The organism is Nocardia sp. NPDC004573 (assembly GCF_053602135.1).
In genome coordinates, this window is sequence record NZ_JBSGDA010000034.1 from 1 (window position 1) to 57671 (window position 57671).

The 57671-nt window shown below is 69.5% G+C and carries 49 protein-coding genes (1 of these 49 running past the window's edge); 32 read left to right on the forward strand and 17 right to left on the reverse strand.

Features of this window, described 5'->3' with window-relative positions; all coding sequences use genetic code 11:
• Positions 1-91: 91 nt before the first annotated feature.
• Positions 92-997, reverse strand: a complete 906-nt coding sequence (nudC, locus tag ACWEKR_RS32615) for an NAD(+) diphosphatase (RefSeq protein WP_452357766.1) — start codon at positions 995-997, stop codon at positions 92-94.
• 46 nt (positions 998-1043) lie between these two features.
• Complete coding sequence (locus ACWEKR_RS32620; RefSeq protein ID WP_452357767.1) at positions 1044-2099, reverse strand: potassium channel family protein; 1056 nt, start codon at positions 2097-2099, stop codon at positions 1044-1046.
• A gap of 309 nt (positions 2100-2408) precedes the next feature.
• Here ACWEKR_RS32620 and ACWEKR_RS32625 point away from each other — a divergent pair, with 309 nt between their 5' ends.
• The gene (locus ACWEKR_RS32625; RefSeq protein ID WP_452357768.1) at positions 2409-2822 is read left to right on the forward strand and encodes a DoxX family protein; all 414 of its coding nucleotides are present in this window, start codon (positions 2409-2411) and stop codon (positions 2820-2822) included.
• Here ACWEKR_RS32625 and ACWEKR_RS32630 read toward each other — a convergent pair.
• The gene (locus ACWEKR_RS32630) at positions 2779-7575 is read right to left on the reverse strand and encodes a UvrD-helicase domain-containing protein (protein WP_452357769.1); all 4797 of its coding nucleotides are present in this window, start codon (positions 7573-7575) and stop codon (positions 2779-2781) included. The two genes, ACWEKR_RS32625 and ACWEKR_RS32630, sit on opposite strands and share 44 nt — an antisense overlap.
• A 43-nt stretch (positions 7576-7618) precedes the next feature.
• Complete coding sequence (locus ACWEKR_RS32635) at positions 7619-11035, reverse strand: ATP-dependent helicase (RefSeq protein WP_452357770.1); 3417 nt, start codon at positions 11033-11035, stop codon at positions 7619-7621.
• A 72-nt stretch (positions 11036-11107) separates the two neighbouring features.
• On the opposite strand from ACWEKR_RS32635, the gene ACWEKR_RS32640 reads away from it, so the two are divergent.
• The 13 genes from ACWEKR_RS32640 (at position 11108) to narI (ending at position 26826) form a co-directional block, all read left to right on the forward strand.
• A complete protein-coding gene (locus ACWEKR_RS32640; RefSeq protein ID WP_159849497.1) occupies positions 11108-11884 on the forward strand; it encodes an alpha/beta fold hydrolase in 777 nt (258 codons plus the stop codon).
• 4 nt (positions 11885-11888) lie between these two features.
• Complete coding sequence (locus ACWEKR_RS32645) at positions 11889-12200, forward strand: MGMT family protein (RefSeq protein WP_159849499.1); 312 nt, start codon at positions 11889-11891, stop codon at positions 12198-12200.
• Between the two features lie 54 nt (positions 12201-12254).
• Complete coding sequence (locus ACWEKR_RS32650) at positions 12255-13010, forward strand: VOC family protein (protein ID WP_452357771.1); 756 nt, start codon at positions 12255-12257, stop codon at positions 13008-13010.
• Between the two features lie 82 nt (positions 13011-13092).
• Complete coding sequence (locus ACWEKR_RS32655) at positions 13093-14835, forward strand: NTP transferase domain-containing protein (RefSeq protein WP_452357772.1); 1743 nt, start codon at positions 13093-13095, stop codon at positions 14833-14835.
• Between the two features lie 493 nt (positions 14836-15328).
• On the forward strand, positions 15329-15499 hold the full coding sequence (locus ACWEKR_RS32660; RefSeq protein ID WP_159849505.1) for a hypothetical protein: 171 nt from the start codon (positions 15329-15331) through the stop codon (positions 15497-15499).
• Positions 15500-15669: 170 nt separating this feature from the next.
• Positions 15670-16011 carry a DUF1330 domain-containing protein gene (locus ACWEKR_RS32665; protein ID WP_452357773.1) on the forward strand — a complete coding sequence of 114 codons (342 nt, stop codon included), beginning with the start codon at positions 15670-15672 and terminating at the stop codon, positions 16009-16011.
• Between the two features lie 74 nt (positions 16012-16085).
• Positions 16086-17783: an S-methyl-5-thioribose-1-phosphate isomerase gene (mtnA, locus tag ACWEKR_RS32670; RefSeq protein ID WP_452357774.1), complete on the forward strand. Its 1698-nt coding sequence runs from the start codon at positions 16086-16088 to the stop codon at positions 17781-17783.
• Positions 17780-18355 (forward strand): 1,2-dihydroxy-3-keto-5-methylthiopentene dioxygenase, encoded by a 576-nt coding sequence (locus tag ACWEKR_RS32675; RefSeq protein ID WP_452357775.1) that lies wholly within the window; start codon positions 17780-17782, stop codon positions 18353-18355. The genes mtnA and ACWEKR_RS32675 overlap by 4 nt, the downstream gene beginning before the upstream one ends.
• Positions 18352-19044, forward strand: a complete 693-nt coding sequence (gene mtnC / locus ACWEKR_RS32680; RefSeq protein WP_452357776.1) for an acireductone synthase — start codon at positions 18352-18354, stop codon at positions 19042-19044. The genes ACWEKR_RS32675 and mtnC overlap by 4 nt, the downstream gene beginning before the upstream one ends.
• Positions 19045-19909: 865 nt before the next feature.
• Positions 19910-23620, forward strand: a complete 3711-nt coding sequence (locus ACWEKR_RS32685; protein ID WP_452357777.1) for a nitrate reductase subunit alpha — start codon at positions 19910-19912, stop codon at positions 23618-23620.
• Between the two features lie 10 nt (positions 23621-23630).
• A complete protein-coding gene (gene narH, locus ACWEKR_RS32690; RefSeq protein ID WP_452357817.1) occupies positions 23631-25394 on the forward strand; it encodes a nitrate reductase subunit beta in 1764 nt (587 codons plus the stop codon).
• Positions 25391-26071, forward strand: a complete 681-nt coding sequence (gene narJ / locus ACWEKR_RS32695) for a nitrate reductase molybdenum cofactor assembly chaperone (protein ID WP_452357778.1) — start codon at positions 25391-25393, stop codon at positions 26069-26071. Before narH ends, narJ begins: the two co-directional genes overlap by 4 nt.
• Positions 26068-26826 (forward strand): respiratory nitrate reductase subunit gamma, encoded by a 759-nt coding sequence (narI, locus tag ACWEKR_RS32700; protein ID WP_452357779.1) that lies wholly within the window; start codon positions 26068-26070, stop codon positions 26824-26826. The genes narJ and narI overlap by 4 nt, the downstream gene beginning before the upstream one ends.
• Before the next feature lie 75 nt (positions 26827-26901).
• Here narI and ACWEKR_RS32705 read toward each other — a convergent pair whose 3' ends face one another.
• Positions 26902-27357, reverse strand: a complete 456-nt coding sequence (locus ACWEKR_RS32705) for a VOC family protein (RefSeq protein ID WP_159849523.1) — start codon at positions 27355-27357, stop codon at positions 26902-26904.
• Between the two features lie 318 nt (positions 27358-27675).
• Between ACWEKR_RS32705 and ACWEKR_RS32710 the strand changes: the two genes are divergently transcribed.
• The 11 genes from ACWEKR_RS32710 (at position 27676) to ACWEKR_RS32760 (ending at position 33856) form a co-directional block, all read left to right on the forward strand.
• Positions 27676-28416 (forward strand): hypothetical protein, encoded by a 741-nt coding sequence (locus tag ACWEKR_RS32710; protein ID WP_452357780.1) that lies wholly within the window; start codon positions 27676-27678, stop codon positions 28414-28416.
• Between the two features lie 6 nt (positions 28417-28422).
• Positions 28423-29607 carry an SRPBCC family protein gene (locus tag ACWEKR_RS32715; protein ID WP_452357781.1) on the forward strand — a complete coding sequence of 395 codons (1185 nt, stop codon included), beginning with the start codon at positions 28423-28425 and terminating at the stop codon, positions 29605-29607.
• Positions 29604-30014, forward strand: coding sequence for a gas vesicle protein GvpJ (gvpJ, locus tag ACWEKR_RS32720; protein ID WP_159849529.1), 411 nt, complete (start codon positions 29604-29606; stop codon positions 30012-30014). The genes ACWEKR_RS32715 and gvpJ overlap by 4 nt, the downstream gene beginning before the upstream one ends.
• Positions 30014-30778, forward strand: coding sequence for a GvpL/GvpF family gas vesicle protein (locus tag ACWEKR_RS32725; RefSeq protein WP_452357782.1), 765 nt, complete (start codon positions 30014-30016; stop codon positions 30776-30778). The genes gvpJ and ACWEKR_RS32725 overlap by 1 nt, the downstream gene beginning before the upstream one ends.
• 3 nt (positions 30779-30781) lie before the next feature.
• Positions 30782-31012, forward strand: coding sequence for a gas vesicle protein GvpG (locus ACWEKR_RS32730; protein WP_159849533.1), 231 nt, complete (start codon positions 30782-30784; stop codon positions 31010-31012).
• 28 nt (positions 31013-31040) lie between these two features.
• Entirely contained in the window at positions 31041-31373 is a 333-nt protein-coding gene (gene gvpO, locus ACWEKR_RS32735) for a gas vesicle protein GvpO (RefSeq protein WP_452357783.1), read from the forward strand.
• Complete coding sequence (locus ACWEKR_RS32740; protein ID WP_452357784.1) at positions 31370-31753, forward strand: gas vesicle protein; 384 nt, start codon at positions 31370-31372, stop codon at positions 31751-31753. The genes gvpO and ACWEKR_RS32740 overlap by 4 nt, the downstream gene beginning before the upstream one ends.
• Complete coding sequence (locus ACWEKR_RS32745; RefSeq protein ID WP_452357785.1) at positions 31750-32541, forward strand: GvpL/GvpF family gas vesicle protein; 792 nt, start codon at positions 31750-31752, stop codon at positions 32539-32541. Before ACWEKR_RS32740 ends, ACWEKR_RS32745 begins: the two co-directional genes overlap by 4 nt.
• Complete coding sequence (locus tag ACWEKR_RS32750) at positions 32538-32753, forward strand: gas vesicle protein (RefSeq protein WP_159849541.1); 216 nt, start codon at positions 32538-32540, stop codon at positions 32751-32753. Before ACWEKR_RS32745 ends, ACWEKR_RS32750 begins: the two co-directional genes overlap by 4 nt.
• Complete coding sequence (locus ACWEKR_RS32755) at positions 32746-33045, forward strand: gas vesicle protein K (RefSeq protein ID WP_452357786.1); 300 nt, start codon at positions 32746-32748, stop codon at positions 33043-33045. The genes ACWEKR_RS32750 and ACWEKR_RS32755 overlap by 8 nt, the downstream gene beginning before the upstream one ends.
• A gap of 76 nt (positions 33046-33121) precedes the next feature.
• Positions 33122-33856 carry a TVP38/TMEM64 family protein gene (locus ACWEKR_RS32760; RefSeq protein WP_452357787.1) on the forward strand — a complete coding sequence of 245 codons (735 nt, stop codon included), beginning with the start codon at positions 33122-33124 and terminating at the stop codon, positions 33854-33856.
• Positions 33857-33885: 29 nt separating this feature from the next.
• On the opposite strand, the gene gcvH is transcribed toward ACWEKR_RS32760, so the two are convergent.
• Positions 33886-34278, reverse strand: a complete 393-nt coding sequence (gene gcvH / locus ACWEKR_RS32765) for a glycine cleavage system protein GcvH (protein WP_195091652.1) — start codon at positions 34276-34278, stop codon at positions 33886-33888.
• A gap of 328 nt (positions 34279-34606) precedes the next feature.
• The gene (locus ACWEKR_RS32770) at positions 34607-35053 is read right to left on the reverse strand and encodes a cupin domain-containing protein (RefSeq protein WP_452357788.1); all 447 of its coding nucleotides are present in this window, start codon (positions 35051-35053) and stop codon (positions 34607-34609) included.
• A gap of 154 nt (positions 35054-35207) precedes the next feature.
• Between ACWEKR_RS32770 and ACWEKR_RS32775 the strand changes: the two genes are divergently transcribed.
• Positions 35208-35915 carry a TetR family transcriptional regulator gene (locus ACWEKR_RS32775; RefSeq protein ID WP_452357789.1) on the forward strand — a complete coding sequence of 236 codons (708 nt, stop codon included), beginning with the start codon at positions 35208-35210 and terminating at the stop codon, positions 35913-35915.
• A 163-nt stretch (positions 35916-36078) separates the two neighbouring features.
• A complete protein-coding gene (locus tag ACWEKR_RS32780; protein ID WP_452357790.1) occupies positions 36079-37782 on the forward strand; it encodes a metallophosphoesterase in 1704 nt (567 codons plus the stop codon).
• Between the two features lie 6 nt (positions 37783-37788).
• Here the strand turns inward: ACWEKR_RS32780 and ACWEKR_RS32785 are convergent, their stop codons facing one another.
• Entirely contained in the window at positions 37789-38124 is a 336-nt protein-coding gene (locus tag ACWEKR_RS32785) for a TfoX/Sxy family protein (RefSeq protein WP_452357791.1), read from the reverse strand.
• A 378-nt stretch (positions 38125-38502) separates the two neighbouring features.
• Between ACWEKR_RS32785 and ACWEKR_RS32790 the strand changes: the two genes are divergently transcribed.
• Complete coding sequence (locus ACWEKR_RS32790) at positions 38503-40812, forward strand: hypothetical protein (RefSeq protein WP_452357792.1); 2310 nt, start codon at positions 38503-38505, stop codon at positions 40810-40812.
• Between the two features lie 51 nt (positions 40813-40863).
• Here ACWEKR_RS32790 and ACWEKR_RS32795 read toward each other — a convergent pair whose 3' ends face one another.
• Together ACWEKR_RS32795 and ACWEKR_RS32800 are read right to left on the reverse strand one after the other, a co-directional pair.
• Positions 40864-41838 carry an alpha/beta hydrolase gene (locus ACWEKR_RS32795; RefSeq protein ID WP_452357793.1) on the reverse strand — a complete coding sequence of 325 codons (975 nt, stop codon included), beginning with the start codon at positions 41836-41838 and terminating at the stop codon, positions 40864-40866.
• A gap of 433 nt (positions 41839-42271) precedes the next feature.
• The gene (locus ACWEKR_RS32800) at positions 42272-43183 is read right to left on the reverse strand and encodes an NAD-dependent epimerase/dehydratase family protein (protein ID WP_195091663.1); all 912 of its coding nucleotides are present in this window, start codon (positions 43181-43183) and stop codon (positions 42272-42274) included.
• A gap of 141 nt (positions 43184-43324) precedes the next feature.
• On the opposite strand from ACWEKR_RS32800, the gene ACWEKR_RS32805 reads away from it, so the two are divergent.
• Positions 43325-44332 (forward strand): GlxA family transcriptional regulator, encoded by a 1008-nt coding sequence (locus ACWEKR_RS32805; protein ID WP_452357794.1) that lies wholly within the window; start codon positions 43325-43327, stop codon positions 44330-44332.
• 37 nt (positions 44333-44369) lie between these two features.
• Here the strand turns inward: ACWEKR_RS32805 and ACWEKR_RS32810 are convergent, their stop codons facing one another.
• Complete coding sequence (locus tag ACWEKR_RS32810; protein WP_452357795.1) at positions 44370-47237, reverse strand: hypothetical protein; 2868 nt, start codon at positions 47235-47237, stop codon at positions 44370-44372.
• Between the two features lie 449 nt (positions 47238-47686).
• On the opposite strand from ACWEKR_RS32810, the gene ACWEKR_RS32815 reads away from it, so the two are divergent.
• Entirely contained in the window at positions 47687-48463 is a 777-nt protein-coding gene (locus ACWEKR_RS32815) for an SDR family oxidoreductase (protein ID WP_452357796.1), read from the forward strand.
• A 154-nt stretch (positions 48464-48617) separates the two neighbouring features.
• Here the strand turns inward: ACWEKR_RS32815 and ACWEKR_RS32820 are convergent, their stop codons facing one another.
• The 6 genes from ACWEKR_RS32820 to ACWEKR_RS32845 all read right to left on the reverse strand — a co-directional run bounded on the left by ACWEKR_RS32820 (position 48618) and on the right by ACWEKR_RS32845 (position 56695).
• Complete coding sequence (locus ACWEKR_RS32820) at positions 48618-49367, reverse strand: sirohydrochlorin chelatase (protein WP_452357797.1); 750 nt, start codon at positions 49365-49367, stop codon at positions 48618-48620.
• Positions 49364-50605 (reverse strand): uroporphyrinogen-III synthase, encoded by a 1242-nt coding sequence (locus tag ACWEKR_RS32825; RefSeq protein ID WP_452357798.1) that lies wholly within the window; start codon positions 50603-50605, stop codon positions 49364-49366. The genes ACWEKR_RS32820 and ACWEKR_RS32825 overlap by 4 nt, the downstream gene beginning before the upstream one ends.
• Before the next feature lie 6 nt (positions 50606-50611).
• Positions 50612-51013, reverse strand: a complete 402-nt coding sequence (gene nirD, locus ACWEKR_RS32830) for a nitrite reductase small subunit NirD (protein WP_452357799.1) — start codon at positions 51011-51013, stop codon at positions 50612-50614.
• Positions 51014-51077: 64 nt separating this feature from the next.
• Positions 51078-53603 (reverse strand): nitrite reductase large subunit NirB, encoded by a 2526-nt coding sequence (gene nirB, locus ACWEKR_RS32835; RefSeq protein WP_452357800.1) that lies wholly within the window; start codon positions 53601-53603, stop codon positions 51078-51080.
• 29 nt (positions 53604-53632) lie between these two features.
• A complete protein-coding gene (locus ACWEKR_RS32840) occupies positions 53633-55129 on the reverse strand; it encodes a nitrate/nitrite transporter (protein WP_452357818.1) in 1497 nt (498 codons plus the stop codon).
• A gap of 309 nt (positions 55130-55438) precedes the next feature.
• The gene (locus tag ACWEKR_RS32845) at positions 55439-56695 is read right to left on the reverse strand and encodes an MFS transporter (protein WP_452357801.1); all 1257 of its coding nucleotides are present in this window, start codon (positions 56693-56695) and stop codon (positions 55439-55441) included.
• Positions 56696-56760: 65 nt separating this feature from the next.
• On the opposite strand from ACWEKR_RS32845, the gene ACWEKR_RS32850 reads away from it, so the two are divergent.
• Positions 56761-57432: a FadR/GntR family transcriptional regulator gene (locus ACWEKR_RS32850; protein WP_195091679.1), complete on the forward strand. Its 672-nt coding sequence runs from the start codon at positions 56761-56763 to the stop codon at positions 57430-57432.
• 191 nt (positions 57433-57623) lie between these two features.
• A protein-coding gene (locus tag ACWEKR_RS32855) for an MFS transporter (RefSeq protein ID WP_452357802.1) crosses the window boundary here: on the forward strand, positions 57624-57671 show its 5' end (the start). It continues 1434 nt past the right edge of the window; only the first 48 of its 1482 coding nucleotides appear in the window; the start codon lies at positions 57624-57626; the stop codon falls past the right edge of the window.

The following is a 57671-nucleotide window of genomic DNA, read 5'->3' on the forward strand; positions in this document are numbered from 1 at the left end:
ACCAGCACCACCTCCACCGGCAGCATCACCGGCAACAGGTCCACGATCAACCCGACACCCGGTTACCGAGGCAACCTACTTGGACGAGGCACTAGTCGAGCGCGGCCCAGGATTCGATGATGGTGCGAGCGATCGAGATCGAACCGGGCAGCAGCAACTGGGCGCCCTCATCCCGCTTCGACCAGTCGCCCACCGCCAGCGCTTCGCGCACCTGCGCGCGCGTGAACCAGGCGGCCTCGGCGATCTCCCCGTCGGAGAAGATGAGCGGCTGTTCCGGATCGGCGACCGCCGCGAAGCCCAGCATGAGCGAGCGCGGGAACGGCCACGGCTGGCTGCCCAAGTAGCTGATCTCGCGCACGTCGAGACCGACTTCCTCGCGCATCTCCCGCTCCACGCAGCGCTCCAGCGACTCGCCCGCCTCGACGAATCCCGCCAGCAGCGAGAACAGCGATTCGGGCCAGGCGTGCTGGCGGGCGAGCAGCGCCCGGTCGCCGCCGTCGTGGATCAAGCAGATCACCGCCGGATCTATGCGCGGGAACTCCTCGTAGCCGCTCTCGGTGACGCGCGACCACCCGCCCTTCGACGAGGTGGTCACCGTGCCGTCCGCACCGTGGAAACCGGCCTTGTCGTGCCAGTTCAGCAGCGCGATCGCGGTGGACAACAACCCGGCGGTGCGGTCGTCGACGGCGCCGCCCGCCAGCACGCGCAAGTCGGTGAGCGTGCCCTCGAGCTCCGGATCGCGCACCGCCCAGAGATGGATGCCGTCCTCGACCCCGAGGAATACCGCGGCCGGGCTCGGCTCCGCCGACAACTCCAGGGCCGGTTCCAGGAGCAGCACACCGTCCTCCAAGCGCACCTGCCCGCGGCGGTTGACCCGCAAGAGTTTCGCGGCGGCCCAGCCCTCCTTCAGAGCCTGCGCGTCACCCCGGATCAGCTCGGCGCGATCGATCACGGAACGGGACAGCAACGGAACACCATTGAGCTGAAAAGCCGGCACGCTTCGAGACTATCGCGCCCGAGCTACCGCCCGGCTCCCGGTAGGGTCACTTACCAGCGCGACGGATGTACAGCAGTTTGTCGCCGGACTCGACCGCGTCGACTTCCGGCTCGCCCACCCGGTACAGCACCCCGTTGCGCACCACGCCGAGGACGATGTCGCTGAGATGCCGTGGCGAACCGCCGATCTCGGACGGCTCCACCTCGCGCTCCGCGACGGCGAAACCCTCCTCCGGGGTGAGCAGGTCTTCCATCATCTCCACGACCGTGGGCGTGGTGGTCGCGATGCCGAGCAACCGGCCCGCCGTCTCCGATGACACCACCACCGAGTTCGCGCCGGACTGCCGCACCAGGTGCGTGTTCTCCGCCTCCCGGATCGACACCACGATTTTGGCGGCCTTGTTCAGCTCCCGGGCGGTCAGGGTGACCAGCACGGCGGTGTCGTCCCGATTGGTGGCGACCACCACCGACTCCGCGTGCTGCGCGCCGGCCAGCCGGAGCACGTCGGACTGGGTAGCCGACCCGTGCACGGTGACCAGGCCGGCGTTCGCGGCCGCCTCCAACGCGACCACGTCGGTGTCGACCACCACGATGTCGTCGGGCTGCACCCCGTCGCCGAGCATGGCATCGATCGCGGTCCGCCCCTTCGTGCCGTATCCGACGACCACGGTGTGATTGCGCACGGTGTGCCTCCATCGCTGAATCTTGAAAGCCTGCCGGGAACGTTCGGTCAGCACGCCCAGTGTGGTTCCGACCAGGACGATCAGGAAAAGGATGCGCAGCGGGGTGATGATGACGATGTTCGCCAGCCGCGCCTCGGGCGTCACAGGATGGATGTCGCCGTATCCGGTGGTCGACAGCGACACCGTCGCGTAATAGAACGCGTCGAGGAACGACAGTTCGTTACCCGAGTTGTCGTGATAGCCCGCGCGCCCGAGATACACCACCAGCGCGGCCAGGAACAGCAGCGCCGTGGCGAACAGCACCCGCCTGGTCAGCGAGATCCACGGGCTGCTCTGCACTTCCGGGATGCGCAGCACACCGACCAAGGCGAAATCGGGACGGCTGGCCAGCCCCAGGCCGCGCGCTCGCTCACCGAACACCGGACGCACCCGTCATCTCGTCGCTCGTGTCGGTCATCCCCGGTATTCCTTGTCGCTCCGGCACAGCAGGGCAGCCTACTGTGTTTGTTCTTCCAGCGCCTGCGGCGCTGGGTGTTCGCGGCCCGGCTCGGGCCGCGAACGGCGGATGCTCGGTCTCGCTTCGCTCGAAAGACGTGGGTGCGGTGCGCTGAGCGTGTTGGTGTTCGAGCTCGGGACTCGGTGTGCGGCGGCATTGGATATCGAGTCGAGCGGTCCAGGCTGCGGGTGGCCCCGGTTCGACGCGCAGGGGCGTAGATGTAAGGGTGCCTCATGGCTGAAAATTCGCTGACATCCGTATCCGACGGCGGGCGGCGGCCTGCGCTGGCCCTCGCCGCGCTGCTGTTCGGGGCCGGAGTGTTGCACTTCGTCCGGCCGAAGCCGTTCGATTCGATCGTGCCGCGCTTCCTGCCCGGCAAGGCTCGCGACTACACCTACGCTTCCGGCGTGGCCGAGATCGGCGTCGCCGTCGCCCTCGCGATCCCGCGTACCCGCAGCTTCGGCGGACGGATCGCGGCGCTGCTGTTCATCGCCGTGTTCCCGGCCAACGTGCAGTTCACCGCGGACATGCTGGCCAGCGAGAAGGCGCCGCGGTTGCTCAAAGCCGGCTCGGCCCTGCGGCTGCCGCTGCAGATCCCGCTGATCACTCAGGCGCTGGCGGTGAGCCGGCGGGCGCGGCGTTCCTGATCAGCTCGGCCAGTTCCTCCGGACCGGCCAGGTTCACCGGCGCGATGGTCCGCCCGGTGCGCACGTAGTGGAACGCGGCGCCGATCCGGTGCAGCATCTCGTGCTCCGGCCGTCCCTCCCGCGCGGCCATCAACCGCGCCCAGGCCAGGCGGTAGACGGCCAGCTGCATGGCGACCGCCGGTTCCTCGGCGGCGCCGGGTTCGGCGCCGGTCTTCCAGTCGACGACGATCCAGCGCCCGCCCGGTTCGGCGAACACCGCGTCCATCCGGCCGCGGATCACGGTGCCCGCGATCGAGGTCTCGAACGGGATCTCGACCTCGATCGGGCTGCGATCGGCCCAGCGAGAATTCAGGAACGCCTGCTGCATCGCGGTCAGCTCGGCGTCCAGCCCCGCGTCGGCCGCGCCGCTGTCGGCCGCCCCCGGCAATTCGTCCAGACCCAGCAGTCGCGTGGAGCCGAACCACCGCTGCACCCAGGCGTGGAAGGCGGTACCGCGACGGGCCAGCGGGTTCGGCGGGTAAGGCAATGGGCGACGCAGGCGAGCGGCGAGTCGCGCCGGGTCGGCGCGCAACTCGACCAGAGCGGTCGCCGCGATCTGTCCGGGTAGCTCGACCTCCTCGGCGGCCGTCGCGGCCGCCTGGTGCTCGGCCAGCAGGGCGTCGACATCGGCGGCCCAGCCTTCGGGATCGTCGGGATCCGGGGCGGACTGGATGTGCTCCGGTCGATACGGGTCCTCGGGTGGAGGCGGCGCGAAGCCGGTCGCGGCGAATGCCCGTTCGTCGGACAAGTACTCCTCGACCGGGTCGGGTCCCGGGCCGGAGTAGGGCTCGATGTCCGCGTAGGGGTCGGCGTATTCGGTTGCCGTGAAATCCGCGAAATCGTCGGGCGGATACTCGTCGTCGGGCGGGTAGTAGAACGGTTCATCCGCTGAACCACCCGTCTGGTCGCCAGGCGGAAGGTGGTTCGCTCGGCTCGCGGGATCCGGCTCGTCGGCGCGCGGATAGTAGGCCGGTTCAGCGGCGTCACCCGACTCGACGCCCGACGGATCAGCAGCCGACTCACCAGAGCCACCCCACTCGCCGCCCGACGGGCGGTAGTCGGGTTCCACTGCGCGATCCGGCCTCACCTCGGCCGGGTCGTAGGCTCGTTCGCCCGCGGACTTCGGCTCGGCGCGCGACGGGGACGAAGCCGCCGCTTCCATGAAGCCCGGCTCATCGTCGGCAGGTGCAGGAGGGTTCCGAGTCCGGCGGTTCGGGCCGATCCTGGGCTCCTGATCGCCGCGTCCGGCATCGGCGCGGAGGTCGGCGAGGGCGGCGCGGACCAGCGCGGCGCCCTGTTCGATCGGGTCGCGGCGGGTGCTGAGCGGGTCGCGGGGCCACTCGGCGGTCGCGGGATTGTCGGTGAACGGGTTGACGGCGTCGGCGGCGGGCGGGTCGTCCCAGCGGTCGATCGTGAGGACGCCGTGCGCCGGGCTGCCGGTGTCGTCGTTCGCGTGCTTCAGTTCCAGCAGGAAGTCCGAGGGGCCCTTCGGGGTATTGCCGGTCTCCGCCCAGTAGTGCGCCGAAACCAGCAGCACACGTTCGGTTCTGGTGAGCGCGACGTAGAACAGGCGGCGTTCTTCCTCGATTCGGCGGCGCTCCAGCGCTTCCTTGTGCGCCTTGATCGCGCGATCGAGGTCCGCCCGGTCGTACAGATCGGTGAGATCGAGCACCGGCACGCCCTCGGCCGCGTCGTCCTGCCGACGGTCTCCCCGCAGCGAGGTCGGCAGCTCGGCGAGCGCGCCCAGCCACGTGCCGGAACCGACCTTGGACGGGAACACGCCCTCCACCACGTGTGGGACCGCAACGATTTCCCATTCCAAGCCTTTGGCCGCGTGCACGGTCAACACCTGCACCCGGTCCTTGGCGACCTCGACCTCGCCGGGCTCCAGGCCGTTCTCGACCTCCTCCGCGGCGGCGAGGAACGCGAGCAACCCGCCGAGCGAGGCGCCGGTGTCCGCGGCGTATCCGGCCACCACCTCGGCGAACGCGTCCAGATGCTCGCGCCCGGCTCCGGTGCCCGCCATGGCGCGCCGGGTCTGGGTCTCCACCCCCACGCCGATGGTGCGCTCGACGTCGGCGACCAACTCCGCCAGCGGCTGCCCGCTGCGTTCGCGCAAAGCGGCCAGCTCCCGGCCCAGCGCCTCGATACGGGCGAAGCCTGCGGGCGAATAGTTCTCCGCCGGACCGGGATCCGCGATCGCGTCGGCCAACCCGGCCTGTTCGGCGGGTTCGGGCGCCACTTCGCGCAACGCCTCGTCCAGCGCGGCGCCGTCGGTGATCTCGGCCGGGCCCTCCGACCCGGGACGCCGGATGGACAGGTCCCTGGCGCGGCGGGCGAGCGCGGCGATGTCGGCGACTCCGATACGCCAGCGTGCGCCGGTCAGCACGCGCATGCCCGCGCTGCCCGACCCCGGTTCGGCGATCAACCGCAGGGTGGCGACGATGTCGGCGACCTCCGGTGTGGCGAGCAACCCGCCGAGCCCGACGATCTCCACCGGCAGTCCTTGCGCGCGTAGTGCTTCCGCGAGCGGCGCGGCATCGGCATTACGACGCACCAGTACCGCCGAGGTGGGCGGCTGCTGTTGCGCCGCCCGCCGGGCTGCCCACTCCGCGGCGATCCGCTCGGCCACCCACTCCCGTTCGGCGGCCACGGTCTCGGTCGACGCCAGCGCGACCACTCCCGGCCCGGCGTCGGGTTTGGCCCGCAACGCGTCGACCGTCACGCCGCCGCCCTCCAGCGCCTTGCGCCGCAATGGTTCCGCGACGAGATTGGCCAGCGCCAGCGCTTCCGGCGGATTGCGCCAGCTGGTCAGCAACGCCAGCGTCGGAGCGGGCACGCCCGCCGCACTGGGGAAGTCGGTGGCGAACCGGGGCAGATTCGCCGCCGAAGCGCCACGCCAGCCGTAGATCGACTGCATCGGGTCGCCGACGGCGGTCACGGCAAGGCGCTGGGCTTCGCGCGGGCCCGGGGTGTGGTCGCGTCGCCGAGGTGCGGCGTGCGGGTCGTGCGCACCGGCGAACCTCGGTTGCCCTGCTCTTTCCGTATCGACGTCGGAATCGTGCTGCGGAGAGTCACCGGCGCGAGCGTCGGCGGTCTGCGAAAACCCGGTGCCCGGTGGCACATTCGGATCGCGCTTGCCCTCGGCCGACCGCTGGGCACGGCTGTCCTGCGCACGCCGGTCGGTGGCCGGAGCCGCAGCGTCGTCCGAGGACCACAGTTGCCCCGTGGACGGCTCGAGATGCGCCTCCTGCGCACCGGGGCGTGCGGAGACGCTTGCGATCGGCGCATCCGAACCGCTGGGGTCGCCGCGCGACTCGCGCCCGGAGCCGCTCCTACCCGGCACATCCGAACCCCGAACGACATCGCGCGACACGTCCGCCGAACCGCTTCCACCCGGCACATCCGAACCCCGAACGACATCGCGCGACACGCCCCCCGAACCGCTCCTACCCGGCACATCCGAACCCCGAACGACATCGCGCGACACGTCCGCCGCCGTGCCGCCGCCCGACTGATCTCCGCCCGCCGTCGACGACTGTGGATCCGGCTCCTCTGGATCGACCACGCCGACGTGACTGGAGTTTCTTTCCAGCACAGTCGGATCGGTGTACTCGGCTGCGCCGGAGATCCCACCGCTTCGCGCCGGTTCACCCGAGAGCGGCTCGCCGAGGGTGCCGCCGGGCGCGCCGGGGTGTGCCGCCCGCGGGACATCGGCGGAAACATCCGCGTCAGCCGGATCTCGCCCTCCGGCAGCACCCAAATCGCCGTGCGCGGCTTGCGTCGGTGCCGCCGAGTCCGGCGCACCGCCGAACAGGGCGGCGAGCAGAACTCGCTGCGCGTGACCGGTGTCCTGGTACTCGTCGAGCAGGACCAGGCGGAAGCGGGCGCGTTCGGCGGCGGCGACCTCGGGATGCTCGGCGGCCAGGCGGGCGGCGAGGGACATCTGCGCGCCGAAGTCCAGTGCGCCCCGGCGGCGCAATGCCTCGGCGAGCTCCTGAACCAGGGGCAGCAGTGCTACCCGCTCCCGCTGCACCTGCACGATGTTCAGCAGCGTCTGGCTCGGCCCGCCCCGCTGCCGCGGACCGGCGGGCAGTGTGTACACCAGCTTCGCCAGTTCGGTGTGCGCCTCGGCCAGATCTTCGGGTTCGACCAGATGCTCGGCCAGTTGCCCGGACAACGCGAGCACCGCCTCGGTGACCGACACCGGGGTGCGCTCGGTCTCCAGGTCGCCGTCCCAGGTGCGAACCACCTGGTGGGCGAGCTGCCAGAGCTGGGTCTCGGTGAGCAGGGTCGCCGAGGGCTCCACCGGAAGCAGCAGGCCGTGTTCGGTGAGCAACCTGCCCGCGTACGAGTGGTAGGTGCTGATCTCCGGTTCCGCGCCGGTCAGCTGGGCGCGCAAGCGGCCGCTGGGGTCGAGTTCGCGCAGCAGCGGCGCGCCGGCGAGCCGGGCCAGTCTGGTCCGGATGCGGGCGGTGAGCTGCTGGGCGGCTTTGCGCGTAAAGGTCAGTCCGAGCACTTCGTCCGGGAGGACGAGCCCGTTCGCGACCATCCACACCACTCGCGCTGCCATCGTCTCGGTCTTGCCCGCGCCCGCGCCCGCCACCACCAGGGTGGGGCCGGGCGGCGCGGCGATCACGGCGGCCTGTTCCTCGGTGGGCGGTGGCAGGCCCAGGGCCTGCGCCAGCTGCTGCGGCGTCACCCGCCCGGTCACGGCGGCGCCCCGGCGACCGGCCGCGGCGAGACCGACGGCGCGCTCACTCGTCGGTCACCTGCCTTCCGCGGTCCTGCACGGGGCAGCTGCCCGCCACCGGGCAGTGGCGGCATCCGTCGTTGCGCATGGCGAGGTAGCTGGGGCCCTGAGTGGACGCGGCGGCCTGATGGATGGTGTCGCGCCAGTGCTCGAGCGCCTCGGCGTCCAGCGGCGGCTGCATGCGCTGAGTAGCGCCCTCCACCTTGCTCGGCTTCGCGACGTACACCAACCGCGCACCGCCGGGCTCGCCGGTGGCTGCTTCCGCGTCGGCGGAGCCGGATTCCGCCGGTGCGTCGAGCGCGCCCGCGGCGGCCGCCACCTGGTAGGTGGCCAGCTGCGCGTGATCGACGGCGGCCTGCTTGGTGATCGGGGACTTGCCGGTCTTCACGTCGACGATCACGAATCGGCCCTGCGCGTCGCGCTCCAGCCGGTCGATGCGGCCTCGGATCCGTACCGCGGGTTCGTCTTCGGTGCGCCCGGGCAACACACAGTCCACCGGCACCTCGACGCCGGCCTGGGTGAGTTCGCCGCGGGTGTTGCGGACCCAGGCCAGGAAGGTCTCCAGCATCGCCTCGGTGCGGCGCAGCTCCTGGCGGGAATGCCAGCCTGTCCCGGGATCCACCGCCTGCCAGGCGCGATCCAGCGCCGCGTGCACTTGGTCCTCCGGCACCCGGCCCGCCAGCGCCTGCACCAGCGTGTGCACCAGGTTGCCCTTGACGGCGTGCGGATTATCGCCGTCGGTGCCGCCGTGGCGTTCCAGCGCCCAGCGCAGCGGGCAGGTGCGCAGCAGTTCGACCGTGGAGGGCGACAGCGCCACCGCGCCGTCGTCCTCGGTCCACAGCGGACGCCCGGAGCTGAGTTCGGCGGTGCCGTACCAGTCGTCAGGATGGGTGCCGCGCACACCCGCGTCCGCCAGGCGCGCGAGCTGATGCGCGGCGCGCCGCCTGCGTTCCGGGTCGGCCTCGGGATCGCAGACGACGCCGCGCAATTCGGCGACGAGCGAGTGCATCACCAGGGCGCGCCCGGGGTCGACCACCGGAAGCGCACCGGGCTCGCCGTCGTCGTCGTGGCCGAGCAGTTCGGCGAGAAAGCGCGAGGGCACCAGATCGCGTTCGCCCGAGACCGACTCCACGGCGGTGACCAGCAGCGATCGCCGGGCCCGGCTGCACGCGACGAGCAGCAGCCTGCGCTCCTCGGCGAGGATCGGCGCAGCACGGCTCACCCACTCCCCCGCATCCGACACGCCGGCGGTGAGATCGATCAAATCCTCGGTGCGCAGCAGGGTGCCGCGGGCGCGCGGGTTGGGCCAGATGCCCTCCTGGACGGCGGCGACGGCGACCACATCCCATTCCCGCCCGGCGGCGGCGTGCGCACTCAGCAGCGCCACCGCCTCGCCCGGCAGCGTGCGCGGCGCCGCGTCCTGCGGAATCTCCTGCTGAGACAGGTATTCGACGAATCCTTCGATGCTCGCGCGCGGCAGCCGGTCGACGTAGGCGGCGGCCGCGTCGAACAACGCGACCGCGGCGTCCAGATCGCGATCGGCCTGCATGCCGACCGCGCCGCCGCGCTCCGACTGCGCCACCCAGCGCCGCTCCAGCCGGGAACAGGTCCACAGCGCCCACAGCACGTCTTCCAGACCCGCACCGCGCCCGCGCGCCTTGCGTGCCCGATGCAGCGCGTCCAGCACCCGGCGCAGCGGCGCGGCCTCGACCTCGGTGAGCCGGTTCAGAATCCCCGGATCGCCGGTTCCGATCAGCAGGTCACGCAGGACCACGGCGGAGGGGCGGTCGAGGTCCGCGTCGCGGTCCGGATCGTCGTCGATCTCCCCACTTCGCGCCCCGGCGCGTACCGATTCCAGCACCGCGCGCCGGATGCCGCGCCGCAGCCTGCGCAAGGCGATCTGGTCGGCGCCGCCCAGCGGCCCGGACAGCAGGTCGAGGGTGTCCTCGGGTTCGAACGAAGGCTCCGCGCCCTGCTGCGCCGCTTCACCGGCCAGAACCGCGCGCAGCGACAGCAGCATCCAGGCCGCGCCCCGCCTGCGCGCCAGCGGAGTGTCCAGCGCGGGCTGCTGCACCGGCACGCCCGCGGCGAGCAAAGCGCGCCGCAGCGGGGCCAGCGACAGCGGCACCGAACGGACGATCACCGCCATCCGCGACCACGGCACCCCGCCGGTGAGATGCGCGCGACGCAAGTGGTCGGCGATGAGCGCGGCCTCCTTCGCGGGCGTGGCCAGCACGCGCACCCGCACCTCGGTGCCGTCCTCCCGCGGCGCGCCATGTTCGGGCACGGGGATGCGCTGGGCCGCACTGCCCGGCAGACGTGCCGCGATCCGCGCGACCGCCAGCTCCACCCGACCGCCGAACCGATGACTGTCGCGCAGCACGATGCGCCGCTCGGGCGGCACGTCGAGCTCGGCGACGAACCGCGCGTCCGCGCCGCGGAAGGCGAAGACGGCTTGATCGGGATCACCCGCGATCACCGTGGTCCGCGCACTGTGCCCGATCGCCTTGATCAGGATCGCCGCCTGCGGGTCCAGGTGCTGCGCGTCGTCGACGAGCAGGTATCTGATCCGTGCGCGTTCGGCGGCAAGCAGGTTCGGATCGGCGGCCAGCGCGTCCAGCGCCGCGCCGACCAGTTCGGCGGCGTCCAGCGCGGGCGCGGTGGCCTCCGGCGCCTCGACCCCGACCGACCAGCGCAGCAGCATCGTCTGCTCGTAGCGGATGGCGAACCGGCCCGCCGCCACCCACTCCGGCTTGTCGTGTTCCCGGCCGAGCCGCACCAGGTCTTCCGGCCCGATGCCGCGTTCGGTGGCGCGGAGCATGAGATCGCGTAACTGCTCGGCGAACCCGCCGAGCGCGAGCGCGGGCCGCAGTCGCTCCGGCCACAATCCGCGCGCGCCGTCGGCCATGTCGGCGAGATCACCGCGGAGCATCTCGCGCAGCACCGCGTCCTGTTCGGCCCCGGTCAGCAGACGCGGCGGCGGGTTGCCGTGCGCCGTGGCATGTCGGCGCAGCACGGAGAAGGCGTAGGAATGCAGGGTGCGCACCAACGGTTCCCGGGTGGCGCCGGGCACACCGCCCTCGGCGCCGGGCTCGGGTCCGCTCAGCCGCGTGGTGACGGCGTCGCGCACGGCACTCGCCGCCTGCTTCGAATGGGCCAGTACCAGCACGGATTCCGGGTCGGCCCCGGCCGCGATGCGCTCGGCGGCGAGATCGACCAGCAAAGCGGTCTTGCCCGTGCCCGGCCCGCCGAGCACTTGCCAGGGCCGCCACCCGGGACGCGCGGGACCGGCCTCGGCCGCGGCGTCCAGCAGCGCGCGAACGTCGGCGCCCCAGTCTCGCGGCCGGGGCGCCACCACATTCCGGCGAACCAGTCGCACCGCGCCATCCGATCGCACCACGCGGGCTATTGCAACAGACACGACCGACACGCCGGTACACGCCTCCGCCCGACCGGCGCTGCGGCCGATCGCGACGCAGGTCAGAATGGACCGGTGTCTGTCTTGAATGTCCACCGGTTCGGTCCGACGACGGGACCGGTGGTGCTCGCCCTGCACGGTGTGACCGGTCACGGCAAACGCTGGGAAGACCTGGCGACCCGGCACCTGCCCGACGTCCGGGTACTAGCACCCGATCTACGCGGGCACGGACGCTCCACCTCGCTACCGCCGTGGAACTTCGAAACCATCGTCGAGGACCTGGTCGAACTGGTCGGCACGGAGGCCGACGGCCCGGTCGTGGTCGTCGCGCACTCCTTCGGCGGCGCGTGCGCGCTGCACCTGGCGCATCGGCATCCCGAACTGGTGCGCAAGCTGGTATTGCTGGATCCGGCCATCGCGCTGGAACCGGAATGGCTCAACGAGATCGCGCTGTCCACCCTGGTCTCGGCCGACTACGACAGCGTCGAGCACGCGCGCCAGGACAAATTGGACACCGGCTGGGGCGACGTCGAGCCGCGGTTGCTCGAAGCCGAACTCGACGAACATCTGATGCCCACGGCCGACGGGCGCTTCGGCTGGCGGATGAGCCTGCCCGCCGTCAACTCCTACTGGGGCCAGCTGGCCCGGCACTGGGTGCTGCCGCCCGCCGATCTGCCGACGGTGCTGGTGCAGGCGATGAAGGTGCACCCGCCGTTCGTCACGCCGGAGTTCCGCGCGGCGCTCACCGAGCACATGGGCGCCAACCTGACCGTGCTCGAATGGAACTGCGATCACATGGTCGCCCAGGCGTATCCGGCGCAGACCGGTGAGCTGGTGCGCTCGGTGCTCTGAGCCGATGCCGACCACCGACGCCCAGATCGAGCAGGTCCGCGCCCTGGTGGCGGCGGTGCCACCCGGCCGGGTGGTCACCTACGGCGACATCGCCGCGGCCGCCGGGCTGTCCACGCCGCGCACGGTGGGCTGGATCATGCGCACCGACTCGGCCGACCTGCCCTGGCATCGCGTGCTCGGCGCGAGCGGCAGACCCGCCGCGCACCTGGCCCACCGCCAGTTGCGCCTGCTCGCCGCGGAGGGCGTACCGATCAGGGACGGGCGCGTCGACCTGCGCGCCGCGCGCTTCCCGTTGCCCGATCTCCCGGGTGCGTGAGCGCCCCGCACCGAAATTCCTCCCTGCCGCAACGGCGGCCAGTACCGTGGATCCATGCCCACCCGCCTGGCATGTGTCGTGTTCGATGCCGACCGCCCGCGTCCGGTCGCGGATTTCTGGGCCGAACTGCTCGGCTGGAGCGTGACCCTCGACCGTCCCGACGAGGTGAACGTCGCGGCCCCCGACGCCGACGGCGGCGAACTGGCGCTCACCTTCCTGCCCGCGATGCGGGCCAAGGTCGGCAAGAACCGCCTGCACCTCGATCTGGCCACCCGCTCGCTGGACCACCAGCGCACCCAGGTGGACCGGGCGCTGGCCCTGGGCGCGCGAGCGGTGAACATCGGCCAAGGCGCGGTGCCGTGGGACGTGCTCGCCGACCCGGAGGGCAACGAGTTCTGCGTGCTCGAGCCCAGAGAGGAGTACGTGGACACCGGAGCCGTCGCCGCGGTCGTGGTCGACACGCGCGACCCGCAGCGCCTCGCCGAGTTCTGGTCGGCCGCCACCGGCTGGCCCGCCACCCGGCGCGGCGAGCGGCTGGCCGGGCTGCGTTCACCGACCGGTCTCGGCTCCTGGCTCGAGTTCGTGCGCACCCCCGAAGCGGGATCCGGCCGGACCAGACTGCGCCTGGATCTCACCTCGTTCCCGGCCGACGACCGGGCCGCCGAGGTGGCCCGGCTACACGCCGCGGGCGCGACGACGGTCGACCGGGGCGCACCGGCGCCGGACCGGCACACCGATCTGGTCCTCGCCGACCCGGAACGCAACGAGTTCCGGCTGCTGCCACCGGCCCGCTTCTGGTCGAACGCCTGATCGACGCCGTCCGCTGCCGGGCTTCCCGGCGGTGACGAATTAGCATGGCCGCCATGGTGTACCTAGCTCGAGGTCGTGGCGTGTGACCGCCGCCGACGCGATCGTGCTCGCGGGCGGCCGGGCCAGCCGGATGGGCGGTGTGGACAAACCGGCCATCGTCATCGGCGGCCGTTCCATGCTCGAGGTGGCGCTCACCGCCGTGGCCTCGTGCGAGCACACGGCGGTGGTGGGGCCGCACCGGCCCGAGCTTTCGCCGGAGATCATCCAAGTCCGCGAGGTGCCGCCCGGTTCGGGTCCGGTGGCGGCGATCGAGACCGGTCTGCGCGCGCTCGGCTCCGCCGCCCCGCTGGTGGTGGTGCTCGCCGCCGACCTGCCGTTCCTGTCGCCGTGGGCGGTGACCGAGCTGATCCGGCACGCCACCGAATCCGGCGCGGACGCAGTGTTCGCGGCCGACGAGTCGGGGCGGCCGCAGTACCTGATCGGGGTATGGCGGCGCTCCGCGCTGGCCGCGGCGCTGGACGAACTCGGCGCGTTGGTCAACCAGCCGATGAAGGCGCTGATACCCGCCGCCGCCGCGATCATCCCGCTCCCCGGCGTCGGCGATTGCGACACCGAGGAGCAGGTGCGGCAGGCCAGAGCGGCGGTCGACGCACCGCGGCAGCAGCCTCCGCTGGATCTCGCCGAGGCGCGAGATATGCTGCGCGACAGCCTTTCCCGGCTCACCGCCTACGAAGCCGACCTGCGTTCGGTGCTCGGCGCCGCGCTCGCAGGCCCGCTGACGGCGGCCGGTCCGCTGCCTCGTTTCGACGTCTCGGCAATGGACGGATACGCGGTGGCGGGCGACGGACCGTGGCGCCTGCGCCGCGACATCGGCTTCGCCGGCGGGCGGCGACCGGTGGGATTGCTGCCCGGCGAGGCGGTGCGCATCGCGACGGGCGCGCACGTCCCTGACGGTACGACGCGCGTGCTACGCGACGAGTTCGCGCATATCGCCGACGAAACGCTCTACCGCCTGCCGGACACCCCGCTGCGCGACGACATCCGCCGCCGCGGCGAGGACCGGGAGGCCGGTGATCCGGTCGCGCCGGAAGGCACGCCGGTGACCGCGGCGCTGATCTCCGCGGCCGCCAGCGTCGAGGTCGGCGCGGCGGTGGTGCGCGGCCCGGTACGCGCGCGCATCGTCATGACCGGTGACGAGATCCGCAGCGAGGGACCCCTGCAGGCGGGGCAGACGCGCGACTCGATCGGCCCGATCCTCCCGGACCTGTTGTCCTGGTGCGGTATTCGCACCACCGATCGGGTGCACCTGCGCGATACCCCGCACGGCTTCGACGAGGTCCTCACCGTCGCGCCGGATTGCGACCTGCTGACGATCGTCGGCGCGACCGGCGGCGGGGCGGCCGACCAGCTCCGCGCCGCGTTGACCCGCGCCGGAGCCGAGATCGTGGTGCCACGGCTGCGGCTGCGTCCCGGCGGTTCCACCGTCGTCGCGCAGCTCGTCTCGGGCACCACGGTGCTCGGCCTGCCCGGCAACCCCTTCGCCGCAGTGGCGACGCTGCTCGCGCTCGCGCCCGCGATCGTCGAGGGCCGCACCGGCGCCTCTCCCGCCCGCCCGCTGCGCGGCCCGCTACACAACGCCGCGGAGATCACCGCGCCGGTACCGCGCATCGTTCCGGCACGCGCCGCCGACGAAGGCGGCTGGATCGGTGACCCGGCGATCCGCACGGCACATCTCGGGGGCCTGGTCGACCGCGACGGCCTGGTCGTCGTCCCACCCGGCGCCGAGGACGGCGCGATCGTCGAATTCCTGCCGCTGCGCCGCTGAGCGCTCGAGCTGCGGGCCGCGAACGGATTGCGCCCCTTCACTATCAAGGCGACCACGAGCGCGCTGGAAGACAAGACAACGCCGGCCCCTCGGCGATCTCGGCGAAACCCGTTTTGTCGCAGCATGTTCCGCCCCCCGCGGCACGCCACTCGCATCGCATGCCCATGTCCCCGCGACAGCTGAATTCGATTCGACGCAATATGCCGACAGTGCCGAACCAAGCGATATCGAACTAACGGACCCGCCTTTCGCACGTTTGTTCCGAGTCACTCGATATCAGCCCGCCCACAGCCGTAGCAGGAAAATCCGACGCGCGGTAGATGCGAGTCTTATTTGTTATTCGAAACCGCACCCCAAGGCACCCCCACCTGGGCATATGCACGAACCGGCCGCTCATGGCCATATTTTTCAATTCCCCTTCCGGAAGCCATATCTGCTCGCTATCGTGAGTTCGTTAGGCGAATATCAATCCCCCGGAAAGGACCGTGTGGAGATGACTGAAAAGTCGAAGAAAACGCCTAAGAAAATGCCGAAGCAGATGCCGAGGCAGCAGCAGCAACAGCGCCAAGAGCAGGACATGCGCGAGGGCGCGGACATGGAAGGCCGTCGGGGCATGAAGAACGACATGCCCGACCGGCGCGGCGAGCAGGAGCGCCGCCGCTAATTCATCTGCGCCACCCGCGCCGCCGGCCCCACCTCCTCCCGGGACCGGCGGCAGCGGTCGTTTCGGACCGGCGTGCTTACCCCGAAGGTAATTGTCACCCCACGCAAGGCGGACCTACCGTCGATTCGACGCCATTCCCGGTGTCATCGAACGAAGGAATGCCAAACGCCATGTCCGCCTATGGCTTCGCCCACCTCCGCAGTCGCAGGCCCCATCCCGACATCCTGGAATACCTGGAACGCATCCAGGCCACCTTGGACCCGTTCGGCGGTCGCTTCGTCATCCACGGCCCGCCGGTCGAAGTCGTCGAGGGCAGCTGGCCCGGCAGCATGGTGCTGATCGAGTTCCCCGGGATGACCGCAGCCCGGGAGTGGTACCACTCGCCCGCCTATCAGGAGATCCTGCCGTTGCGCGCCGAGCACATCGACGGCGACCTGCTGCTCATCGAGGGCGTCGGCCCCGGCTACGACCCGCGCGAACGCGCCGCCGAGCTGCGCGCCGCGTCCGGCTGACGCGATTTCGGCGCGCCGTCCCCGTCCGATACCGTTGACCAGGCACGACACGGCTCGACGGGATAAGGACGCTGATGGACGACAGCTCTCTGGTCTGGGACGACGGCGCGCTCGTCACCATCGACCAGCGCGGACTGCCGCACGAAGTGCGCAAGCTGCGGCTGAGCACCGTCGACCAGGTCATCGACGCGATCCGGACGCTGGCCATTCGCGGCGCGCCCGCCATCGGCATCGCGGGAGCGTTCGGCGTCGTCCTGGCCACCGCGGCGCACACCGCGGACGGTGTGGTCGACGAAGTGGCGGCGCAAGCCGAGGCGGATCGGATCGCCGCCGCGCGGCCGACCGCGGTCAACCTTGCCTGGGCCGTGCGAAGGGTCCGGGCGAAGGTGGGTCATGGCGCCGACGCGGTCCTGGCCGAGACGCTGGAAATGCTCGCCGAGGACGGCCGGGTCAACCGGGCCGCCGCCACCAACGCCGCCGACCTCGTACTGAGCCTGTGCCCGGACCGGCCGCTGCGGGTGCTCACCCACTGCAACACCGGAAGGCTCGCGACCAGCGCGTTCGGCACCGCCATCGGAACGCTGCGGGTGCTGTCCGAGCGCGGCGCGCTCGAGCACGTGCTGGTGGACGAGACGCGCCCGCTGCTGCAAGGCGCGCGGCTGACCACGTGGGAACTCGCCGAGGCGGGCATCCCGCACCGGCTGACCATCGATTCCGCCGCCGCCTGGGCGATGGCGACGGGACAGGTCGACTGCGTGCTGGTCGGCGCCGACCGGGTCACCGCCAACGGCGACGTCGCCAACAAGATCGGCACCTACGGTCTGGCGCTGGCCGCCCGCCACCACCGCATCCCGTTCGTCGTGGTGGCCCCCGAGTCCACCCGCGACCTCTCGATGGCCACGGGCGGGGAGATCGTCGTCGAAGAACGCGCGGCGGCCGAGGTGACCGGATTCGGCGGTGTCGCAACCGCTCCCGCGGACACCGAGGTCTTCAACCCGGCGTTCGACGTGACGCCGGGTGAACTGGTGACCGCGGTGGTCACGGAGAACGGCGTCGTGCACCGCGGCGATCCGTCAGGCGGGCCCGCGGCCGCGAGCACCGCCCCGGAACTCGGATCCGATCTGTCGCCCGGCGCGGCCATCGCCGACCTCGCCCGCGAGCTGTACCGGCGCGGCTGGATGCCGGGCACCGCGGGCAACATCTCGGTGCGCACCGGCGCCACCGCCGTCGTCACCGGAAGCGGTTTGTCGAAGGGCGAACTCACCGCGGCCGACATGGTCACCGTGCGCGTGGCGGACTCCGCGCCCGTCGCAGGCCACGGGCGCAGGCCTTCCGCGGAGACGACGATCCACACCGCCGTCTACCGGACCCGCCCGGCCGGGGCGGTCGTGCACATCCATCCACCGTTCGCCACGGCACTGGCCACCCGCTCGGCGGTCCCCGGCACGCTCGGCACGTTGCGGATCACCGACTACGAGCTGATCAAGGGGCTCGGCGGCGACGATCCGGCCGTCGCGGAGATCCCGGTCTTCCCGAACTGGCCCGAGGTGCCGCGTATCGGAGCGGACATCGAGCGCTACCTGCTCGACCATCCCGACGCGCTGCCGGTCCTGATCATCGCCGGGCACGGGATCACCTCGTGGGGCGCCGATCTCGCCCAGGCGCGCGATCGCGCCGAATGCCTGGAAGCATTGTGTGAGCTGGTGTCCCGCACCGCCGGCCCGGCCGCTTTCGGCCCGCGCGACGAATTTCTCGAGATTGGACTGACATGACCCTCCTGCAGGTGATGGCCGCGGCCGACGCGGCCGACGTGCGCGTACGCACCGGCGACGACGAGGTGATCGGCACCGAACTGGCCGAGCGCGGCATCACCTTCGGCCGCTGGCCGGTGGTCGAGAACGCCGCGTCGGTGCCGTCGGAGGAATTGCTCGCGCACTACGCGAAGAACGTCGCGGAACTGAACGAATCCGGCCGCTACAAGCACATCGACATCGCCCGCATCCATCCCGACGACAGCGACCCGCAGTGGCCGCAGACCGCCGCGGGCGCGCGCGGGAAGTTCCTCGACGAGCACCGGCACGCCGAGGACGAGGTGCGCTTCTTCGCTGCCGGGCGCGGCTGCTTCTACTTGCACCTGGGCGAGGAGGTCCTCGCGGTGGTGTGTGAGGGCGGAGACCTGCTTTCGGTGCCCGCGGGCACGCTGCACTGGTTCGACATGGGCGAGCGCCCGGATTTCATCGCCATCCGCTTCTTCGAAGAAGAGGACGGCTGGGTCGGCGACTTCACCGGCGACAAGATCAGCGCGGGCTTTCCCACCCTCGACGAGCTGCTGACCGCGCCGTGATCCAGGCCGTCGTCGTCGACATCGAGGGCACCACCAGCCCCACCGCCGCGGTCCGCGAAGATCTGTACGGCTATACGCGGGAGCGGCTTCCGGCGTGGCTGGCCGCGAACAGCTCCGCGGCCGCGGCGCCGGTGCTGACCGCGACCAGGGAACTGGCCGGGCGTCCGGACGCGGACCCGGAGCAGGCCGCCGCGATCCTGCGCGAATGGCTCGACACCGACGTCAAGGCCGAGCCGCTGAAGACCGCGCAGGGTCTGATCTGTGCGGAGGGCTTCCGCAACGGCGCGCTGCACGGCGAGTTCTTCCCGGACGTGCCTCCGGCGCTCGCCGCGTGGCACGAGGCCGGGCTCGCGCTGTACGTCTACTCGTCGGGATCGGTGCGCAATCAGCGGGACTGGTTCGCCTTCGCGCGCGGCGGCAGCATGTCCGAGCTGATCAGCGGGTACTTCGATCTGTCGACGGCAGGCGGCAAACGGGAATCGTCCTCCTACGACAAGATCGCCGGAGCCGTCGGGGCGCCCGCCGAGCGCATCCTCTTCCTGTCCGACCACCCCGACGAACTCGACGCCGCCGTCGCCGCCGGATGGCGGGTCGTCGGCTTGGCGCGTCCCGGCGAGCCCAATCCGCCTCGGCCGCCACACCGCTGGGTCGGCACGTTCGCCGACATCGATCCCACCGCCCAGGCCTGAACGCGGGATACTTCGGGGGTCCGGCCCCCCACCGCCCGCACGATCACGTGCGGAACGGGTCATGATCAGCTCGCACACCGTGATTCGGCGTCGAATGCCGGAACCGAGCGTCCGCCGTCGCCGGGCAGAGTGGCAGTGGTGACGAAACCGCAGGCCCGGAACCGGCGAACCGCGGCGGCGCAGCCGACCACGAGGCAGTTCGTCTCGGTTGGTTCGGAACATGGCTTGCCTCATCGCAATCCAGCGACGTGCCGCGGACACGAGCCTGCGTCACGCTCCACCACCACCGTGTGACCGGGAGCCGGCGGCCGGTCGACCGCGCGGCCGATTCGCGTTCAGCCCCGCTCGCCGGCGGATGACAGCGTCATCCAGCCGGTGGTAGCCAAACCGGCCACGACCACCACCGTCCCGCCGCGGCACAGGCGGCGCCGGATCGGGCGCAGCCCGGCGCCCACCGGAATTTCTCGTCGCCGGGCGAAATTCCAGCGAATTGTGATTGCGCTTACAATACATTGCGGGGAAACCGCGAGCGAAACTCATCGGGACGGATAAAACACACTCCGGAGACGACCGATCCGATGTGTTAACAAATGTAAAGCACTGGAGAACCAGCCGTTTCCAAAGCATCACCGACGCACCCGTGAGCCGACCCCTCGGATACAAATCAGGCCAGCTCAGAGCGTTTTTCCCCTGGTCGGACCGCCGCATGCCACGCGGAAACCGCGCGCCACCGTGACCACCACGTTGCGCCGATCTCACAACTCACCACACCACCGAATGGGCTGTGAGAAAGGGGTTTGGCCAGCCGTGCACGCCTCTTTACAGTCGGAACATCAACCCGATCGCACAGCTCGAAGGGGACGTCGTGGTTAATTCGCGTACCCAGGGTCACGTACCCTCCGCCCCGGCCACCGACGCCGGGGACGCGCTCCTGCGGCTGGGGAAATATTTCCACCGGGGCGAAGTGTCGTCCGATCACCGGACGCTGCACAAGGTCGGCGGGCGCAGCGCCGACGAGTTCTACCGCGACCGCTGGTCCCACGACAAGGTGGTGCGCTCCACGCACGGTGTGAACTGCACCGGGTCGTGCTCGTGGAAGATCTACGTGAAAGACGGTGTGATCACCTGGGAGTCGCAGCAGACCGACTACCCGTCGGTGGGCGCCGACAAGCCGGAGTACGAGCCGCGCGGCTGTCCCCGTGGCGCGTCGTTCTCCTGGTACACCTACTCGCCGGCCCGGGTGCGCTATCCCTATGTACGCGGCACGTTGCTCGAGCTGTACCGGGAAGCCAAGTCCCGGCTGAAGGACCCGGTGCTGGCCTGGGCCGATGTCGTCGAGGACCCGGAGAAGGCGCGCAGCTACAAGGCCGCCCGCGGCAAGGGCGGATTCGTGCGCGCCGAGTGGTGGGAGGCGGCCGAGATCGCCGCCGCGGCACACGTCTACACGATCAAGCAGTACGGCCCGGACCGGGTGGCGGGGTTCTCGCCGATCCCGGCCATGTCCATGGTCAGCCACGCCGTGGGCGCGCGGTTCATCTCGTTGCTCGGCGGCTCCATGCTGTCGTTCTACGACTGGTACGCCGACCTGCCGGTGGCCTCACCGCAGGTGTTCGGCGACCAGACCGACGTGCCGGAGTCCGCGGACTGGTTCGACGCGGGGTACCTCATCATGTGGGGCTCGAACGTGCCGGTCACCCGGACACCGGACGCGCACTACATGACCGAGGCCCGCTACCGGGGGCAGAAGGTGGTCGTGGTCTCCCCCGACTACGCCGACAACACCAAGTTCGCCGACGAGTGGGTGCCCGCCCGTCCCGGCACCGACGCGGCCCTGGCCATGGCGATGGGCCACGTGGTGCTGAAGGAGTTCTTCGTCGAGAAGAGCACGCCGCGCTTCCTCGACTACATCAAGTGTTTCACCGACCTGCCGTACCTCATCACGCTCGACGAGCACGACGGGGCATACGTCCCCGGGAAGTTCCTCACCGCCGCAGACCTCGGCCGAACCGGTGAGGGCGTGGAGTTCCAGACAGTCCTGCTGGACGCGCAGGCACAGCCGGTCGTGCCCAATGGGTCGCTCGGTCATCGGTTCGGTGAAGAAGGAACCGGACGCTGGAACCTCGATCTGGGGGACGTCGATCCCCTCCTGAGTCTGTACGGCCGCACCGACGACGCTGCGGCCGTACGGATTCCCCGCTTCGACAGCGACACCCCCGGCGTGCTCACCCGAGGCGTGCCGACCACAACCGTCGCGGGCAGGCGCGTCACGACGGTCTTCGATCTGCTGCTGGCGCAGTACGGCGTCGGCCGCGACGGCCTGCCCGGGACGTGGCCCAGCGGCTACGAGGACGCGGACGAGCCGTACACCCCGGCCTGGCAGGAGGCCATCACCGGCGTGCCCGCCGTGCAGGCCCAGCGCATCGCGCGGGAGTTCGCCGACAACGCCGACCGTTCCGGCGGCCGCTCGATGATCCTCATGGGCGCGGGGACCAATCACTGGTTCCACTCCGATCAGATCTACCGCGCGTTCTTCACCTTGACCCTGCTGACCGGCTGCCAGGGCGTCAACGGCGGCGGCTGGGCGCATTACGTCGGGCAGGAGAAGTGCCGCCCGGTCACCGGCTGGTCCACCCTGGCCTTCGGCCTGGACTGGCAGCGGCCGCCGCGGCAGATGCAGGGCACGGTGTTCTGGTATCTGACCAACGATCAGTGGCGCTACGACCCGTTCACCGCGGAGTCGTTCGCCTCGCCGCTCGGCGCGGGCAAGTTCGCCGGTCGCACGGCCGCCGACAACATCGCGCTGGCCAGCCGGCTCGGCTGGATGCCGAGCTACCCCACCTTCGACCGCAATCCGCTCGACCTGGTGGACGAGGCCGAGGCCGCGGGCAAGACCGCGCCCGAGCACGTGGTGGACGGGCTGAAGTCCGGCGACCTGAAGTTCGCCTGCGAAGACCCGGACGCGCCGGAGAACTTCCCGCGCTGCCTGACCGTGTGGCGGGCGAATCTGCTCGGCTCCTCCGGCAAGGGCAACGAGTACTTCCAGCGCCACCTGCTCGGCGCCGACTCCAACCTGCAGACCACCGACGCCACCGGCGTGCGGCCGCAGGAGCTGAACTGGCGCGAGACCGCCGCCACCGGCAAGCTGGATCTGCTGCTGTCGCTGGACTTCCGGATGACCAGCACCACGCTGTTCTCCGATATCGTGCTGCCCGCCGCCACCTGGTACGAGAAGCACGACCTGTCCTCCACCGACATGCACCCGTTCGTGCACGCCTTCTCCCCGGCCATCTCGCCGCCGTGGGAGGCCAAGACCGACTTCGACGCGTTCCACCGGATCGCGCGCGGTTTCTCCTGGATGGCCGAGAAGCACCTGGGCAAGCGCAAGGACATCGTCGCCGTGCCGCTGCAGCACGACTCGCCGGACGCGACGGCGCAGGCGGGCGGGCGCGTGCTGGACTGGAAAGCCGGTGAGTGCGAACCCATTCCGGGCAAGACCATGCCGAAACTGGTGGTCGTCGAACGCGATTACCCGAAGCTGGCGGAGAAGATGGCCGCGCTGGGGCCACTGGTCGACACGCTCGGCGTCACCACCAAAGGTGTCACCACCTACCCCGACCAGGAGGTCGAGTACCTCGCCGGGGTGAACGGCACGGTGGTGTCGGGTGTGGCGCAGGGCCGTCCGTCGCTGGCCAAGGACACGCACGCGGCCGAGGCGATCCTCGCCCTGTCGGGCACCACGAACGGCCGCCTGGCGGTGGAGGGATTCCACGCCCTCGAGCGCCGCACCGGCACCCAGCTGGCCGACCTGGCCGCCGAGCACGAGGGCAAACGGATCACCTTCGCCGACACCCAGGCCCGTCCGGTGCCGGTGATCACCTCGCCGGAGTGGTCGGGCAGCGAGACCGGCGGCCGCCGGTACTCGCCGTTCACCATCAACACCGAGCGGCTCAAGCCCTGGCACACGCTGACCGGGCGGCAGCACTTCTACCTCGATCACGACTGGATGATCGAGCTCGGTGAGCAGCTGCCGATCTTCCGTCCGCCGCTGGACATGACCGCGCTGTTCCGTGAGCCCACGATCGGCGAGGTCGGCGACAAGGGCGTCACCGTGCGGTATCTGACCCCGCACTCGAAGTGGTCGATCCACTCCGCCTACCAGGACAACCTGCACATGCTGACGCTTTCGCGGGGCGGGCAGACGATCTGGATGTCCGATCGCGACGCGGCGAAGATCGGGGTGGCCGACAACGACTGGATCGAGGCGATCAACCGCAACGGCATCGTGGTGGCGCGCGCCATCGTCAGCCACCGCATGCCGGAGGGCACGGTGTTCATGTACCACGCCCAGGACCGCGCGGTCGACGTGCCGCGCATCGAGGGTCTCGGCGAGGACACCAAGGGCCGGGGCAAGCGCGGCGGCATCCACAACGCGCTCACCCGCATCATGATCAAGCCCTCGCATCTGATCGGCGGCTACGCGCAGCAGTCCTTCGCGCTGAACTACCACGGCCCCACTGGAAACCAGCGCGACGAAGTCACGACGATCCGCAAACGGTCGCAGGAAGTGGAGTACTGACATGCGCGTCATGGCACAGCTGGCCATGGTGATGAACCTGGACAAGTGCATCGGCTGCCACACCTGCTCGGTCACCTGCAAGCAGGCGTGGACCAACCGCGGCGGCACCGAATACGTCTGGTTCAACAACGTGGAAACCCGTCCGGGACAGGGGTACCCGCGCCAGTACCAGGATCAGGAGAAGTGGAGGGGCGGCTGGACGCTGAACAAGCGCGGCAAGCTCACCCTGAAGTCCGGATCCCGGTTGAAGCGGCTGCTGAACATCTTCGCGAACCCGGATCTGCCCACGGTCGAGGACTACTACGAGCCGTGGAGCTACGACTACGACAACCTGCTGTCCTCCCCGCCGGTCGACACGACGCCGGTCGCACGGCCCAAGTCGCTGATCACCGGCCAGGACACGAAGGTCACCTGGGGCGCCAACTGGGACGACGACCTGGGTTCGGGTCCGGAGCAGGTCGGCAAGGACCCGCTGCTGGCGAAGCTGTCCGATCAGGTGAAACTGGAGTTCGAAGAGACCTTCATGTTCTACCTGCCGCGCATCTGCGAGCACTGCCTCAATCCGTCGTGCGCGGCTTCCTGCCCCTCCGGCGCGATCTACAAGCGCGCCGAGGACGGCATCGTGCTGGTGGATCAGGACAAGTGCCGCGGCTGGCGGCAGTGCGTGTCGGGCTGCCCGTACAAGAAGATCTACTTCAACCACAAGACGGGCAAGGCGGAGAAGTGCACGTTCTGCTACCCGCGCGTGGAGGTCGGCATTCCGACGGTGTGCTCGGAGACCTGCGTGGGGCGGCTGCGCTACATCGGCGTCATGCTCTACGACGCCGATGCCGTGCTGGAGGCCGCGTCGGTCACCGAGGACAAGGATCTCTACCCGTCCCAGCTCGGTGTGTTCCTGAACCCGCACGACCCCCGGGTGATCGCGGAGGCGGAGCGCGCCGGGATTTCGCCGGAGTGGATTCAGGCCGCTCAGGATTCGCCGGTCTACAAGCTGATCGTGGACTACCAGATCGCGCTGCCGTTGCATCCGGAGTACCGCACCATGCCGATGGTCTGGTACGTGCCGCCGCTGTCGCCGGTGGTCGACGTGCTCAGCGAGACCGGCCACGACGGCGAGAACGTGTCCAACCTGTTCGGCGCCATCGACGCGCTGCGTATCCCGGTGGAGTACCTGGCCGAGTTGTTCACCGCGGGCGATGTGGGGCCGGTGCGCGCGGCGTTGCAGCGTCTGGCGGCGATGCGCTCGTTCATGCGGTCGGTGAACCTCGGTGAGGAGCCCGATCCCACGATCGCGCCGTCGGTGCGGCTGGAGCCGGAAGAGATCGAGGCGATGTACCGGCTGCTGGCCATCGCCAAATACGAGCACCGCTACGTCATCCCCACCGGCGCGGGAGCCCGTGCGCACGAACTGGACTCGCTGGCCACCGGATGCAGTCTGGACACCGACGGCGGACCGGGTATGACGGCGTTCGACCAGATGGTGGAGAAATTCCACCTGACCGACACCAATGGGGCCGCGCCGCAGGAGAAGTCCGCTCGGATCAACCTGCTGAACTGGGACGGCAAGAGCACCGAGGGCTTGGTGCCTGCCGGTGCCGCGGCGAACGGCAACGGCGCAATCAACGGCCATGCGAACGGTGCGGCCGACGGGCACGAGAACAGTGCCACGAACGGGCGTACGAACGGCACGGCCGACAGCCACGGAAACGGCGACGGGCACGCCGACGCGACCGTGACCGGAGACCCGGCCGCTCGGACCGGAGCAGGTCGATGAGCCTGCTGAAACTGCGCCGCCGCCCGGAACCGGCGGTGCAACTCGCACAACGCGACCGTCAATTGGTCTGGCGGATCGCCGCGCTGCTGCTGGACTACCCGACCGAGCAGACGCTGGCCATGATCGACCAATTGACCACGGCCGCGGCCGCGTTGCCGGACGAGATGCGCGCCCACCTGAGCGGATGCCTCGATCACCTGCGGACGACCCCACCGCTGGAGCTCGCCGCGGACTACGTCGCGACCTTCGACATGCGCCGCCGCGCCAGCCTGCACCTGACCTTCTACGCCTATGGCGACACCCGCAAACGCGGGATGGCGTTGCTGCGGTTCAAGCACGCCTACCGGCACGCGGGTGTCGAACTCGGCGACGAGGAACTGCCCGACCACCTGCCGGTGCTGCTGGAGTTCGCCGCCACCGTCGATCCGATCGGCGGTGAGCGACTGCTCGGCGAGCACGTGCCGGTGCTCGAGCTGCTGCGGCTTTCGCTGTCCGACAACGGCTCTCCCTACGCCGGAGTGCTCGCGGCGATCGGGGCCACCCTGCCGCCGCCGACCACCGCGGACCGCAGGCGCATCGCCGAGCTCGCCGCGCAGGGCCCGCCCGAGGAGGAAGTCGGGCTGGAGCCCTTCGCGATGGACCCCTCCCAGTTCGACGGATCGGAAGGCCGACGATGAACGCAACGCCGCATCTGCCCACCTCGCTGTGGCTGATCCTGCCGTACGTCGCGTTCACGTCGTTCGCGCTCGGGCACCTGTGGCGCTACCGCAACGATCAGTTCGGCTGGACCACCCGTTCCTCGCAGATCTACGAGAGCCGTCTGCTGCGGCTGGGCAGCCCGCTGTTCCACTTCGGCATGCTGGGGGTGTTCGGCGGTCACGTGCTCGGCGTCCTGATCCCGGCGTCGTGGACTTCCGCGGTCGGTATCTCCGAGCACGTCTATCACGTGATCGCCGTTTCGGCGGGGTCGGTGGCCGGACTCGCCGTGCTGGCCGGCGTCGGCATCCTGCTCTACCGGCGTTTCACCGTTACCGCCGTCCGCAAGGCCACCACCGGCAACGACAAGCTGATGTACGTGCTGCTGGCCGCCGCGCTGATCACCGGTCTGCTCAACACCTGGGGCAGCAACCTGCTGTGGGGCACCTACAACTACCGCGAGACGGTCTCGCCCTGGTTCCGCAGTCTGTTCACCCTCGCGCCCCGGCCCGAGCTCATGGTGGACACCCCGTGGACCTTTCAACTGCACGGGCTGGTCGTGCTCGCGTTGATCGGGCTGTGGCCCTACACCCGGCTGGTGCACATGTTCAGCGCCCCGGTCGGCTATCTGGTGCGGCCGTACGTGGTCTACCGCAGCAAGGAGTACGACGCCGCCGACAAACGCCGTTACGCCCGCGCGTGGGACGCGCCCGTGACACCCGAACGCTGGCGCTGACGACGCCGTCGGCCGAGAGCCCGCCCGGACAACGGCGTCCGAGCGGGCTCTTCGGCATGCGCGGCGGCGGACCGATCAGGCGTTGTCGTAGGCGTCCTGGAGAACCGCGAGATCGAGCTTCGACATCGACCGCAACGCGGTGCCGACGGCGATGGTCTTGGCGGGATCGTCACCGCTCATCAGCTTCGGCAGCGCCGAAGGCACCACCTGCCAGGACAGGCCGAAGCGGTCGGTCAGCCAGCCGCACGGCCCGGGCTCGCCGCCGTCCGCGGTGAGGGCCTCCCACAGACGATCGACCTCGTCCTGGGTGTCCACGACCACCTGCAGCGACGCGGCATCGGTGAGCGGGTGGTCCGGGCCGCCGTTCATCAGCGTGACCGCCTGACCGTCCAAGTCCAGGGCGACGATGAACGCGGAGCCGTCGGAGTTGCGGGAGACCTCGACCACCCGCGAGTCGGGGATCACCGAGGCGTAGAACGCGGCGGCTTCCTCGGCGGCGTTGTCGAACCAGAAGAAGGTATTGACGGACATGATGTGCTCCTGTGCTCTGTGGTGACCTGCTGTCACCTACTGGTCGGAGCCGGCGGTTCGTCTTCGACATACTTCGCGAAGTTTCCGAGAAATTTTTCTCCGCTGTGCCGACTGCCAGGGCCGAATGGTCGCTGACAGCATTCCGACCGCCCGGTCTTTCGCGTCTTCTCGCAGGCAGACCCATCGACCCATTCGGTAACCAGGAATACGCTGATGTTTGGCTACTGCGATGTGGTCTACCCCACTTCTGAGGACGTCAAGTCTCGGCGCCCCGGCCCCGCCAGTGGGGTTGCCGTCGAGGCGAGCAAGGAGTGAGCAATGAAGGGTGGAGGAAGAATTGCGTTAGGGGTGGGCATCGGGTACTTCCTGGGCCGCACGCGCAAGATGCGCTTCGCGATGTCGCTGGCGGGCGCCGCGATGGCCAGGCGATCCGCCGCAGGGCCCGGGGGCCTGCTCGAGCGCGGAACGGAACTGCTCCGATCGACACCGGAGTTGACCCGGATCACCGACACCGTGCGCGACGAGCTGGTCGGCGCGGTGCGCTCGGCCGCGGTCACCGCGGCGAGCAACCGGATAGACGCGCTCAGCGACCGGTTGCAGCAAGGTGCGACGCTCTTGACGGACCAGGGCCGCCAGAGTTCCCGGGCGACGGATTCCGACGAAGACGAGTACGAAGACGAGTCGTCCGAGTACGACGAGCAAGCGCCGGAGGACGAGGACGAGGACGAGAACCAAGCGCCCGAGGACGAGTACGAAGACGAGGGCGAGGACGAGGACGAACAGCGAACGCCCGACAACGAGCTCGAAGACGAAGCCGGAGACGAGGACCGAACGCCCGACGACGAGGAAGAATCCGACCAGGGTGCGGCGGAGGACGACAGCGAGCGACCCGCCGCGCGGACGCGCACTCGCGGGTCGCGCACCGCTGCCAGGCGCACGACGAGCTCGCGTTCGGCGGACCGTTCGTCCGACTCCGCGGATCGCAAGCCGTCCGGGACCGGTGGCCGCCGTAGTCGCACCGAGGCCGGTCAAGCGCCGGTGCGCCGGACGAGGAGGTGACCGGCGATGGCGAAGATTTTGCGCGACGCGACCGCAGGAGTCGGCAAAGTGGCTGCCGACACCGCGGGGCGGGCCACCAAAGCCGCGACGGGGGCGGGATCCTCTGCCAAAAAGGCCGGATCGTCCGCCAAGAAGGCGGGATCATCCGCCAAGCAGAAGGCGCCACCGCCCACGCCGACCGGCATCTTGCAGGAGTCGGTGCAAAACCTCACGGGAGCACTGGCCGAGCGCGCGGTGGCCGGGTTGACGAACCAGGTGTCGAAGACCGCGGGCCGGTTGAACGACTACGCCGCCGGTAATCGCGGCAATCTGCTGTCGGCGCTGACCGGAGTGGAGAAGCTCGCCGGTGGCGCGTCGCCGCTCAGCACGGCGATGAGCATGGGCAAGACCAAGATCGGCGCCACCCTGCGCGACCAGTTCGAGACGGTGAAGGAATCGCTCACCGGCGGCAAGGGCAAGGGCGGCGGCAAGAAGATCAAGCTGACCAATATCGTCGAGCACATCGAAGTCGGCGTTCCGATCGACCTGGCTTACGACCAGTGGACCCAGTTCGCGGACTTCCCGAAGTTCACCAAGAAGCTGGAGCAGGTGGAGCAGGTCGCCGACGAGAAGCTCAGCTGGACCGGCAAAGTGTTCTGGTCCCGGCGCACGTGGGAATCCACGATTCTCGAGCAGGTGCCGTTCGAGCGGATCGTCTGGCGTTCCAAAGGCCACAAGGGCTACATCGACGGCGCGGTGACCTTCCACGAACTCACACCGGGCTACACGCGCATTCTCGTGGTGCTGGAGTACCACCCCAAGGGCTTCATGGAGAAGACCGCCAATATCTGGCGCGCGGCCGGTCGCCGCTGCCGCCTGGAGCTGAAGCACTTCGAGCGGCACGTGATGACCGAGGCGGTGTTGCACCCCGACGACATCGTCGGCTGGCACGGCGAAATCCACGACAGCAAGGTCGTCAAAGACGACGAGACCGCCCGTCGCGAAGAAGAGGAGAACACCGAAGAAGACCACGCGGACGACGAAGAGGAACGCGAGCCGGACGAACAGGAGCCGGACGAGGAAGAAGACGAGACCGACGAGCAGGAGACGGACGAGCGAGACGAGGATCGGCGTCCTCGCCGGCGACCGGCCGCCCGCCGCCGCAGCACGGCGCCCCGTCGGTCGCGTGAGAAGCGAGGAGCACACGCATGACCATCGAACCCGCAGGAGGCGGCGGCGGTGGCGGAGCGGGCACGATGGCGCGCCCGAATTCCTCCAGCCTGGCCGACGTGATCGACACGATTCTGGACAAAGGCCTGGTCATCGACGCGTTCGCGCGCGTGTCACTGGTCGGCATCGAACTGGTGACCATCGACGCCCGCGTCGTGGTGGCCAGTGTCGACACGTATCTACGTTTCGCCGAAGCCGTCAACCGGCTGGAGATCTCCACCAGCGAACCGAAGGGACTGACCGATATCGTCGGCGACGTCACCCAAGGTGCGGCGAAGCACAAGACCCAAGGCGCGCTCGAGGCGGCGGGCGAGAAGGTCATGGATTTTCTCGGCGATGTGCAGGACAAACGCCAGACCGCGAGCAGGCCCAAACGTAGGGAGGGCTGATGACCACCACCAGTGGATCCGCCGTCTACGTGTACGGCATTGTGCCCGCCGACGTGGAGCCGGAGCCGCATGCCAGCGGTGTCGGCGACCCCCCGGGTGAGGTGTCGGTGGTGCGGCACGGCGAGATCGCCGCGCTGGTCAGCACGCTCGCGTCGGATCGGCCGCTGGGTACGCCCGACGACCTCACCGCCCACGCCGAGTTGCTGGACGGGTCCGCCGCCGTCGCGCCGGTGCTGCCGCTGCGGTTCGGCGCTGTCATGACCGACGCGGAGGCGGTGGAGAACGAACTGCTCGGCGCCAACGAAGACGAGTTCCGCTCCGCGCTGGAGCAACTCGAAGGGCGCGCCCAGTTCGTCGTGCGGGGAAGCTATGTCGAAGACGCTATCCTGCGCGAACTCCTCGATGAGAACGCCGAGGCCGCCCGGCTGCGCGACGCGATCCGCGACAAATCGGAGGACGCCACCCGTAACGAGCGCATCGCGCTGGGCGAGCTGATCAATCAGGCCATAGAGGCCAAGCGCGCCGAGGACACCCGCCGGGTGGTCAGCGAACTCGAAGCGTTGGACCCGCTGGTCAACCAGCGCGATCCCACCGACGAAGAGGACGCCGTCCACGTCGCGGTGCTGGTCGAGCTCGCCCGCCAGGAAGAGCTGGAGGACACGCTGCGCCGGCTCGGCGAAGACTGGGACGGCCGGGTGGAGCTGAATCTGCTCGGTCCCATGGCGGCCTACGACTTCGTGACGAAACGCACGCCCGAGGAGTGAGGCATGGGCCTGTTCTCAGCGATCCTCTCGTTGCCCGTCGCTCCTGTCCGCGGCGTGCTCTGGTTGGGGGAAGTGATCCAGGACCAAGTGGAGCAGAAGATGCGAGATCCCGCCGTCATGCGGCGGGAACTCGAAGCCATCGACGAGGCCGCGGCAGCCGGTCAACTGTCGGAGGAGGAGCGCAGACAAGCGCAGCAGGCGGTCCTGGATCGCATGACCGGTCGGCGGGCGTGACCGCGACCGACCGGAAGGAGTGAGGCGCGTGGCACGCAAGACGACTTCGGAAGACGCCCAGGGCGTGCCCTCGGCCTCGGACGAACCGCCCGGGCTCACCGCGGCCCAGGCCATCGCGGCGGCGACCGAGAACCTGGTAGCGCTGACCTCGAAGCAGGTCGAGGGGGTCACGTCGATGGAACCGACGGAGGATGGCTGGCTGGTGGAGATCGAGGTGCTCGAGGACCGCCGCATCCCGTCGTCGGCGGACATCCTCGCGCTCTACGAGGTGGAGATCGATCTCGACGGCAACCTACTGGCCTACCACCGGACCAGACGCTACGGCCGCGGCAGCACCGACATCGGAAGGGCTCGGTCATGACGGTGGTCGGGGGCGGGTCGTCCGCACCGCAGCCCTTCGGCGGTGGGCATTCGACGAACCTCGCCGACATCCTCGAGCGGGTGCTCGACAAAGGTTTGGTGATCGCGGGCGACATCCAGGTGAATCTGCTCGACATCGAACTGCTCACGATCAAGCTGCGGCTGGTGATCGCGTCCTTGGAGACGGCCAAGTCGGTGGGCATCGATTGGTGGGAGACCGACCCTTGGCTCAACAGCAAAGCCCACACGTTGGAGCGGCAGGATCGCGATCTCGAACTGGAGAATCAGAAGCTTCGCGACCGAATCGCCCAACTGGAGGCCGCGCACGAACAACCTCGGCCCGTCGAGCGTCGCCGCGCGCCGAGGGAAGAGCGATCGTGACCGAAGATCTCGGCGTCTGGCTGTACGCGGTGACGCCCAGCCTCGGCGATGCGGCGGACCTCGGCGAGCTGACCGGCGTCGCGGGCGAGCCGGTGCGGGCCGTGGTCTCGGACGATCTGACCGCGCTTGTCGGATCGGTGCCGCTGGAGGTGTTCGGAGAGCAACCGCTGCGCAGGCAGCTGGAAGATCTCGAGTGGCTGGAGGGCACGGCCCGCGCGCATGACACCGTCGTGTCGGCCGCGGTGCGCCGAGGTCCGGCCGTGCCGCTGCGGCTGGCCACCGTCTTTCTCGACGACGATCGCGTGCGCGACCTGCTCGACGAGCGGCGAGCGGACTTCACCGCGGCCCTGGCGCTGGTCAGCGGCCGTACCGAATGGGGGGTGAAGGCCTACGGAGACCGCGCCGCGCTCACCGCGGCCGTAGCCGAGGCCCGTGCGAGCGAAAACAGCGGGAAGGGCACGGGCGCCGCGTATCTGGCCCGCCGCCGCGCGCAGCTGTCCGCGCAGGAGACCGTGGAACGCGACGCGGCGCGGCGCGCCGACGAGATCCACACGCGCCTGGTTCGCCACGCGGCCGCCGGACGACGTCAGGCGCTGACCGATCCCACCCTGAGCGGCCGCCGGGACTGGATGGTGCTCAACGGGACCTACCTCGTGGACGACGATCGCACCGACGATTTCGCCGCCACCGTCGACGCGCTCGGCGACGAATTCCCCGGCATCCGGCTCGAACTCACCGGCCCGTGGCCGCCGTACTCGTTCGCCGGCGTGGAACGGGAGTCGGCATGAGCCGGGCTACCCGTGAGGTCGACGACGAGCGGCGCGTCGCGCTGGTCGACCTACTGGATCGGGTGCTGGCGGGCGGCGTGGTGATCTCCGGCGACATCAAGCTCGCCATCGCGGACGTCGACCTGGTCCAGATCTCGTTGCGGGCCCTCATCTCCTCCATCAGCACCCTGACCGGCCCGGTCCGCGCGCTGGAACCACCCGCCGATGACTGAGTTCGGCGGCATCCCACCGCGTATCGACACCGAACCCGAATCCGTCGAGCGCGGATTGGTCAGCCTCGTCCTGACCTTGGTGGAACTGCTCCGCCAACTCATGGAGCGCCAAGCGATCCGCCGCGTCGACGCCGGCGACCTCACCGACGACCAGATCGAACGCATCGGCACCACCCTCATGCTCCTGGAACAACGCATGGAGGAACTCCGCGACCACTTCGGCCTCAGCCCCGAAGACCTCAACATCGACCTCGGCCCCTTGGGCACCCTCCTCCCCCGCGACCCGTCCTGAACCGGATCCATCCCCCTTCGGTGGCGGACCCTCGATGCGGGCGTCCCGGCCGGCTCGAGGCAGGATTGCGGTCGGCATGACGGACAACGGCGGTTTCTTCCTCACCAGCCGACGGCGGCACATCGCGCGGTTGGCGCTGTTCGCCGTTTTCCTGGTCGGAATGTTCTACCTCGTCGCCATTGCCGGTGTGGTCGACGTCGAGAGTGTGCGCGACGGGATCGCGGCGACCGGACCCGCGGCTCCGTTCGCCTACGTGGTGGGGTCGGCGGTCCTCGGCGCGATCTTCGTTCCCGGACCGTTGCTGGCCGCGGGAAGCGGTCTGCTGTTCGGGCCGCTGGTCGGCACATTCGTGACGCTGGGCTCGGCGGTGGGCACGGCGACGATCACCAGTTTCCTCGGGCGGCGGGCAGGCCGCGAGAGCGCGCGCGGGTTGCTCGGTCCCGAGCGGGCCGAGCGCATCGACGCGCAGATCCAGCGGCGCGGCCTGTGGGCGGTCGTCGGGCAGCGCTTCGTTCCCGGCATCTCCGATGCGCTCGCGTCCTATGTGTTCGGCGCGTTCGGAGTTCCGTTGTGGCAGATGGCAGTCGGCGCCTTCATCGGATCCGCGCCGCGCGCGTTCGTCTACACCGCGCTCGGCGCATCGATCGGTGACCTGTCTGCCCCTTTGGCCTATACCGCGATCACGGTATGGTGCGTCACCGCGATCATCGGAGCTTTCGCCGCACATCGCGGCTACCGGAGTTGGCGCGGCCGGGGTGCACGTGCCGAGGACGCCAGGGTGCCGGAACGCGAGCTCGAGCGGGAAGACTGAAGCCAAGCCTGCGGGCGCTGCGTTCCCGGTTACGCGCCGAGATCCGCCAGCAACCGGCGGTAGGCGGCGGCGTCGAGCAGTTCGTCATCCGAGACGCCTTCCGCTGGCCTGATCTTGAACAGCCAGGCCGCGTACGGGTCGTTGTTCACCTGCTCGGGGTCATCCGCGATCGCCGGGTTGACCTGGACTACTACGCCGCGGGCCGGGCTGTACATCTCGGCGATGGCCGAGACCGCCTCCACGGCGCCGACGGCCTCGCCGGTGCCTACGAATACGCCCACCCGGGGCGTGGTGACGAAGAGGATCGTGCCCAAGTTCTGTTGCGCGTGGTCGGTGAGTCCGACCGCCAGCGTGCCGTCAGGCTCCCGCCGAGCCCACATGTGCGCATCGGTGTACATCAATCCAGCGGGAATCATCGACATATCTGGCCTCCATCCGGAAGTCGACGCACCGGGAATCGCGCGCCGCGGACGATCACGACCAGCTTGCTACGCCGCCCGCGTCCGGCGAGTCCGCACACGCCGCCCCGAAAAGAGCGTCGCCGAATCGTGCTCCATCGTTCTCGCGCCGAGACGGCGCGAACGCACGTGACCCCGGCGGCATCGTCACCGGTTCGTCGCGGGCCGACGCCGTCTACTCGACCGGCGATGGGGACCACCGCTATCCGGCGCTCGGATACCCAGCGAGCCGCGGGAGGCCGAGCCCGCACCACGCATACCGACGGAGAACTCGCTCGATCGGGGCGGGGACCTACGCGCAGGGTGGGGCGGGGGCGTCGATGAACAGCGGCTCGCCGGCGGGTGGGGCGTAGACGACGTCGAGGACGAGTGGTTCGGCGCCGAGGTTCAGGCCGACGTGGACGTTCCATTCGCCCGCGGGCTCGTAGATGAACTCGCCGGTGCGGTAGACCGGAGCGTCGCAGTCGGGGCCGGGATGGGTGAGCGTGCCCGATCGGATGAAGCCGAAGACGGGGCCGACGTGGTAGTGCCAACCGGTGGATCCACCGGGACCGATAGTGATCTCGCGGACGACCAGATCCGTCCCCGCGACGAAGGGCACCAACCCCGCGGGAATCCGTGCCTGCCCGAGGGTGACGGCGGTGATGTCGCTGCCGGGCGTCGCGTCGGCGGGCGCCGTGCTCACCAGCGCGCCGGCGAGCACGACCGGCGCCACGGCGACGCGGAGAAAGAGCGTCATCCCCGCAGCTTAGCCACGGGCGTGCCGCACCGGAACCTCGTTGCACCGAACCGGCCGTTCACGGCCTCCGGTGACGGTCGCGCCGGCGCGCACCGGCAGCCACACGCGGTCGTGGCGAGTATCCGCGATCGGATCGCTGGATTACCGTACGTACGTGGTCCGGACAGACGAAGGAGACTCGGCGGCGAAGATCATCGACGTCGTCCTGTCGATGCTCGAGTCCGAGGGTTACGACGCCGTCCAGTTGCGGGCCGTCGCCCGGGATGCGCACGTCTCCCTCGCCACGGTCTACAAGCGGTATCCCACCCGGGACGACCTGCTGCTCGCCGCGGTGGAGCGATGGATGGCGACCAATACCTACGCCACACCCGCGCGGCCGATAGAAGGCGAGCCGCTGACCGATGGCCTGACGCGTCTGCTGCGCTACGTGTTCGAACCGTGGGAACGGCATCCCCGGATGCTCGAGGCCTACTATCGCGCGCGATCCAGTCCCGGCGGCCGGCGACTGGACGCCCAAGGCTTCGACGCCGTGCTGCCCGCCGCGAGCGCGCTGCTGGCCGGCGCCGATCCCGCCTACATCGCCGATATCGCGCTCGTGCTGACCAACATGATCTACGCGCTGATCGGCCGCTTCACCAACGCCGACCTCGACATCACCGATATCCTGCCCGCGCTCGAACGGACGGTGCGCAGGCTGACCGCGAACAACGAACCGCTGGCAGCCGCCGCCGAATGCCCGCCGACGGGCACGCCGAGTTTCCCTTGGAGCGCTTCGCTCATGTCCCCGTTCTCCCCCGGTCCGCCCTCGGCGGGGAATCGGTCGCCCAACCCCTCGGCCGCGATGGATCGGTCACCTGAGTAACGCGGCCTGCTTCGCGAAATACGTTCAGGCATCGCCTATTTCGCATATTTCCGGCAAAACCCCCAAATCGTAAATGTCGAAAGGGACCCTGTTCACGGGGTATTCCCGCCCTCGGTGCGGTGTCGAGTTGCTCCGTGCGCCAGGCCACGACAGCATCTGCGGTATGCCGTCCACACCGCTGAATCCAGCAGGCGACATTCCGGACACCGGAATTCCCGGCCAGCTCGCTGCCCACATGACCATGACCGAGCAGCACGAATGGCACCGTACCTACCTGCGCCGCCGTCCGGTGTCGCGGCGCAACATCCTGCGCGGCGCGGCGGCGGCCGCAGCGGTGGCCGCGGTCGGCGCCACACCGTTCGGCGGGCGAGCCTACGCCGACGACGCCCAGCTCGCGGTGGGCGGCCGGCGTGTGGCCTTCGGCGAGGACGCGGCCAGCCAGTTGCGTTTCGCGGCACAGCTGTCGCGGCGTCCGGCAGGCGCCACGGTGTACCTCGACCACGGACCGACACCGGCCCTCGGCGCGACGGTCGAGGCCGAGGTGCGCAACCTGCTGACCCAATTGCCCACGGCCGACGGCGGTGTGCTGGCGGCCGAACAGTTCTACGCCCACGCTCCGGTGGACGGGCTACCCGGCCGGGTTCCGCACTTCTACCGCTGGCGGACCTCCGACGGATTCGTCGGCGACATCCGCGCCGCCGCGCCCGCGATGCCCAGCGCACGACCGGCGGTTCTTCCGTTCCGCTTCACCATGATGGGCGACCAGGGCACCGACCAGACCCCGGCGCTGCCGGAGGGCGTCGCTCCCGGCGACTACGACGACAACTACTACAAGGCCGACAACGATCCGGCCGCGCCGCACGCGAGCAACGTGTTGCGCCAGATCGCCGCAGCCCGGCCGGATTTCCACATCCTCGCAGGCGACATCGCCTATGCCGACCCTTCGGGTGCGGGCAAGCCGGGGCAGTTCGTTACGCACGGCGCGCACTCGGCGAGCGGGTTCGACAAGTACAACCCCTACGTGTGGGACGTCTACTTCAACGCGATCGAGACCAGCGCCGCGCAGACGCCGTGGATGTTCGCCACCGGCAACCACGACATGGAAGCGACCTACGGCGAGCACGGCTACGGCGGACATCTGGCGCGGCTGGACTTCCCCGGCAACGGTCCGGCGGGTTGTCCGTCGGCCTACTCGTTCACCTACGGCAACCTCGCGGTGCTGTCCCTGGACGCCAACGACGTCACCTACGAGATCCGCGCGAACAGCGGTTATTCCGGCGGGGCGCAGACCAGCTGGGTGGAACGCACCTTGGCGGCCTACCGCGCCGACCCCGATATCGACTTCATCGTCTGCTTCTTCCATCACTGCGCCTACTCGACCACCGAATCGCACGCCAGCGACGGCGGCGTGCGGGACGCGTGGGTGGGCTTGTTCGACCGCTACCAGGTGGATCTGGTGTTGCAGGGCCACAACCACGTCTACGAGCGCACCGATCCGCTTCGCGGCGGTCGGGTGACGAATGTGGCGGGCGACAACTCGATCGTCTATCCGGAGACCGACGGCACCGTCTACTACACCGTGGGCGGCGGCGGACGCCCGCGCTACGAATTCCAGCCCGGGTCGCGAGAGACCTTCCGTGGCGACGAACTGCCCGACACCTCGGTGCCGAACAGCTACGTCTGGACGCCGGGCGGCGGCAAGCAGGACGAAGCCGCGCCGTGGTCGCGGGTGCGGTTCCGCAACTACTCGTTCCTGCGCGTCGACGTGCGTCCGGGCGTGTTCGCCAGCGAGATGGACGTGGTCGCGGTGGACGAGTACGGCCGCGAATTCGATCGCGTGCTCTTCCGGCGGCAGGTCCGCCCCTGAGCGGGGTCAGTTCTTGTTCTTCTTCGGCGGGAGGGTCCGAGCGTAGGCGACGCCCCGCTCGACCCATTCCCGCAGCACCTCGTCGTCGTCGACGGCGGTGACCCGCAGCCAGCCGGCCATTTCACGCCCGCCCATGACCATGGGCTGCACGGCGGCACCGAGCAGCCGCTCCCCCTCGTCGGGGTCGACTCGCACCAGCAGACCGCCCTGTCCGCTGGCGGCCACCGCCATATTGCCGCCGATCAAGAAGGCGAGGCCGCCGAACATCTTCCGCTCGGCGAGCTCGGGCCCGGGCGGGATCAGTTCCCGGATTCGCTCGGCCAACTCCTCGTCGTATGCCATAGCGGCATTGTTCACCCGGAGTCCGACAAGCCGGGTGATCCGCGATCGAGAGCGGGACGCGTGTCCCTTTCCGACAGCCGCCGCAGCGGAGGCGGTCGACCAGCCCCACGCCGATGAGACGGCCTGCCTCCTCCAGTGAGCTCGGACACGAAACTCGGTGAACCACAGCGCGTTTGCCGGAGATCATAGGTAGCGGGTGGAGGTACTTACGTACACTCCCGAGCCGTCTGGATGTCATTGGACGTTCAAGCGGATGTTTCCGCACCTGTCTGTAATACAGGCGTGAGACGGGGCGGACAGTGCCAGCGGCGGTCGTGCGCAACCCGTTTCGGAATTCGCAGTCGACTGCGCCCCCAAGACGGGACGAAGGACGCTTCCGTGCACATCCCAGCGGTGCGACCACGCACTGTCCGCCCGAGTTCCTCCCGGCGGAGATCGTTTCCAGCTCTCGATATCCGCTCCGCCGCTGCGCGCGCATTCCGCGGTGATGCGCCGCACCGGTGGCCGCCTTCCGGATCAGGCGCTTGGCGGCGGCGGATCCTCTGGATCGCCCTCACCTTCTTCGCGCTGTTCGTCTTCCCCGGCTTCGTCGGTGCGCTGGCCACCGCCCAGGACGCGGCGGGCGCCACGTCGGGCACGTCCGGGATCGACGGACTCAGCTGGATGAACATCCACGACTCGTCGGGAATCGCGCTGTCGGATTACCGCTTCGCGACCGGCGACGAAAGCTTGTTCAAGCCGCGCGCCACCATCTTGTGGGCGGTCCTGGGCTTCGAATTCATCGGCTACATAGCCATCGTGACGACGGCGATCTGGTTGATCGGTTACGCGTTGAGTTTCCGGTGGCTGGACATGTTCAGCTCGGCGCTGCACGGCGTCGCCGACGCGCTGACCGCACAGATCGCGACCCCGATCATGCTGGTCACCGCGGCGACCATCGGCGCGTTCTTCGTCGGATGGTTCATGGTGCGCGGCTACCACGCGAAGGCCACCATGCAGGTGGTGACGATGGTGGGCGTGGCGTTGCTCGGCCCGCTGTTCCTGGCCGAGCCGCTGGCGGACGTGCTGTCCTCGCACGGGTTACTGGCCCAGGGCCGCGACCTCGGCATCTCGGTGGCAGCCGGCCTGAACGGGGACTCCCACCCGAATCCCACCCAGTTGGTGGCGACGATGCAGAGCGATCTGGCCGACAATTTCGCCCGGCAACCGCTGCAGGTCTGGAATTTCGGGCACACGGTGGACCAGCGGCCCGCCTGCCGGTCGGCGTGGTCGGCGGGCGTGGCGGCAGGTGACGACAACCGGGTGATCAACGGCTTGAAGTCGTGCGGAGACGCCGCCGCGCACGCGAAGGCGGAGAACCCTTCCATGGGGCAGGTCGCCACCGGGCTCATGCTGCTGACCTGCGGCGGCATCCTGCTGGCTTTCGCGATGTATCTCGGACTGAAGGTCATCAAGGCGGCGCTGGACACGATCTATCACGGGTTCATGTCGATATTCGGCTTCGCCGCGGGCGGATTCGTCTACGGCCCCACGCAGACGTTCTTGGTGCGCAATGTCGTCGACAGTTTCGTCGCGGCGGCGCGAATGACGGCCTACACCATATTCCTCGGGGTGTATGTGCTGTTCATGGGCAACCTTTTCGCGCAGGCTCGCGGCCAGGTCATGGCGGTGATCATCATCGCGGGCACGGTCGAGATCGTCGCCATATTCCAGCTCAAACGCCTCAGCAGCGGCCTCAGCCGCGGCAACGACTGGATCGCCAACCGATTCGGACTCGCGATCCAGGGCAGCGGCAAGTCCGCGAGCAGCAGCGGCACCGCTCTCGGCATGAGCGGTGGTGGCGGGAAGTCCGCGCCGGGGATGGGTTTGGTGAACACGCTCACCACGCTGAACGCCATCAACGCCTCGCCGGTGACGGCATGGCTCGCGGGCGGCCGGGTCAATCCGTTGAACCCGCTGGCGAGCACACGAAGAAGAATCGAGCGCTCCACCAGGAGAATCCTGGCCAGTCGCGAAGAGGGATACATCGAGCACCAACTGTCCCGCACGAACTGGCGTGGCGTGGCGGTCGACGCGGCCACGGCGGTGGGCGGCATACACACTCAACTGGGCGTCACCCGCGCCCTGAAAGTACTGCGCGACAACAAAGTTCCCGATTCCCGGATCCATTCCGTGCTGCTCTCCTCCGGCGCCACCAACGAGCGGGTCACCAACGCGTTCACGGCGTACTCGGTCCAGGAATCGACGGCATCGCAGAATCCGTACAGCTTCGCACCGTTGCAGAAGGCGATCGCGGCGGCGTGGGCGGTCGACAATCACGTCGGCCATGAGGCGCACGAGGCCTTCGCCGCTCAGGCGGTCATCGCGGCGGACAGTTTCGTCCGGCACAGCAACGCGCCCGCGCCCGGCGCCACCATCGATCAAGCGTTCGTGCGGCGGGTCGAGCAGAACTGGCATTCGGACCGGGCGCTGCGCGCGGCGATCACACCGGACGAGTGGGACGACGCGGGCCGCGACACCCGATGGGCGATCGGTCACCGTGTCGCGACCATGCACCAGCAGGCGGCCCGGGATTACTACGAGAATCCGAACGATATGACAAGAGAAGCCCTGATGCGATCGGCCAGACGCGTCGCGAACCTCGATCACCTCGATCCCGAGGGTGGACTCGACCCCTGGAATCCGTAGCGAACCGCATCCGCCCGTGACCGGCCCGGCAATACCGCCGGGCCGTCCCGGTCAGACGCCCAGCGCGCCGGCGAACAGCGGCCAGGACTCGTGCACGTCGTCCTGCCAATACATCCAGGCGTGCGTGCCCGCGGGGCGGAGATTCGCCGTGAACGGGATGCCGAGAGCGTTCAACCGGTCCACGAACGCGCGGGTGCAGCCGTTGATCACCGTCTCCATGGCCCCGCCCACCAGTAGCCGATCCACCAGCCGGGCGGGATTGCCGTCGATGCTCGGATCCGTGAGCGCCTCGTGGGCTCCCGGGGCACCGGTGCCCGCCGAGATGTAGAGCGCCACACCGCGCAGCCGGTCGGCTTGCACCATGGGGTCGTTCGCCGCCCAGAGCGCGTCGCCCGGCGGACCCCACATATTGGCCGGGTCCGCCCCGAACACGCCCAGTTGCGCTCGCACCATCGCCTGACCCATCGGGTCGCTGGTGCGCGGGCACCCGCTGTAGGCGCCGACCGCCCGATACAAGCCGGGCGCGCCGATCGCGAGATTCAACGCGGAGGTCGCCGACATCGACAGGCCCGCCACGGCATTGCGGCCGTTCATGCCGAATCTGGCGCCGAGCACCGGCGGCAGCTCTCTGGTCAGGAAGGTGGTCCACTTGACGCGACCGAGCGCGGGATCGTCACGCAGCCAATCGGTGTAATAGCTGGCGCGCCCGCTCAGCGGCACGATCACGTTGACCGGTTTGTCGGCGAAGAAGGCCGCGACGTCGGTGCGCCGCGTCCACGGCCCGCCGTCCTCGCCGCCGTCCACGGCGTTGAGCAGGTACAGCGCGGGGGCGCCCGCGCCCGGATGCGACACCCACAGTGTGATGGGGCGGTCCATCGCCGCCGAGTGGACCACGACTTCGAACTCCCGCCCGCCCAGCGGGCGCACGTCGAGGATGCTCGCGCCGGGGTCGGCGGTGGTCGTGGCCGGGACGAAGGCGGCGCACACCGCGAGAAGGGGAACCAGGCATCGCAGGAGCCGGTACATGGAACGAGTTTCTACCACGCCCCACTCGGCGCTCCCAGCATTCGAGGGGCGTGTTCCCTATCGAGATGAAATAGCTGGTCATAGACGATTAACAGCGACAGTGTCGAAATGGCGCATACGAGGGCAATCAATCAGCTACAAGTTGTGTCGATTCGGATCGGCCGGTGCGTCCGCGGATCCGGGCAACCCACCTCGGATCTCGTCGGGGAGAGCGCGCACCGGCCTCCTACCTGCCGATCACGCATCCGGGCACGAAGCTCGAACCGGGCGGGCAGTCGCAGCCCGCGAGCCATGGCGACAGACCGTCTCCGAGGCACGGCGGGTGGGCGACGCTGCGATACGGGACGGAAGCGATGCAGCGCAGGCGCGCCGAATCCGAGCCCGGTGCGCCGAGTCGCGGCGAACGACTCCGCGCACCTGCCGCGCATCCCGGTCAGGCCGCGCGCACCACCTGCGCGAACACCTCGTCCGGATCGGACGCCTTCAGACCGAACGTGTCGCGGACCGCCGAGTCGTCGACTGTGAAAGGCGCGTGCGACATGTGGTAGGTCTCGAACAACTCGGCCCAGAAGGGATCGGTGAGGCCGAGCAACGTCAGCTCCCGCTCGCTCATGACCGCCAGCCGCGGCTCGGGCGCCCCGGCGGCCGCGGCGAACCGTCCTGCCAGCTCCCGCGCGGTGGCGGTGATGACCGGGGCGTGCCACGGGCGGCCCCACGCGCGCTCGTCGCGGGCAGCGGCGACCGCTGCCGCCGCCGCGTCACCGACCGCGGTGTACGCGTGCGGCAGGTCGAGTTCCTGCGGCAGCAGCGCCAACTGTCCGGCCGAGATCTTCGGCTGGGCGATGAGGGAGAACAAGGAGATCGCGCCAGGCCCGATGAATTGCGCGGCCCTGACCTCGGTGACGCGCACTCGTCCCGCCCGGTGCGCCTCCTCGGCTTCTCGCCACATTCTGGCTCGCACGCGACCTTTCGGCCCGGTGGCGGCGAGCGGTGACTGCTCGGTGACCGGACCGTCGGCCGGACCGTAGCCGTACAGATTGCCCAGCATCACCAAGTTCGCGCCGGTCCGCTCGGCGACGGAGCGGATGGAACCGAACAGCGGCGGGATGGTCTCCGGCCAGGTGTGATACGCGGGCATGGCCATGTTAAACAAGGTCTCGGCGCCCTCGGCCACGGCGGTCAGCGCGGCCGTATCCAGCGCGTCCAGTGCGATTCGCTCGATGTTCGGGTGCTCGGGCCCCGCGCCACTGCGGCTCACCACGAGCACCCGGTCGCCGGACCCGGCGAGTAGCTCCGCGGTGGCCGAAGCGGTGGCGCCACGTCCGACGATGACCTGCGTAGGCATGCGATTTCTCCTCTGCGACAACGAAATACAACGACCGGCGGGCACACCCCGCGCCATTCGCCGATCGCGTGCCATCGAGCCTGCCGTGGCGCGAACGGGTAAGCTACTGGCCGGACTGCCAACTATCCCAAGGATCAGGCCATGCACACTGTCGCCGTCGTCGCGGTTCCTCCGGTGAAAGCTTTCGACCTGGCCATGCCGGAAACGGTGCTCGGCGCGGCCATCGTGGACGGCGAACCCGGTTATCGCATCCTGGTGTGCACCGCCGTGCCCGGCGTCCTGCCCGCGGGGCTTGGCGGTTTCGATGTGGTCGTCTCCCGGGGCCTCGACGCGATCGAGGAGGCGGACATCGTGATCGTGCCGAGCACCGGCAGCCGCGCCGACGCCGATGCCGCCACGCTGGCCGCCCTGCGTCGAGCGATGTCCGCGGGCAAACGCGTCACCTCGATCTGCAGCGGAGCCTTCGTCCTGGCGCAGGCGGGTCTGCTGGCCGGCCGCACCGCCACCACGCACTGGGGCCTGGCCGACGAACTGGCGGCGAACCATCCGGACGTATCGGTCCGCAGCGACGCGTTGTTCATCGAGGACGGCCCGATCACCACGGCTGCGGGCGCCGCGGCCGGAATAGACCTGTGCCTGCATCTGATTCGCGCCGACTACGGCGCGACGGTGGCGAACGCCGCCGCCCGCACCGCCGTCGTCACTCCGGTACGGCCCGGCGGGCAGGCCCAGTTCGTGGACGCGCCCCTGCCCGCCGAGCACGGCGTGTCGCTCGCCGGCACCCGCGCCTGGGCGCTGCGACGACTGGACACACCGCTGTCGCTGGACGACCTGGCCGCCCACGCGCGCATCAGCGTTCGCACCCTGACCCGCCGCTTCCACGAGGAGACCGGACTCAGCCCGCAGAAATGGCTGCTGCACCAACGCCTGCAACGCGCCAGGGAACTGCTGGAATCCACCACGCTGCCGATGGACCAGGTCGCCAGGCACAGCGGCATCGGGTCGGCGGAATCGTTGCGCCAGCACATGATCCGGCATGTCGGGGTGCCACCGACCAGCTACCGCGCGTCGTTCACGCGTTCGCCCGCACGCCAGGCCCGCACAGAAAGGACGGTCGGCGCGGGAGGACCGGCCACCGACCGCCGGTGAAGCGGCCGCCACGCCCCGTGGGCAAGTCGAACGCGCACTACGGGCAGCGGGCTTGTGCTGGACGCGCAACCCCCATCAGTGCGTTCCATTCGGCGTCGGTGAGATCGCTCCCGGCGTGCTCGCAGGCGGTCCGGATCAGGCCGTCCGGTGAGATGTCACGTTCGATCAACGTTCCATCCACGCCGCCGGAGAATGCGGGACCGGGATTGACCGTCACGAGGTACCGTCCGTCAGCGGACACGGCGACCGCAGAGTTGACGTGCCAGACGGCGTCCGGTTCCAGTTGCCCGAGATTCGTGCCGTCGGCGAAGAGAGTCAATCGGCCTGTCGCGCCTTTCGCGACGACCACGGTCGCGTCCGCGGCGGCGGCGATCTGCGGGTTCGCGGCCCCATCGCCGCGGAAGGGAATCGTCCGCTCACGAGTCGAGCCGGTGCGATCCCATACCTCGATGCTGTCCTCGCGCTGGATCAGCAGATGCCGCCCGGCGAACTCGATCGCCTGCACGTCCTTGCCGTCGAGATCGTGCGTGATCTCCCGTCGCGACAAGTCGTAGACCGATATGTCCTCGGCATCGCGCATGACCAAGAATTCTCCGGCCGCATCGATCCGCGCTTGCGAGACATCGTCGGTGTCGACCGCACCGCCCAGCGGGATGAATTCCGTCTCGACACCACCGGTGGCCAAGTCGTGCAGGGACACCCTTCCTCTGTCGTCGAAAGACACGGCGGTTCCGGATGCGGACAACACGCCGGCCGCTCGGACGGTGTGCGAGGGCGGTGGCGACGACAGCACCGCCACCTCGAATGGCGTCTGCACCGACGGCCGGTGGGCCCAGACGCGACGGTCGTAGCCGGATACCGGATTCGCGGCGAGCACCAGCATGCCGCCGTCCGCGCGCCAGGAGAGAATTCCGGACAAGCCCGGTATGGAGAATTGACGGGACGAGTCCGGCCGGAGCTGCTGGATGATCACGACGTCGCTGTTCAGCGCCGAACTTCCCGGGTCCTTGTGCTGGCCTGTGATCGCCGCGGTGCGTCCGTCCGGTGACAGTGACAAGCTGGGCGGACAAGAATTGCATCCCTTGACGATCGGCACCGGGACGGATTTCGCCAGCCGGTCGCGCTGCGCGAGATCCCACAGGGTGACCAGTCGCCCGGACGCCGAAACCAGTTGTGTCTCAGAGGTCCCGAGGAAACGCAGTAGCTTCCGGTCGAAGTCGACAGCGGCACCGGTGATCAGTGGTGGCGGCTGCGGGGGTGTTACCTCGCCGGTCACGGGCGCAACGTATAACCCGGCGTCCGCACTGGGTACCGCCGCCGTGCGCGCCGAGCGGCTGAGCACGGCTGGAGCCGACCGGCTGGGCATGACGACACCTACATATCCGGGCTCCGGGCGGCCCGCGTCCGGCGTCGGACGCGGCCGGAGAACCGGCACCGGAATACCGGGCAAGACCGCGCATGTGAACGACGACCCGTCGGCCGACAATTCTCCGACATCTTGGCCGGTGCCACAGGCGTAGTCGGTGTCGAGGGGGGAAAGATCTACGACGGCGCCGTCGCGCAGCGAGATCTGTCGCACGCTGCCGTTGGTGTCGAGGAGACGCAAGGTAGCGCCATCGGTGAACACCATGCTGGTCAGCGCCCGTTCGGTCGGATGTGACGCGAGAACCCGCCCGGCGGCGATATCGATGATGTCGACCGCCCCCGGGGTGCCTGCCGCCGCCGTGGCATCGCGGCGATGAACCGCACCCACCTTCCCGGATTCGGATATGGCGACAAGATCGACCTCGGTCGTGTCGGGCACGTCGAGGTCCGGACGACCGGAGTTTCCACCCCACAATGCGATCGAGGCGCCGTCCGTGGCGAGGACGGTCCGGCCGTCCGCTGCGACGGCCAGTGACCGGATCTCACCGGGCAAACGCCCGACCGAAGTCGTCGCCGGATCACCGGGCGCCCAGCTCACGACTTGCCCGTCGGCCAGCCCGGCAACGACGGCTCGACCGTCGGCGCTGCTCTGCAGGGCGGTGACGTCCGCGGGCGTCGCAACGTAACGCGCGACTTTCGAACCGGCCAGATTCGCGCGGAGCAGAGCGGCATGGTGACGTGCGCTCGGGTCGAGACGGTAGGCCGCGACGGCCAGGAGCAGGGCCGCACGGACATCCGTGGCCATCCTCGTGTCCGAGACGGAAGCCATGAGCCGCGCTGTGGCGATCCTGGCCTGCTCCTCGGCGCGAGTGCTCTGCACCCGGGCCACGACCGCCGCGACCAACGCCACGACGAGCAAGATGACCAATGCGCCGATCGCGGTTTTCGCCCAGCGTAAGTTCCGCCTGGTCTGCTGATAGCCCTCGGATTTGACGTCGGCCTCGGATACGCCGCGAATCACCGCGGCGATACCCACCGCGATGGCGTCGATGTCCGGACGGGGCACGCCATCCGCGTTCTCGCGCCATTTGATCGTCTTGTATACGGGTTCGGACGCGAAAACCCCGAACAGGCGCGGCGGTAGCGCGGTGGAGCGCGCTCGGTCCCAATCCCCGGCTCGCTCGTCCCAGACCAAGGACCCGGCACTGAGAACCAGCAGTATCGTCTCGGGAGACCGATGCGCCAGCCACCACGCGATTTCGCGGTCCACCCAGATGGAACCGGCCGCCTCGGGCGAAGCCACCACGACGAGCCACTTCGAGCGCGACAGGCCCGCGACGATCTTGTCCCAGAGTTCCGGCCCGATCGGGACACCGCTGTAGTCGAGGAAGACGCGCATGTGCGGAAAGCGGTACCACGGCCGTGGCAGTTTTTCGATCGCGTTCTGGACCAGCGGAAGCACCGCCCGGTCCCGGTCGCCGCTGTAGGACAGGAACGCTCCGTACCCGGTGTCCGCGCGGGTGGTACGACGCCTCGGCACCACACTCACGATCGTGCCTCGCGTCCTACTGCGTTCGCATCGGCTGTCCCGCCGCCGAGACGTCGCAGAGCACGCCGATCGACACGACTACTCGACCCGGCTGCGCCCTGACAACCCAGCGTCTCCATACGCTTCAGCACGTCGGATACCGACGTTCCGAAGTCCCTCGGCGCCCACCATCGCGAACCGGCTTCCACACCTGCGACCGGCATCAGGCCCTCCTCCCGACTGCCGAGCTTCCGGCACTTCGATTGAACCATCGCGCCGGTGTTCCGTATCGGAAACAGGACCATTTGTCCTGCAGTCGATTTCGATCACGACAACCCTCGGACACATCCGGCGACACATCGGCACGTCTTCGCCGGGTCGGTCGGACGAATCGCTGTGCGACTCGCCACTGTGACGACGGGTTTTCGCGCGCCCGCCGGATTCATCGGTAGAAGTTGTCCATGACCAGAATTCTCGTCACGGGCGGAACCGGTGCGCTGGGCAGGCTCGTGGTCGACCGGCTGCGCGAAGCGGGCGATGACGTACGGGTGCTGTCCCGTCGCCCAGGGGCGGGCACGCATGTGGGCGATCTGCGCACGGGCACGGGTCTGGCGGAGGCCGTGGCGGACGCCGACGTCATCGTGCACGCGGCCACGGATGCCCGCCGGATGGGCGGCTCGGACCTCGCCCAGACCGAGAGCCTGCTGCGGCACGCGCGAGGCGTCCGGCACCTGCTGTACGTGTCGATCGTCGGGATCGACCGCATCCCGTTCCGGTACTACCGCAACAAGCTGGCCTGCGAACGAGCTGTCACCGACAGCGGTGTGCCGCACACCGTCCTGCGCGCGACCCAATTCCACGAACTGATCGCGGCGGTGCTGCAGACCGTCGAGAAATGGCCGGTGGCGCCGCTGCCGCAGGACTTCCGTTTCCAGCCGGTCGCCGCCGCCGATGTGGCGCGGCGGATCGCCGAGCTGGCCGAGGGCGAGCCGCTCGGCCGGGCTCCCGACTTCGGGGGCCCGGAAGTGCGGACGATGGCGCAGTTGGCGCAGGTCTGGCAAGCCGCCAGGCAACGTCCCCGGCGGATCGTCCCGCTGCCGGTGCCCGGACGCATCGGAAGCGCGTTCCGGGCGGGACTGAACACGTGCCCGGATCATGCCGACGGCGTACAGACCTGGTCACAGTTCGTCGCGGCGGGGCCGGTGAATCCCTATGCGGGCGACCGAAAGCGTCGATGATCGCAGATCCGCGACAGGACCGACTCTGCACCGAATCGTCCGTGCGTGCTCCGAACGCGTGACTTACCCCGGACCCGCACCGATCGCCTGCGGCCCGCCGCACTCGGTAATCGAGCAGGCTCGACCGGCTGGGCCGGAAACCCGATCGCGGGGCTCAGCGAGCCCGCGCTCGCACCAGCTCCCCCGCCGCAACCCGGTAGCGGTCGGCGATCAACCGGACCACCGCCGGGTGCACGCCGATGGGTTCGGCGACGCCGTCCGCGCCCGACTCGTGCAGGCGCTGCTGGAACAGGCCGTGCGCGAGCAGATACGAGGCCACGAAGACCCGGCTCGCCCCGCTCGCGCGCAAGTCCGTGACGACATCCGGGACGCGCGGCGCACCGGTGGCGACGTAGCCGATGCGGACTCCTGCGCCGAGGCGCTCGGCCAGCAGTGCGGCCGCACGCCGGACATCCTGGCGGGCACGGGCGTCCGAGGAGCCCGCCGCGGCGAAGACCACCGCGTCGCCCGGAGACCAGCCCGCCGCGCGCAGACGCATCGCCATGATCCGCGCCAGCGCCGGATCCGGCCCCATCGCGGGCGTGACCGTCACAGCGGGATGGTCGCTCTCGGCGACCTCACGCGGCACGTCCTGATAGACGTGATAACCAGAGGCGAGAAACGCCGGAACAACAACGGCGGGAACGGACTCCCCGGCCGGAGTCACGAGATCACGCAGAACTTCCGAGGGCGAAGGACCGAGCACGTCCACGAATGCCGTACGCACCCGGGGCGTCTCGGTGCCGGGCCCCGAAACCCCGGCACCGAGTTCCTTCGTCACGGCCTCGGCGAGCGCCGCGATCATCTGCACGCCCTTGGTGCTGCGGGTCCCGTGGGCCACCAGCACCAAGGCGGGCGCGTTCACCAGCCCCCCGCAGCCTGGATGTACCGAGGTGCCCGGGTCGGGATTCCGACGCCGGGCACCTGCGGTCCTCCTGTCGCGGTGGGCCGTGGATTGTTGTCGGTACATTCCGCCGGGTCCAGCGCGAGCCGGTAGCCGCGTTTGACCACCGTCTGAATCGCTTTCGGCGTGCCGAGTCCGGCGCGCAGGCGTGCGATGGCGGTCTCCACCGCGTGCGTGTCGTCCCCGCCGCCGGGCAGCGCGGCGAGCAGGTCCTCGCGCGAGACGACGCGGCCGGGCTGGCGGGCCAGCGAGCGCATCAGGGCCATCGGGGCGGGCGCCAGTTGACGCACCTGACCGTCGACCACCACGCAGGCGCCGCGCACGCTGATGATGTGGCCCGCGGCATGGATCCGGTTGGCCCGCCGGGGCAGTTCCTCGGCGACGTGGCGGGCCAGCGCGCCGAGCCGGGCCCGGCCCGGCATCGAGGTGGGCACCCCGAGTTCTTCCAGCGGCGCGGCCGTGATCGGGCCGACGCAAGCGGGCAGCACCCGGCCACGCAGCGCGTACAGCAGTCCTTCCAGCAGTCCGGTTTCCTTGGCGCGCATCAACATCGACGCCACGGCGGGAGCGCTGGTGAAGGTGACGCAGTCGATCCCGGAGGTGACGGCGGCCTCGATGAGATGATCCATCGGCCCCTGGTCGTCCGGCGGCACCCAGCGGTACACCGGCACCGGCACGACATCCGCGCCCGCACAACGCAATACCTCGCAGAAGTCGGGCACCGGCTCCCACTCGGTGGTGGCCCCGTGCAGCTGCACGGCGATCCGGACGCCCTCCACGCCCTCGGCGAGCAGGTGATCGAGCACTTCGGCGGAGGACTCGGAGGCGGGCGACCACTCCTCGCGCAGTTCCGCGGCGCGGATGGCGCCCTTGGCCTTCGGGCCACGGGCGAGCATGCGGGTGGTGCCCAGCGTCGCGCGCAGGTCCTCGGCGAGGCCCCAGCCCTCGGCCGCCTCCATCCACCCGCGGAAGCCGATTCCCGTGGTGGCCACGGTGATCTGCGGCGGATCGGCGACCAGCTGCCGGGTCACCCGCTCCAGCTCGTTGTCATCGGCCAGCGGGATGATCCGGATGGCCGGCGCCGAAACGATGGTCGCGCCACGGCGTTCCAGCAGGGTGGCGAATTCCTCCGCCCGCCGGGCCGCCGTGATACCCACCGTGAATCCGGCCAGGCTCGCGCCCGCGTCAACTGTTGTCATTGGCGTTCATCCATCCGAGGACGCGAGCGCGGAGGTCACCGGCTCGTTGGAAATCGAAACGATGCCGTCGTCCACGCGCACCGCGTACACCGGCAGCATCGCCGATTCGTCGTCCAGGCAACGCCCGTCGACCAGGGAGAAGGCCTGCTTGAGCAGCGGCGAGGCCACGACCGGCACGCCGCCGCGATCGCCGACGATTCCGCGCGACATGACCGCCGCCCGGCCGATCGGATCGATATTGCCGACGGCATACAGCATGCCGTTCTCCAGCAGGAATAGGGCAGCTTGGCGGCCGCCTTTCAGCAACACCGCAACGCCGCGGCCGGGAATCAGGTAGTCGAGACGGCAAGCCTGCGTCCACCCCGTGGTGGTTGCTGTGGCGATGCCGGGGGTATCGATCACGGTCATCGGTGTCATCCTCCAAACGCCTTACTCATTGGTACCGACGTTCTGTTTCCAAGCGGTTAAGCGGTCATTTCCCCTGCGTGGCGACCGGGACTTCCGGCAGTCCGAGCAGGACGGGAACCTTCCGCTCCCCGGTTTCGTCGAAGGAAATCGTCGGATCGGCTTCCTCCGGGGCGTTGACGAACGACACGAAGCGAGAGAGCTTCTCTTCGTCCTCCAGCACCGCGGCCCATTCGTCGCGGTAGCCGGCGACGTGCTGGGCCATCGCCGCTTCCAAATCCTCGGCGATGCCGAGGCTGTCCTCGCAGATCACCTGCTTGAGGTAATCCATGCCGCCTTCCAGCGCCTCCTGCCAGGGAGCGGTGCGCTGCAAACGGTCGGCGGTGCGGATGTAGAACATCAGGTACCGGTCGATGTACTTGATCAGCGTCTCGTCGTCGAGTTCACCGGCCAGCAGCACCGCGTGCTTCGGGGTGAGACCGCCGTTGCCGCCGACGTAGAGGTTCCAGCCGTTCTCGGTGGCGATCACGCCGACGTCCTTGCCGCGCGCCTCGGCGCATTCGCGGGCGCAGCCGGACACCGCCAGCTTCAGCTTGTGCGGCGAGCGCAGGCCGCGGTAGCGCTTCTCCAGCAGCACGGCCATGCCGACCGAGTCCTGCTGCCCGTAGCGGCACCAGGTGGAGCCGACGCAGCTCTTCACGGTGCGCAGCGACTTGCCGTACGCGTGACCGGATTCCATGCCCGCGTCGACCAGCCGCTTCCAGATCAACGGCAGCTGCTCGACGCGCGCGCCGAACAGGTCGATGCGCTGGCCGCCGGTGACCTTCACGTACAGGCCGAATTCCTTGGCCACCTCACCGATGGTGATGAGCTGCTCGGCGGTCACCTCGCCGCCGGGCATCCGGGGCACCACCGAGTAGGTGCCGTTCTTCTGCAGGTTGGCCAGGAAGTGGTCGTTGGTGTCCTGCAGCGCGGCCTGCTCGCCGTCGAGGATGTGGTCGCTCGAGGTGGAGGCGAGGATGGACGCCACGGTCGGCTTGCAGATGTCGCAGCCCGCGCCCTTGCCGTACTTGGCGAGCAGCCCGGAGAAGGTGCGGATGCCGGTGACCTGGACGATCTGGAACAGCTCGGCGCGCGACTGCTCGAAGTGCTCGCACAGCGCCTTGGACATCTCCACGCCGGACTGTTCGAGCAGCTTCTTGAGCATCGGAACGCAACCGCCGCACGAGGTTCCGGCGCTGGTGCAGCTCTTGATCGCCGGGACGTCGCAGGCGCCGTCGGCGATCGCACCGCAGATCGCGCCCTTCGACACGTTGTTGCAGGAGCAGATCTGCGCGTCGTCCGGCAGCGAGTCGGCGCCGAGTTCCGCGCCCGCGGGCGAGATCAGTGCGGCCGGTTCGGCGGGCAGCGGGCGGCCGACCAGCGGGCGCAGCGCCGAGTAGGCGGTGGCGTCGCCGACCAGGATGCCGCCGAGCAGCGTCTTCGCGTCATCGGAGACGACGAGCTTGGCGTAGGTGCCCTTGGCCGCGTCGTGCAGCACGACCGACAGCGCGCCCTCGGTGACGCCGTGCGCGTCACCGAAGCTGGCCACGTCGACGCCGAGCAGCTTGAGCTTGGTCGACATGTCCGCGCCCGGGAACTCGCCCGCCCCGCCCAGGAGGCGGTCGGCGACGATCTCGGCGGTGCTGTAGCCCGGCGCGACGAGGCCGTAGCACACGCCTTCCACGGCGGCGCATTCCCCGATGGCCCAGATGTTCGGGTCGGAGGTCTGCAGGCCGAGATCGGTGATGATGCCGCCGCGGGGGCCCACCTCGAGGCCCGCGTCGCGGGCGATCTGGTCGCGCGGACGGACACCGGCGGAGAACACGACCAACCCGGCATCGATCACGGTCTCGTCGGAGAGCGTGACCTTCACGCCCTGCCCCGCGGCCTCGATCGCGGAGGTGCCCACACCGGTGTGCACGTGCAGGCCGAGGTCGGTGACCAGGCGTTCCAGGATGGCGCCGCCGCCCTCGTCGACCTGGGCGGGCATCAGCCGGGTGTTGTACTCGACCACGTGCGGGGTCAGCCCGAGCAGGCGCAGCGCGTTCGCGGCCTCCAGACCGAGCAGACCGCCGCCGACCACCACGCCCGCCGCGCCGGGACCGGCGGCTTCGGCGGCCGCGCGGATGCCGTCGAGGTCGTCGATGGTGCGGTAGACGAAGCACTCCGGCCGGTCGTGGCCGGGCACCGGCGGCACGAACGGGTAGGAGCCGGTGGCCAGCACCAGTGCGTCGAAGGCGAGGATGTCGCCGGAGGAGGTGGTCACCTTCCGCGCCGCCCGGTCGATCGACTCGGCGCTCTGGCCCAACCGCAGCTCCACCAGCTCGTCACCGGCGTACTCGTTGCCGGGCAGCGCGAGCGCGCTCGCGTCCCACGCGCCGACATAGGACGAGAGGCCGACGCGGTCGTAGGCGGGCAGCTGCTCCTCGCTGAGGATGATCACCTGCCACCGGCCTTCGGTGTCGCGCGAGCGCAGCGCCTCGACGAACCGGTGCCCGACCATTCCGTGGCCGACGACCACCGCGGTCTTGCGAACGACTGTGGGGTTCATCTGGGGGTCCTCCTGGACTGGATCGGGTGTCAGGCGCGGGCCGAGCCGGCGGACGGGGACTGGGACCGACCGGCCTCGGCTTCGAGGACGAAGCTCTCGGCTTCGGTCACGACATCGGAGTCGGCGGCCAGGCCCCGCAGGCCGGGACGGCGCAGGAACACCGCCCAGACCACCAGGGCGCAGAGCACGTAGAAGGCCACGAAGACCCAGAACGCGGTGGTGGCCGACTTGGTGGACGCGTAGGAGGAGCGCAGCACCAAGTTGATGCCCACGCCGCCGAGGGCGCCGATCGCGCCGACGAAACCGATCAGCGCGCCGGAGGTGTTCTGCGACCAGGCCGACCGTTCGGCGGGCGTGGCGTCCAGGCTCCTCGACTTCGCCTCGAACACCGACGGGATGATCTTGGTGACCGACCCGTTGCCGATGCCGGAGAGCACGAACAGGGCGATGAAGCCGATGACCAGAGCGGTCATCACGCCGCCGCCGGCTACGCCGTCGTTGTTGTCGGCCATCGTGCTCGCCACGGTGACCAGCAGGGCCGCCGCCATCATGGCGATGAACGTCAAGAGCGTCACTTTGCCGCCGCCGATGCGGTCGGCCCACTTACCGCCGTAAGGCCGGGCCAGCGACCCGAGCAGCGGACCGATGAACGCGATCTGCGCGGCATGCAGCGTGGCCTGCGCGACGGTGTCCCCGCCGGCGCGGAAGCTGATCTGCAGGATCTGGCCGAAGGCGAAGCTGTAGCCGATGAACGAGCCGAAGGTGCCGATGTAGAGGAACGCGATCGCCCAGGACTGCGGCACCTTCAGCGCCGTGAGCATGTAGGACAGGTCGGCCTTCTGGTTGGGCAGGTTGTCCATGAACAGCGCGGCGCCGAGCCCGGCGATCGCGATGAGCACCAGGTAGACCGCGCAGATCAGCGAGGCGTAGCCGTTGCCGATGGTCGCGATGACCAGCAGGCCGATCAGCTGGATCACCGGAACGCCGATGTTGCCGCCGCCCGCGTTCAGGCCGAGCGCCCAGCCCTTGAGCCGCTGCGGGTAGAACGCGTTGATGTTGGTCATCGAGGAGGCGAAGTTGCCGCCGCCGAAGCCCGCGAACGCCGCGACCACGAGGAACGTCGTGTACGAGGTGCCGGGCTGGTTGACGAAGTACAGCGTGAGCAGCGTCGGGATGAGCAGCATCACCGCGCTGAAGACTGTCCAGTTGCGTCCGCCGAAGCGCGCGGTCGCCACGGTGTAGGGAATCCGCAGGAACGCGCCCACCAGGGTGGGCATGGCGACCAGGAAGAACTTGCCCGCCGGGTCGATGCCGAACTTGTCGGTCGGCATGAACAGCACCATCACCGACCAGATCGACCAGACGGAGAAACCGACGTGCTCGGCGAAGACCGACCAGATCAGGTTGCGCCGGGCGATGTCCTTGCCGCCGGCTTCCCAGGCGGCGACATCCTCGGCATCCCAGTGCTCGATCTGCTGCCTGCGGATCTTCGTCCGTCCCAGCGCTTCCAGACGGTTACGCGTCAGCGTGCTCAACGGGGCCTCCCAATGTCGGATGGCCCCACGGTAGGAAATGGGTATTGCCGAAATGCTGCGCGAAATGACCGTCAAATCAACGGTTGCTCACGATTACCCGTGATCCGGGGTGAGTTTCGCGCCAATGTTTCAGGGATGTGACACAACGGTTTCCGCGCGTCACAAATGGGCCGATATCGAATTCGGCGCGCAGTGAGGTGTGACGCGCGCTACTTTCGCGAAAATCGTTGCGCCCATCCTTACTCCGTTCGCACAGCCGCGCAACCGGAGTTGTGAGTTTTCCCGCCGACAGCGCCGGACTCAATTCCAGGTGTCTTCGAGCAGGCGCGGCTTGCACGCCTGCCAGGCGCCCACGAGCAGCACCAGCACGGCCACGGCGAGCATCGCGAACGGAGCGAGCCAGCCACCCGTCGCCGTGTGCAGGACGCCGAACAGCAGCGGACCCACGCAGGCCACCGCGTAGCCGACGCCCTGAGTGAAGCCCGACAGCGCGGCCGACCCCGCGGAGGTGCGGGTGCGCAAGTTGATCAGCGTCAGCGCCATCGGGAAGGTGCTCGGGCCTAGACCGAGCACAACGACCCACAGGATCGGCGCGGCCATCGGTGCGAGGAACAGCCCGGTGAACGCGACGAAGAACAGCACGGCGCAACCCACCACGACGGGAAACGGATTGCGGAACCGGGCCACCACGGTCGGCGCGGTGAGCGCGGCGACCAAGCCGACCACGGCGAACAGGCCGACCATGGCTCCGCCGTACGCGGCGCTCGCGCCCGCCTCGCTCAGGATCTTCGGCAGCCACGTGAACATGGCGTAGGTGGTGAGCGAGGTCATGCCGAACATGCCCGCCATCCCCCACGCGATCGGCGAGCGCCACGCGCGGCCGGAATGCGGCTGCTGCTGCGGCACCGCCGTCGTATCCGCACCGTCGCGCCCGCGCCTGCCGCGCAGCACCGCCAGCCAGGGCACCGCCGCGGCGAAGCCGAGCAGCCCCCACACTCCCAGTGAGACGCGCCAGCCGTACGCCTCGGCGACGGGGACCGCGGTGAAGGCGGGCACGACCGTGCCGAGCTGCACCATCACGATGTACAGCGAGCTGATCACGGCGAGGCGATCCGGAAAATACCGTTTCACCAGCGGCGGGATGACCACGTTGCCGATGCCCATGCCCGCGAGGGCGAGCGCGGAGAAGACGAGCAGTTCGGCGGTGCCCGACATCAGCACGCGCAGCACCATGCCCGCACCCGCCATCAGCATGGCCGTCAGCGCCGTGCGCTCCAATCCGAGCCGTACCGCCAAGACCGGGGTGAGCAGTCCGGACAGCGCGAACATGGCGGTGGGGATCATGCCGAAGACGCCGACAACGGCGGCGCCGTATCCGATTTCGGCGCCGATCCGCTCGGCCAGCGGGCTGAACGCGGTGACGGCGACCCGCAGGGTGAGTGCCGACATCACGATGGCGGTGAGGACCAGCAGGCGACCCTCGGTCAGCGCGCGTCGACGGCGCTCGACCAGGACGGATACCTGGCGAGCCTCGGTTTCGGGAAGGGTCGCAGTCACCGAGAAATCATAGGATGACCGGATGAAGACCGGCAACGATTTGTGATGGGCGGTACTCTGTCGGGGTGCAACCCGTCCGGCGTACCAGCCTCATCGCTCAGGTCACCGAGCAGCTGCGTGCCGAGATCCTTTCCGGCCGTTGGCCGATCGGCGCCCGCATCCCGACCGAGCCGGAGCTCACCGAACTCACCGGCACCGGCCGCAACACGGTGCGCGAGGCCGTCCAGGCGCTCGTGCACGCCGGCATGCTGGAGCGCCGCCAAGGGTCAGGAACTTATGTGATCGCGGCCTCCGACCTCGGCGGCACCCTGGGCAAATACTTCGCCGACGCGGAGGAGCGCGACGTGCTGGAGCTGCGCCTCGCGCTGGATGTCACCGCCGCGGGCCTGGCCGCGCGCCGCCGCGACGACGCCGACATCGCGAATCTGCTGCGCCTGCTGGCCGAACGCGACAAGAAATGGGACGACGACCCCACCGCCGCGATCGAGGCGGACGTCCAGTTGCACCGGGCCATCGTCGTCGCCAGTCACAACGCGGTATACCTCGAGTTCTACGATTCGCTGCTGCCCATCATCGAACAGGTCATCCGCGCCCGCACCGCCAAGTCCGACGACTCCTACACCGAGGAGCACGCCGCGTTGGTACACGCCGTGATCGACGGCGACCCGGAACGGGCCGCCTCGGCGACGCGCTGCTTCCTGAATTCGCTCATCGCGGAATATCCCGACGCCCGCTGACTCGCGTCAGGTAACCGAGTGGTCACCATGCGGGGCCGCGCGATGTGAGTCGGATTTGCCGGGAACGTCATCGCGGGCCACGGGGACGCAACAAGCGGCTCATACCTTTGTCTCGACCGTAGCTAGCACTCGACAGCCGCCGGCGGCGCCGCCGCGATGAGGGCCGGTCGAGCCGAATCGAGAGGAAGCCGATGACCGCCGTAGCAGCCACCGGCCAGCAGTCGCAGACAACGACTTTC

Excerpts from the sequence above, each read along its gene's own strand:
- ACWEKR_RS32625 (WP_452357768.1), top strand. The coding sequence starts at position 2,409 with ATGGCTGAAAATTCGCTGACATCCGTATCCGACGGCGGGCGGCGGCCT.
- ACWEKR_RS32645 (WP_159849499.1), top strand. The coding sequence starts at position 11,889 with ATGCCGACCACCGACGCCCAGATCGAGCAGGTCCGCGCCCTGGTGGCG.
- ACWEKR_RS32650 (WP_452357771.1), top strand. The coding sequence starts at position 12,255 with ATGCCCACCCGCCTGGCATGTGTCGTGTTCGATGCCGACCGCCCGCGT.
- ACWEKR_RS32660 (WP_159849505.1), top strand. The coding sequence starts at position 15,329 with ATGACTGAAAAGTCGAAGAAAACGCCTAAGAAAATGCCGAAGCAGATG.
- ACWEKR_RS32665 (WP_452357773.1), top strand. The coding sequence starts at position 15,670 with ATGTCCGCCTATGGCTTCGCCCACCTCCGCAGTCGCAGGCCCCATCCC.
- mtnA (WP_452357774.1), top strand. The coding sequence starts at position 16,086 with ATGGACGACAGCTCTCTGGTCTGGGACGACGGCGCGCTCGTCACCATC.
- ACWEKR_RS32675 (WP_452357775.1), top strand. The coding sequence starts at position 17,780 with ATGACCCTCCTGCAGGTGATGGCCGCGGCCGACGCGGCCGACGTGCGC.
- narH (WP_452357817.1), top strand. The coding sequence starts at position 23,631 with ATGGCACAGCTGGCCATGGTGATGAACCTGGACAAGTGCATCGGCTGC.
- narJ (WP_452357778.1), top strand. The coding sequence starts at position 25,391 with ATGAGCCTGCTGAAACTGCGCCGCCGCCCGGAACCGGCGGTGCAACTC.
- narI (WP_452357779.1), top strand. The coding sequence starts at position 26,068 with ATGAACGCAACGCCGCATCTGCCCACCTCGCTGTGGCTGATCCTGCCG.
- ACWEKR_RS32705 (WP_159849523.1), bottom strand. The coding sequence starts at position 27,357 with ATGTCCGTCAATACCTTCTTCTGGTTCGACAACGCCGCCGAGGAAGCC.
- ACWEKR_RS32710 (WP_452357780.1), top strand. The coding sequence starts at position 27,676 with ATGAAGGGTGGAGGAAGAATTGCGTTAGGGGTGGGCATCGGGTACTTC.
- ACWEKR_RS32715 (WP_452357781.1), top strand. The coding sequence starts at position 28,423 with ATGGCGAAGATTTTGCGCGACGCGACCGCAGGAGTCGGCAAAGTGGCT.
- gvpJ (WP_159849529.1), top strand. The coding sequence starts at position 29,604 with ATGACCATCGAACCCGCAGGAGGCGGCGGCGGTGGCGGAGCGGGCACG.
- ACWEKR_RS32725 (WP_452357782.1), top strand. The coding sequence starts at position 30,014 with ATGACCACCACCAGTGGATCCGCCGTCTACGTGTACGGCATTGTGCCC.
- ACWEKR_RS32730 (WP_159849533.1), top strand. The coding sequence starts at position 30,782 with ATGGGCCTGTTCTCAGCGATCCTCTCGTTGCCCGTCGCTCCTGTCCGC.
- ACWEKR_RS32740 (WP_452357784.1), top strand. The coding sequence starts at position 31,370 with ATGACGGTGGTCGGGGGCGGGTCGTCCGCACCGCAGCCCTTCGGCGGT.
- ACWEKR_RS32750 (WP_159849541.1), top strand. The coding sequence starts at position 32,538 with ATGAGCCGGGCTACCCGTGAGGTCGACGACGAGCGGCGCGTCGCGCTG.
- ACWEKR_RS32755 (WP_452357786.1), top strand. The coding sequence starts at position 32,746 with ATGACTGAGTTCGGCGGCATCCCACCGCGTATCGACACCGAACCCGAA.
- ACWEKR_RS32760 (WP_452357787.1), top strand. The coding sequence starts at position 33,122 with ATGACGGACAACGGCGGTTTCTTCCTCACCAGCCGACGGCGGCACATC.
- gcvH (WP_195091652.1), bottom strand. The coding sequence starts at position 34,278 with ATGTCGATGATTCCCGCTGGATTGATGTACACCGATGCGCACATGTGG.
- ACWEKR_RS32770 (WP_452357788.1), bottom strand. The coding sequence starts at position 35,053 with ATGACGCTCTTTCTCCGCGTCGCCGTGGCGCCGGTCGTGCTCGCCGGC.
- ACWEKR_RS32780 (WP_452357790.1), top strand. The coding sequence starts at position 36,079 with ATGCCGTCCACACCGCTGAATCCAGCAGGCGACATTCCGGACACCGGA.
- ACWEKR_RS32785 (WP_452357791.1), bottom strand. The coding sequence starts at position 38,124 with ATGGCATACGACGAGGAGTTGGCCGAGCGAATCCGGGAACTGATCCCG.
- ACWEKR_RS32795 (WP_452357793.1), bottom strand. The coding sequence starts at position 41,838 with ATGTACCGGCTCCTGCGATGCCTGGTTCCCCTTCTCGCGGTGTGCGCC.
- ACWEKR_RS32800 (WP_195091663.1), bottom strand. The coding sequence starts at position 43,183 with ATGCCTACGCAGGTCATCGTCGGACGTGGCGCCACCGCTTCGGCCACC.
- ACWEKR_RS32805 (WP_452357794.1), top strand. The coding sequence starts at position 43,325 with ATGCACACTGTCGCCGTCGTCGCGGTTCCTCCGGTGAAAGCTTTCGAC.
- ACWEKR_RS32815 (WP_452357796.1), top strand. The coding sequence starts at position 47,687 with ATGACCAGAATTCTCGTCACGGGCGGAACCGGTGCGCTGGGCAGGCTC.
- ACWEKR_RS32825 (WP_452357798.1), bottom strand. The coding sequence starts at position 50,605 with ATGACAACAGTTGACGCGGGCGCGAGCCTGGCCGGATTCACGGTGGGT.
- nirD (WP_452357799.1), bottom strand. The coding sequence starts at position 51,013 with ATGACCGTGATCGATACCCCCGGCATCGCCACAGCAACCACCACGGGG.
- nirB (WP_452357800.1), bottom strand. The coding sequence starts at position 53,603 with ATGAACCCCACAGTCGTTCGCAAGACCGCGGTGGTCGTCGGCCACGGA.